Origin of the sequence: Streptomyces sp. ISL-36 (genome assembly GCF_018614205.1) — a bacterium.
GTDB lineage: Bacteria > Actinomycetota > Actinomycetes > Streptomycetales > Streptomycetaceae > Streptomyces.
Genome location: NZ_JAGGOS010000047.1, coordinates 57,672 through 100,675, shown reverse-complemented (window position 1 = coordinate 100,675; position 43,004 = coordinate 57,672). Strand labels below are relative to the sequence as shown.

Below are 43,004 nucleotides of genomic sequence, written 5' to 3'. Positions count from 1 at the left end.
CCGCCCGGGGGGCGTCGCAGCCGGGAGGTTTCTGGCCGTGCGGCTGTTGGACACCCGCCCGGGGGGCGTCGCAGCCGGGAGGTTTCTGGCCGTGCGGCTGTTGGACACCCGCCCGGCCCGGACATCCGCCCCCGCTCGGCGGGTGGGCGTCCGCCCGCTCGGCGCCTGCCCGCTCGGCGGGTGGGCGCCCACCCGCGTGGCGGTCGGTGATCGTCCACCCCGCGGCAAGGCCCTCCGCCCATCCAGCGGTTGGTGACCCGGCGGCCCGACAGTCCACGGGCGGCGGGCGCTTCGTCCGGCCCGCCCGGACATCCACCCCGCCCGGCAGGCGCTCGTCCGGCCCGCCCGGACATCCACCCCGCCCGGCGAGTGGGCGGCCGCCCGCGTGGTGGTCGGTCATCCGCCCGGGGGGCGGGGGCGTCTGGCGCTCGGCGATGCGCCCGCGTGGGTCTTCGGTCGGCGGCTCAGGGGTGGGGTGGGGTGTCGGCCGTCAGGGCGTTCGCGAGGTCGTCCAGGGCGGTCAGGAGGAGGGACGCGCCCTTGCGCAGGAGGGGGTCCGAGGGCGGCTGCCAGGTGGCGATCGTCGTGCGGACGTCGTCCCAGTCCGGCACCTTCCGCTCCCGTACGGCCTTGGCACCCCGTTCCGTCGCCCGGCGCAGCGCCTCCGCGAGCGTCGCGGCGGCGGCGACGGGCGGGGCGCCGCGCTCCGGGAGGTGCGCCTCCATCAGCATCGCGACCCTGCCGAACTGGGCGAGCGCGTGCCCGGTGTCGTCCGCCGCCGCGCGCGAGAGACCGCGGTGGCGCACCGGCTCGTGGGTGGCCCGCGCCACCGCCTCCTGCCAGGCGATCCGGGCCTCCCGGGTGTCCAGGAGCGCCTGGCGGACGTCCGGGCAGGCCGAGCCGGCCGGGTCCGCGTAGTGGGCGACGACGGAGGCGGCGTAACGGCCGTCGGCGACCAGCCAGTCGGCGAGACGGCTGCGCAGCCGGGGCGTCTCCCAGGCCGGGTAGACGGCGTACGCGAGCATCGCGAGGACCCCGCCCATGAGGGTCAGGATCACCCGCTCGGGGACGGTCTGCGTCCACTCCGAGCCGCCCATGCCCAGCAGGAACACGACGTACGCGGCGACACAGACCTGGCTGACGGCGTACCCCGTCCGCATCAGCAGGTACATCCCGAAGGCGCACAGCACGGAGAGCCCGGCGGAGAAGTACATGTCGGGATGCGTGCTCTGGACGATGCCGGTGGCCAGGGCGACGCCGACGAGCGTGCCGCCGAAGCGCGCGACGGAACGGGCGTACGTCTGCGAGAAGTCCGGGCGCATGACCATCACGGAGGCCATCGGCGCCCAGTAGCCGTGGCCCAGGGGGAGGGCGGATCCCAGGACGTAGCCGACGGCGGTGACCGTGGAGACGCGGACGGCGTGGCGCAGGATCGGGGAGTCGTGGCGGAGTTCGGCGCGCATCCGGGCCACGGCGACGGGGACCAGGCGCAGGAGGGTGGGGCGCGAGCGGGCCTCCGCGGTGGTCTCCGTACGGGGTTCGGCGGTCTCCACGACGTCGTCGAGCAGTGCGGCGAGGCGGGCGGCGGCGCGGTGCGGCGGGCCGGAGAGGATCGCACCGGTGTCGGGGGTACGGAGGGCGGCGAGCGCGCCGGGCGGGATGTCGACCGGTTCGCCGTGGCGGATCGCGTGCGCTGCGGCGTCCAGGACGGAGCCGGCGGCGGCGAGCAGTTCGCGGACCCGGTCGCGTTCGGGGCCCTCGGGTGAGGCGCCGACGGCCGGGTCGGCGAGGGAGGCGAGCACGGGGCGGATCCGCTCGGCGAGGCCCCGGGCGCCGTGCAGTTCGGCGGGGCGGCGGCGGGCCTGCCGGGGCGTGACGGCGGCGGCGTTGCGGGCCGTCATGAGCGGTACGGGGTCGAAGGACGCGGTGGGGTCCTCGCGCAGACGCCGTGCGTAGTCCGCCTCGGCGGCGAGGGCGTCGGCGAGGGCGTCGCGCTGGGCTCCCCAGCGGCGGACGGGCAGGAGGACGACGAGCGCCGCCTGGACGAGGCCGCCGACGGCGATCATGGCGGCGTGACCGGCGGCCCCGGCGACCGAGGTGGGGAGGGTGACGGTGACCAGCATGATCGCGACGTTGGAGGAGGCGATGATGCCGACGGTGGGTCCGGCGGCCCAGGCGAGCCCGGCGAGGAAGGTCCACAGGACGAGCAGGGCGAGGAAGAGCGCGGGGTGGGCGCCGGCGCCCGTGACGTAACCGAGGAACGTGGAGACGGCGAGGCTGGCGCCGGAGGCCAGGGCGAGGGTGGGGCGGGGGCGCCAGGACCGCTGGAAGGTCGCGATGGCCGCCTGGAACGCCCCGAACGCGGAGGACGCGGCGACGCCGGGCCCGAAGAGGGCGAGGGCCGCGCCGACGACGAGCGCGAGGCCGAGGGCGCCGCGGGCGGCGACGAGGGGTTCGAGCCGCCTCCGCTCGACGGCGAGGCCGGCCTGGGCGGTCACCTTCAACGCCCGGAGCCAGCTCATGCGCCCGAGCGTACCGACGAAACACCGCGAACCGCTCATTTCCCCCGCCCGGCCCGTCGGCTGCCGCCCCGGACGGACCCCGCACGGCCGCCCCCCTTACGGCCGCCCCTCTCACGGCCGCCCTCCCCCGCCGTCAGGCCGAGGCGGTGGGTCGTCGCCGAGGCGGTGTCTCGTCGGTCAGGGCGCGAGCCCGCTGCGGTCGGCGCGACACCGCCTTCCGGAGACGGCCTAATGCCCGGGCGGGACCTGGGGCCGGTGGCGGCCCAGGCCCGCCCGGTCCGCCGCCGTCGTACCGTCCGTCCAGCCCGCCTCGTCCCACATCGCGCGGACGCGGGTCGTGCGGGTCTGCGGGAACATCGCGTCCGCGTGGGAGGTCACCGCGACCTCTCGGGACGCGAGGGCGGGCAGGAGCGTCGGGGTCTCCGAGGCCACCCGGCGGGACGTCGTCGCGAGGCGGGCGCCCAGGCGGTTCGCGTAGGCGAGGAGGAAGGACTGCCGGAAGGACTTCGTGCGCTTGCGGCCCCCCGCCCGCTGCTCCGCCTCCGCCCGCGTCATCGCCGCCGTGCCCTGGACCAGGAGCGAGGTGTGGAGCAGCTCCACCGCTTCCAGGTCCGCCTCGAAGCCGACGACCGTCGAGAAGCCGTACGTCTCGTTCCACACCGCCCGGCAGTGGTTCGCCGTCGCCACGGCGTCCAGCAGAATCGCCTTGGCCTGCTCGTACGGGGCGTCCACGCCGATCCGTACCGCCCCGGGGGTGTCCCCCGTCGCCGCCCCGGACGCGAGCGCGGCCTCGTCCAGGCTGTGGCGGGCCATCAGCTCCTGGGCCTTGGCGGTCAACGCCTCCGCCTCCTCCGGGTAGCCCGTCGCCTCCGCCTTCGCGAGCAGGGCGCGGATGCGGGTCAGCATCCGGGGCTCGCCCACCGCCGGAGGGGGGATCGACGAGTCGCCCGGCACCGGGCCCACCGGTTCCAGGGACGGCAGCCGGACCAGCAGGCGGTACAGCTCCAGGACCGCCGTCGCGTACGAGAAGCGGTCCGCCCGCCACGCGCGCGTGTCCAGATCCGCGACCTGGGCCGCCCATCGCGCCGGCAGCCGCTCGTAGCGCGCCGTCTCCGAGGCGATCAGCGCGCCGAGGAGCCGGACGTGCTCCTCGGCGAGGTCGCGGCGGGCCAGCCGTACGACGTCCGCCGGCTGCCAGCCCCGCTCCCACGCCCGCCGGACGAACTCCTCGCCTCGGCGGGCCAGTTCCGCGTCCGCCGCCGGGTCGGCGGCGAGCAGCGACGCCGCCGTGTCCAGGGCCGTGTCGTCGTCCGTGTACAGAGCGTCGAAGGCCTTCTCGACCGTCGTCCTGGGCGTGCTCACGTCTGCTTCGCGTCCCATTCCTCGCGCGCCCGACCGATCACCGCACGGTGGTCGAGCGACCAGTCGATCAACTGCTTGATCAGGTGGGTCATGCTGTGGCCCGTCCTCGTCAGCTCGTACTCCACCTGCGGCGGTGTCGTCGGATACACCGTCCGCGTCACCAGGCCGTCCCGCTCCAGGCGGCGCAGGGTGAGCGTGAGCATCCGCTGCGAGATGCCGGTGACCAGCCGCTGCAGTTCCCTGAACCGCCGTGGTCCGGCGGCCAGTTCGACCACCACGTGGACGGTCCACTTGTCCCCGAGCCGGTCCTGCACGTCTCGTACGCCGCACTCCTCCGCGCAGCTCACCACCGGGTCGTCGGCGGCCTCGGTGGTTACCTCCGTGTGCCCCACTGACATGAATGTGCCTCCTTACGCGATCACGCCCGCCCCACCAGAATGATCCTCACCGAACATCAAGACGAACACGAACGCGAAATCAGGCACGGAATCAGGGGGAATCATGCTGCTCGTCACCGGTGTCTCCGGGGGTCTGGGCCGGATCGTCGCGGACCGCCTCTCCGGGCGCGAGGACATCGGCCCCGTCGTCCTCGGCACCCGCGCCGGACTGCCCGGCACCCGCCTCGTCGACTTCGACGAGCCCGGCACCCTGCCGGAGGCCTTCGCCGGGGTGGACACCCTGCTGCTGATATCGGCCGGGTACGGCGAGGACGACACCGTGATCGCCCGCCACGAGGCCGCCATCTCCGCCGCCGAGGCGGCCGGGGTCGGTCACATCGTCTACACCAGCCTCTCCGGCGACGGGGACCACCTCACGTACGCCCTCGCCCACCGCTGGACCGAGCGCCGCCTCCAGCGCTCGACCGCGAACTGGACGGTGCTGCGCAACGGCCTGTACGCCGAGCTCCTCACCTGGATCGCCACCCCGGACGCCGATAACCGGATCACCGGCCCCCTCGGCGAGGGACGTCTCGCCGCCGTCGCCCGCGAGGACCTCGCCGACGTCGCGGTCACCGTCGCCACCGACCCCTCGGCCCATGTGAACCGCACCTACGAGCTGGTGGGCGAACGCCCCCTCGGCGGCGCCGACCTGGCCAAGGCGCTGGGCGCCGAGTACGCCCCCGGCACGCTGGCCGAGGCGCGGGCCGCGATCGCCGCCTCCGGCGCCCAGCCCTTCCAGGTTCCGATGCTGACGGGGACGTACTCGGCGATAGCGCACGGCTTCATGGACGGTACGGGCGTCACCAGCGATCTGCGGGAACTGCTCGGCCGGGAGCCCCTGGACGCCCTGGAGGTGTTCGTGGCGGCCGTACGCGAGGGGTAGGGCCGGCCCCACCCCCAGGACGCCCTCCAGCGGTCGTGATCGGCGGGGCGGCGGGCGGTTGGCTTGAGTCATGACAACGACGACGGCAACGGCGGTCTCCGAGACCGCCGTTCGGCTCACCGCCCTCCACCGCCACCACCGCGACGTCCGCGCCCTCGACGGCGTCGACCTGGACTTCCGTACCGGGACTTTCACCGCCGTGATGGGGCCCTCGGGCTCCGGCAAGTCCACGCTCCTGCAGTGCGCCGCGGGCCTCGACCGGCCCACGAGCGGGACGGTGGAGGTGGGCGGCGTCGCCCTGGAGGGGCTGAGCGAGCGGCGGCTCACGCTGCTGCGGCGGGACCGGATCGGCTTCGTCTTCCAGTCGTTCAATCTGCTGCCCTCGCTCACGGCCGCCCAGAACGTGGCGCTGCCGCTGCGGCTCGCCGGGCGCCGTCCGTCCCGCGCGGAGGTGCGGAAGGCGCTGGACCGGGTCGGTCTGGCCGGGCGGGAGAGGCACCGGCCCGGCGAGCTGTCCGGCGGACAGCAGCAACGGGTGGCGATCGCACGGGCGTTGATCACCCGGCCCGCCGTGCTCTTCGGGGACGAGCCGACCGGGGCCCTGGACTCCACCACCGGCCGTGAGGTGCTCACGATGCTGCGGGAGCTGGTGGACCGGGACGGCCAGACCGTCGTCATGGTCACCCACGACCCGGTGGCCGCGTCCCGTGCGGACCGGGTGGTGTTCTTGGTCGACGGGCAGGTGAGCGGGGAGCTCCTCGCGCCGACGGTCGAGCAGGTGGCGGCCCGGATGACGGGCCTGGAGAGGGTCGCGGGCGGCGCAGTCACCGGCGCTGCGGGCGATGGCGCTGCGGGCGATGGCGCTCCGGGCGATGGCGCTGCGGGCGCCGGCCTCGCGCAGACCGTGGAAGGGAGCCCTCGGGGCACCGTGGGCGGGCGCCCGGCCGACGGTGAGCATCAGGCCGTGGGCGGGCGCCCGGCCGAGGGTGGGCATCAGGCCGTGGGCGGGCATCGGGCCGTGGGCGGGCGTCGGGCCGGGGCGGAGGGGGCCGCGTGCTGACCGTCGTCCTCTCCGGGCTGCGTGCCCGCTGGGCCGCCTTCCTCGGCAGTTTCGTCGCCCTCGGCCTCGGCGTCGGGCTCCTCACCACCATGGGCCTCGGCCTCTCCGCCACCTTCGACGCCCCCGAGCGGACCCCGCAGCGCTTCGCCTCCGCGCCCGTGGTCGTGAAGGGGCGGGACGCGGTCACCGTCGACGTACGGCGGGGCCCGGCGACGGCCACCGTCTCGAAGAAGCTCGATCGTCCACAGCCTGTGGATACCGAACTGCTGCGCGAGCTGAAGACCCGCTGGACCGTCACCACCGCCGGCGGCCCCGACGCCGTCGGGGTCCACGGCCCCGCCGACGAGGTCCGTACCCTCGTCGGCGACCGGGCCCAGGTGCTCACCGGCGACGAGCGGCGGCTCGCCGACCCCGAGCCGGAGCGGGACGCCGAAGCGCTCGTCGCCCTGAACGCCCTCCTCGGCACCGCCGGAGGCGTCACCACCTTCGTCTCCGTCTTCGTCGTCGCCTCCACCTTCGCCTTCGCGGTCGCCCTGCGGCGTCGCGAGTTCGGTCTGCTGCGCACCGCCGGGGCCACCCCCGGCCAGCTGCGGCGGATGCTGCTCGCCGAGGCCGCGGGCGTCGGCGTCCTCGCCTCGGCCGCCGGATGCGCGCTGGGCGAGTGGGGCGCGCCGTGGCTGGCTCGGATCCTCGTGGACGGGGAGCTGGCGCCCGAGTGGTTCGGGATCGGTGACGCCACGTGGCCGTTCCACGCCGCCTTCTGGACGGGTGTGGCCGTCGCCCTCACCGGGGCGGTCGCCGCGTCCCACCGGGCCGGGAAGGTCGGTCCGACGGCCGCGCTGCGCGCGGCGGACGTGGACACCGACGTGCTGCCGCTCGGCCGGGCGCTGCTGGGCGCAGGGCTGCTGCTTGCGGGGTGCGGGCTGCTCGTGTGGACCTGCGCCACCGAGCCGTCGGAGCTGCTCAAGCGCAAGACGTACACGACCCTTCCGATGCTCCTGATCAGCGGAGTCGCGCTGCTCGCCCCGGTCCTCGTCCGTCCGGTGACACGGGCCCTGCGGCTGCCGGGGGCGACGGGGATGCTCGTAAGGGAGAACAGCGCCGCCGCCGTACGCCGTACCGCGGCCGTCGCCGCGCCCGTCCTGGTCACGGTCGCGCTCGCGGGCTCGCTGCTCGGTTCCGCGACGACGGTGACGAGCACGAAGGCGGCGGAGGCACGCGAGCAGACGCGTGCCGCGTACGTGGTGAGCGGCGAGGACCTGCGGCCGGTGCCCGGCGCCTCGGCGACGGCGGCCACCTCCGTGTTCGTACGGGACGGGGACGAGGCGCTGGTGAAGTACGGGGCGCGGGCGGTCTGGGACCCGGCCGCCTTCGCGGACCTGGCGCGGCTGCCGGTGGTGGCCGGGGACGTACGGGATCTCGACGACCGGTCGATCGTCGTCAACGCGGAGTGGGAGCGGGGCCGCGTCGGCGAGCAGGTCGAGGTCTGGCTCGCGGACGGGAGCGGCCCGGTGACATTGCGGGTCGTGGCGGTCCTGGCACTCGGAACGGGCGACAACGGGCCGTACGTGACCCGGGCGAACGCACCGGGCGCGACGGTGGACCGGATCGAGGCGGCCGGGACGCGGGGCCCTTCGGCGACCGGGGCGGTGGGCCCTTCGGTGGCCGGGACGCGGGGCGCTTCGGCGGGTGGGTCGCAGGGCCCTTCGGTGGCCGGAGGCGAGGGGCTTGCGGGGGCCGGCGGAACCGTCCGTACGACGGAGGAGTGGGCCGCTGCCACGCACCCCGCCACCAGCCCGCAGACCAGGCTCGGGCTGCTCCTGGTCCTGGGCATCGCGATCGTCTACACCCTGATCGCACTCGCCAACACGCTGCTGATGGCGACGTCGGTACGCGGCGGGGAGCTGGCCTCGCTGCGGCTGGCCGGTGCGACCCGGACGCAGATCCTGCGGGTCGTGACCGGTGAGGCGGCCCTGGCCGTGACGGTCGGCACGGTACTCGGGCTGGGGGTGACGGCGGTGAACCTGGCGGCCCTGGGCACGGGGCTCGCCGCCCTGTCGGCGCCGGTCGCCCTGTCCGTCCCCTGGGGCACGGTGGGCGCGGCGGCGGGGCTGTGCGCGGTGGTGGCGGTGGGCGCCGCGGCTCTCCCCGCGTGGCGCCTGACGCGCTGAGCGGGGATGGTGGGTTGGCGGGGCGGTGGCCGGGGTCGGAGCCGGGTCACCGCCCCGTCCCGCCGGTCACTCGACGGCGTACGGGACGAAGGCGGCCAGGTCGCGCGGCTCTCGCGTGGGGTGCCGGGGGCTCGCCGGGGTGGGGTCGAGGCGGGGCGCGCTCAACGGGGGCGATGGCGCCTGTTCGCCGAGCCCGTCCCGCACGGGACGGCCGGGGCGGAGACGGGGCTGAGGTCCGCGCGGCGGAATGACTGCGTCAGCGCAACCGCACCGGGCAGACTTCTTGAGGGTCCGTCAGAGCGCGTCCGCCGCACCACCTCACCCCTTGGAGCAGCCGGTGCCGTCGCAGGAAGCCTCCATCACGCTCACCCCGCAACAGGCCGCACTCGGTGTGACCCTCACCGTTCAGCTGCCGACCGGCACCACCCAGCTCCGTATCCCACCCTGCCGGGACGGTGACCTCGTCCGGGCGCGGGTCGGTGCCGGCGAAGTACTGCTGCGCGTGCGGGTGTCGGCAGCGGCCGGCGCGCCGCAGCCGGCGCCGAAGTCGGGCGCGCTCGGGTGCCTGGTCTTCCTCGCCGTCGTCGTCGCGGTGATCGTCGGCTTCAGTGTCCTGAGCGACGGGGACGACAGTGACGGCAAGTCCTCCGCCTCCCCTTCGACCAGCGCGTGGACCACCGCCCCTGACGACATGGCGACGGACCCGACGACCGATCCGACATCCGACCCGACGACCGATCCCACCACTTCCTCGCCCAGCCCCGAACCCACCCCCTTCGAGCAGGGGACGTGTCTCAACGGGACGCTGCCGGACTCGACGACGCCGCAGAGTGTCAGCGGGGTCGAGGAGGTGTCCTGCTCGGCGTCGGACGCGCACTACCGGGTGATCGAGAGCATCCCCTTCACCTCGGACATGAACCGCTGCAACGGCAACCCCAAGACGCAGTACGCCTTCTCCTACCGCTACACGCTCAACGGCGCGGTCCTCAACGAGTACGTGTACTGCCTGGTCGGCCTCGGTTCGTACGCCCGCTGAGCGCACCGCGTCGCGACGGACCGCGATGCGGTGCCCCACGACGGAAAAGCTTTAAAAGAACCGGGGGAAGTACCCTTCCCAACCCCTCCAACCTCCCCGTCGCCCGCCTGTCACTCACATGGGTGATCTGTGCCAACTGGGCTGGATTTGAGGGTGGTTGCCTGGCATATGCTCGCGGCGACCAACGGAAAACAGTTCGGCCCCCGGCCGGGAGTAGCGATCCCGATCGAGGGCCTGACCAACGAGGAAGCAACACCTTCCCGATGGATACCCAGCACCTTAGCGCGCGCTCGCGCACCTCCGGGCTCGTTCACGTCAACGTCACCCACACGACCCGCTACACGGTCGTCGGCAACCACCTCGCCCAGCACCGCGAGCTGTCGCTCCTCGCGATCGGGCTCGCCGTCCACATCCAGTCGCTTCCCTCCGGGGCCTCCGTCGGCATCAAGGCCGTGGCCGGGCGCTTTCCCGAGAGCGAGATGCGCATCGCGGGCGCGATGCGGGAGCTGGAGGCCCATGGGTATCTGAAGCGCTTCACGGAACGGATGCCCAACGGCCGGCTCGCCCCGCGCACGATCTCGTACAACCGCCCGGGGGCTGAAGCGGCGCCCCCGCCGGCGACGCCCCCGCCTCCGCCGCCCCCGCCTCCCCCGCCTCCGGCTCCCGCCCCGCCCACGAGGCAGGCTCCCCCGCCGCCGCCCCCGACTCCGGCGCCCGCGCCCCGCCCCGTAAGCCCGCCACCGCCACCGGCACCAGCACCGCCGTCGGCACCAGCACCCCTACCGGCACCGGCACCGCCGTCGGCACCAGCACCCCTACCGGCACCAGCACCGCCGTCGGCACCAGCACCCCTACCGGCACCAGCACCGCCGTCGGCACCAGCACCCCTACCGGCGCCGGCACCACTCACCCAGCAGCAGCACCGCCCCGCCGCCGCGCTGCTCGCCGGGCTCCACCTCCTCGAACCCCGGCTCCTCCTCGCCGAACGGGACGTCCAGCGCCTCGCCCCCGGCGTCACCGCCTGGCTGGAGCGCGGCGCCCACCCCGACGCCGTACGCCGCACCCTCGCCGCGAGAGTTCCCGACGACCTCAGATACCCCGCCGGGCTGCTCGCCCACCGCCTCGCCGCCCTGATCCCGCCCCCGCTGCCCGCAAGGCCGCCCGCCCCCGATCCCCTCCAGACCTGCGACTCCTGTGAACGCGCCTTCCGCTCACCGGACCCCGGTCACTGCCGCGACTGCCGCCCCGAAAAGAGAGAGGCCGCCTAGCATGAAGCTGATGACTCGGGCCCCAGGGCACGGACGAGGAGCCAGCGCCATGACGACCGTCTCCCCCCTCTACCGGACCATGCGCGACGCGCTGGAGAGCCTGGGCGACTCCGTCCCCGGCAAGCTCGAGATCACCAAAGAAGGAATCGTCCACGACATGACGGTGCCGCGCCGCCCCCATGAATTCACCGCTGCCCAGGTCAGCCGACGCCTCGAACGGGTGATGCCGGACGACCTCCTCGCGCATACCGGCGAACCCGATGTGGAGGACGCGCCGGGTGGCGTGATGCGCCGCCCCGACGTCATGGTGATTCCCTGGGCGGACATGGAAGGGGACGGCTCCTTCGATCCCCGCACCCTCATCGCCGCCGTCGAGATCGCCTCCCGCTCCAACCCCGACAACGACTGGGTCGGCAAACTGCGGGACTACGCCGTGATCGGCATTCCGGTGTACGCGATCTTCGATCCCCGTACCGGCACCGGCGCCGTGTTCTCCGACATCCACGCCACCCCCGACGGTCCGCGCTACGCCACCCGCAAGGACTTCGTCTACGGCGAGGAGGTCACCATCGCCGACTGGACGATCTCGACCGAGGGCCTGCCCCTGTATCCCTAGACGGTTCCTCGGACGTCCCCGTAGGAATCCCCTACGGCAGCAGGATCACCTTGCCCCGCACGTGGCCCGTCTCGCTCAGCTCCTGGGCCTTCGCCGCCTCCTTCAGGGGGAGCGTCTGCGCCAGGCGGACGGACAGGCGTCCCTCCGCCGCCAGGCGGGCGTGGGCCGTCAGCCAGGTACGCACCTCGGCCGGTGACGCGGTCACGCCCGAGAACACGATCCCGTGCTGCTCCGCGTCCGGCGCCGCGATCGTGACGATCCGCTCCTTCGCTCCGCCCATCAGCTCGATCGAGAGCGGCAGGTTGTCGTGCCCCGCCGCGTCGAAGACCGCGTCGACGCCGTCCGGGGCCGCCGACCTGATCCGGTCCGCCAGGCCCTCCCCGTACGCCACCGGAATCGCGCCCAGGTCCCGCAGATAGGCGTGGTTGGCCTCCGACGCGGTACCGATGACCGTCGCACCCGCCGCGACCGCGAGCTGTACGGCGACCGAGCCGACGACACCCGCCGCACCGTGCAGGAGCAGGGTCTCGCCCTCCTTCAGACCGAGCAGCTCCAGTACGCGCGCCGCCGTCTCGCCGGCCACCGGCAGGCTCGCGGCCTGCTCCCAGGTCAGCCCGGCCGGCTTGGGCAGGAAGAGCTCGGCCAAGGCGTACTGGGCGTAGGCGCCGGTCGTCGTCCAGCCGAACACCTCGTCACCGACGGCGACCCCCGTCACGCCCTCCCCCAGCGCGTCCACCGTCCCGGCGAACTCCAGACCGGGAACGGCCGGGAACGTCGTCGGGTAGAACGCCTCGACCCATCCGTAACGACGCTTGTAGTCCACCGGGTTGACGCCGACCGCCGCCACCTTCACCCGTACCGCACCGGCGCCCGGCTCGGGCACGGCCACCCCGCTCTCGTGGCGCAGGACCTCGGGGCCGCCGAACTCCTCGTACGTGATCGCTTCCATCTCGCCCTCCGTGGGACCTCGTTGTGTCGATGGACCAAGCGTGCGATCGACAGCCCCTCCACCCCGCCCGTCCAACGGCCAGTCCCACCTGTCCGAAAGGCGGGCCGCCCACCGCCCCACCCTCACTACGCTGGACCCCATGGACGCGACCACGCTGAACACCGCGTACGAGATCATCCAGCAGCCCCTCGGCGAGATCCTGCCCCGGCTCTCGGCCGTCCTGGCGCCCCTGATCCCGCACCGCGGTGCCGCCGAACTCTCCACGCACTGCGCCCACTCCCCCTTCAAGGCGTTCGGCGAGACGGACCTGCTCACCGCAGCCGAACTCACTCCGCTGCTCATGTCCGGTACGGCCGGGTCCCCTTGGCAGGGCAGGGCCACGGCCGGTGGCATCGCCCGCGAGGTCGTCGCCGTGACGAGCGACGCGACCGCGCGCCGGTCGGTCCTCGTGCTCCTGCGGGACGAGGGCGCCGAGCCCGTCGCCGAGGCCGAGCTGGCCGTGGCGCAGGCCCTGTGGGACCTGGTGACCAGCCACTTCGACCGGTTCGCCGTGGAGGCGCTGCCGGGGGCGCTGGCCCGTTCGCGGGCGGCGGCCGACACTCGGGCGCGCGTGATCGCCGAGCTGACGACGGCGCACGCGGCGGCGCTCTCGGGGGTCCTCGGGGTGCTCCGCAGTCGGGCCCTGGACGACAGTTCGGCCCGGGTGACCGCGACCGACCTCGCCGTCAACGCGCTGATCGAGATGCGGGCGGAGGCGAAGCGGGACCGTTCGGTCGCCGAGGAACCGGCCCGGGAGGCCTTCGACCGGCTCGCCGACGGGCTGCGGACGATGCTGCGGCACAGCCCCGTACGTCTGGAGCTCGGCCCGCCGGACAGCTCGCGCTCCCTCGCGGCGGACGTGGCGCACGGAGCGCGGGCGATCGTCCGGGCGCTGCTGCTGGTGGTCCTGGAGCAGGACACGGTGAGCCGTGTCCACGTCGGCTGGCAGGTGACGGAGCACGAGCTGCGGGCCACGGTGCGCGACGACGGCGCGGGCGGCCTGGACGCCTGCCCGCTGGGGGCCGGCAGCATCACGGACCGGCTGGAGGTGCTCGGCGGCCGTCTGGAGATGGACGCGGTCCCGGGCTGGGGCACGACGCTGACGGCGTCCCTCCCGCTGGCCACACCGGACGCGCCGGTCACGGCGGCGGACCCGCTCAACGGGCTCGGCGACCGGGAGCTGGAGGTCCTGACCCATCTGGCGCTCGGCCACCGGAACCGGCAGATCGCCCAGGAGCTCCACATCAGCGAGTCCACGGTGAAGTTCCACGTCGCGAACATCCTGACGAAGCTGGGAGTGGGCTCGCGCGGCGAGGCGGCGGCCCTCTTCCACAAGGCCGCGTGACCGGGCGCGGGCGGGGGGCGTGACCCGACAGGCACAGGGGGCGTGACCCGGCAGACGCATCAGGGCGTGACCCGACGGGCACGACGGGCCGTGACCCGGCAGACGTGGCGACGGGCCGCTGTCAGTGGGGGGTGCCAGACTCGCACCTGTGAGCGAGAGGTGGGCGCTGGCCGGTGAGGCGGAGGGGGACGGAGCGCTGCTCGTCCCGCTCGGCCCCGACGGGCTGCCCGCCGGGCCCGTCCTGCGCGAGCCCGATCTCGTGGAGGCCGTACGCTCCCGCCCCGGCGTCGCCCGCTGGGTGTGGCGCTCGACCGCCGAGGTCTATCCGCGCCTTCTCGCCGCGGGGGTACGCGTCGAGCGGTGCTACGACATCGAGGACGCCGAGCAGCTCCTCCTCGGGCACGAGGGGCGGCTCGGCGAGCCCCGGTCCGCGGCGGCCGCCCTCGCGCGGCTGCGGAACGCCCCCGTACCGCCCGACCCCCCGCAGAGGGCCGCCGAGCCCGGCTCCCAGGACTCGCTCTTCGAGCCGGCCCCCGTCGCCGGCCTCCCCTTCGAGGGGCTTCTGGAGGTGTACGCCGAGCAGCAGCGGCGTCACGACCGGGCGGAGCACCCGGGGCGCATGCGGCTGCTCACCGCGGCCGAGTCCGCGGGCATGCTCGTCGCCGCCGAGATGCACCGGGCCGGGCTGCCGTGGCGGGCCGACGTACACCGGGCTCTCCTGCACGAACTGCTCGGCGAGCGGTACGCGGGCGGTGGCGAGCCCCGCCGCCTCGCCGAACTCGCCGACCAGGTCTCCGACGCCTTCGGCCGGCGCGTCCGCCCGGACCTGCCGGCCGATGTCGTCAAGGCCTTCGCCCAGGCCGGGATCCGGGTGAAGTCCACCCGCCGCTGGGAGTTGGCGGAGCTCGACCACCCCGCGGTGGAGCCGCTGATCGCCTACAAGAAGCTGTACCGGATCTGGACCGCCCACGGCTGGTCCTGGCTCCAGGACTGGGTGCGGGACGGCCGGTTCCGCCCCGAGTACCTGCCCGGGGGCACGGTCAGCGGCCGCTGGACGACCAACGGCGGCGGCGCGCTGCAGATCCCCAAGATCATCCGGCAGGCGGTCGTCGCCGACGAGGGCTGGCGGCTCGTCGTCGCCGACGCCGACCAGATGGAGCCCCGGGTCCTGGCCGCGATCTCCCGCGACCCGGGCCTGATGGAGGTCGCCGGGCACCCCGACGACCTCTACACCCGGCTGTCGGACCGCGCGTTCTCCGGCGACCGCGACCACGCCAAAATCGCCCTGCTCGGGGCGATCTACGGTCAGACCAGCGGCGACGGTCTGAAGAACCTGGCCGCGCTGCGCCGCCGTTTCCCCCTCGCCGTCGCCTACGTCGACGACGCGGCGAAGGCCGGCGAGGAGGGCCGGCTCGTACGGACCTGGCTCGGGCGCACCAGCCCGCGGGCGGTCGGTGCGGGCGACGACGACGAGGCCGGTCTCCCTCAGGAGACCGCGGACGGCCCTGTCCGGGAAGCGGAGTTCACCCCGGGATACGCCTCCGGCAACGCCCGTGCGCGGGGGCGGTTCACCCGTAACTTCGTCGTCCAGGGCAGCGCCGCCGACTGGGCGCTGCTGATGCTCGCCGCGCTGCGGCGTGCCACCGCCGGGATGCGGGCCGAGCTGGTCTTCTTCCAGCACGACGAGGTGATCGTGCACTGCCCGGCCGAGGAGGCGGAAGCGGTGACGGAGGCGATCCGCGCGGCCGGGGACGAGGCGGGGCGGATCGCTTTCGGGCAGACACCGGTGCGTTTCCCGTTCACGACGGCGACGGTGGAGCGGTACTCGGACGCGAAGTGACGGGCAGGAGACCGGTCCCCCACCGGGCCCGGCCTCCTGCCGCCACTACGTCACTGCGTCACTGCGTCACTGCGTCACTGCGTCACTGCGTCACTGCCCCAATGCGTGACAGCCTCGCCGCGTCACCGCGTCACCGCGTCACCGCGTCACCGCGTCACCGCGTGGCGAACTTCGTCCACTTGGGGCTGAGGGCGATCGCCTTCAGCTGCTCCGTCGTCAGCGCCGGCTCGGCGCGGGTCGCGTCGGCGTGCTGCGCGCCCGTGTTGAACGCGGAGACCACGACCCGGAAACCGTCCTTGGTGAGGGTGTCGGCCGTCCACCAGACCACGCCCGCGCCGCCCTTCTCGCCAGGCCGCTGGGTCACCTTCACGAGCCGCCCGTCGGGCAGCGTGGTGGCCCCGCTGCCAAACAGCTCCCCGGCCACATCGCCCATGCCGTTCTGCACGTTGATCTCGACGAGGCTCTTGCCCTTGCCGTCGTTCACGACCACGTAGGCGAACGCGCTGTCGCCGCCCTTGGAGACGACCGTCAGGCCCTTGGGAAGCAGCGAGCGCAGGGTCGCCTGCACGGCCGCGCCGTCCGCCTCCGGGGGCGCGGTGTCCGCGCCCGGCCCACCCTGCTCGATCTTGTTCACCGGCAGCTGCTCAAGCAGGGGGCGCCAGCCCGCCGCCGTGACCAGCGACTTCAGCTGGGAGGGGGTGAAGGGCGGGTCGGTGCGGCTGACCGGGGAGCCCTTCTCGGCGGCCGCGTTGTACTCGCTCGCGTCGATCAGGAACCCGTCCTTGGTGAGCAGGACCGCCCGCCAGTTCTTGGTGTCCACGCGCCTGTCCGGGTACTCGTACCCCTGGAAAACCATCAGCCGGTCGCCGCCGGGCAGCTTCTCGCTGGTGCAGGAGTCGTGCGGGACGTAGGTCTCGTCCGGGCAGGTGACCTGGCCCTCGCCGGCCTCGCCGCCCTCCCCCGCCCGGTAGAGGCCGACGGACACGGCCGCCGGTCCCTTGCCGTCGTCGTAGACGGCCGCGACGTGCTGTCCCCTGCCGTTCTCGTCGGTGACGGTCCAGTCGCCGGCCGGGGTGTTCGCCTTGAGGACGGCCGCCATCTCCGCGACTGGGATCTGCGCCTCCATCCCCCCCTTGTCGGCCGGTACGGGCTTGTCGCCGGCGGACTCGCCGGGGCCCTTGGTCGGGGCGGGGCCCGCCACCGAGGCGCCCTGGGCCGCTCCGCCCGAGCCGAGCAGGTCGCCGCCGTAGACCCCGCCCACGCCGATCACCGCGAAGGCCAGCACACTGCCGGTCACGGCGGTCGCCCGGCGGCGCAGCAGACGGCGCCGGCCCCGGTTCAGCCCGCCGGTCACCAGCTCGCTCCGGTTGTCCGCGGCGAAGCCGTCGCCGGTGCGGCGCAGGGCCTCACCGAGCTCCTCCTCGAATCCTTCGTGTCCCTCGTTCAGAGGCATGCCGAATCACCGTCTCCGGTCCATGGGTGAAAGTAAGAGTTTCGAAAAACGCCGACGCCAGGGTCAGCGCGGGGCGAACTCGACGATGCTGCCGCCGAGCCTTTCCCTGAGCTTGGCCAGGGCGCGCGTGCAGCGGGTGCGTACCGCCGCCGAGCTCACATGCAGGACATCGGCGGTCTCCTCGACGCTGCGGTCCTCCCAGTACCGCAGCACCACGACCGCCCGGTCCTTCGGCGCCAGCGCAGCCAGCGCGTCGAGCAGCGCGATCCGCAGCACCGGGTCGTCCCACCTGTCGGGGGCCCGCTCGGGCACCTCCCCGAGCGGGCGCTCGGTCGCGGAGCGGCGCCGCTGGTGGCTGAGGAACGTGCGGACCAGCACGGTCTGCGCGTAGCCGGCCGGGTTGTCGATCCGCGCCATCCGCCCCCACAGGGCGTACATCCGGCCCAGCGTCTCCTGCGTCAGGTCCTCGGCAAGGTGTGTGTCGCCGCTGGTCAGCAGGCAGGCCGACCGGAACAGGTGCCCCGTTCGTGCGGAGGCGAACTCCAGGAACTCGTCCGCGCGGGACTTTCTCATGCCCCTCCCTCCGTCGCGGTCACGTGGTGTCACGTGGTGTGGTCGTCGCTGTACACCTCAATGACGCGACGGGCGCCCGGAAATGTTTCACACGAGGTTTGCCACGAGTTCGGCCCTCCAGAAATGCCTCTCTGCCGCGAGACGGGGTATTGCTGAGATATGAACGCATTTGTCATGAGTTCTGAAGAGGTCGTCCTGGCGGCCAAGGTCTGGCAGTCCGGGCTGGCCCAGGTCCTCGGCGGCCTGGTCGTCGTCGCCGTCCTGATCGGCGCGTTCGTGCTCGGCATGAGGATCCGGGACAGGGAGAGCCCGACGCCCAAGCCGGAGGAGCAGCCGCACCGGCCGGAGACGGACCGCCTACCCGGTGAGATGTCCGAGTACCGCAGGCCTGCCGAGATGCCTCAGACCGACGGCGAGCACCGACTCATGCCGTACCAGCTCAAGGACTCCGGAACCTCCGGGACCGAGACCTCACCCGAACCGCCCAGCGAGGAGAAGCGCAAGTGGGGTGGCATCTCCAGCGGCGGCTTCGGCAGCGGCGGACCGGGGCACGGCGACTGACCAGGCAGCCCGCCTCGGACCGGCCCTCCACCGGGGGGCCGGCCCTCGGCGTGCCTGGTGATCCCGGGGCTCCCGGTTCTCCCAATGCTGCCGGTGCTGCCAGTGCGCCCGGCGCGCCCGGGGCTGACGGGCCCCGGGACGACTCACTCCTCGCCGATCGCTTCGAGGCCCACCGGCCGCGGTTGCGAGCCGTCGCGTACCGGATGCTCGGCTCCTTCGGCGAGGCGGAGGACGCCGTCCAGGACGCCTGGCTGCGGCTGAGCCGCTCCGGCACCCGGAGCCCCGAGGCCAGTGGCGTCGAGGATCTGAGCGGTCGGCTGACGGTGATCGTCGCGCGGGATTGCCTGGACAGGCTGCGCTCGCGCGTGGCCCGCCGCGAGGAGCCGTGGGATCCGTGGGCCGCCGGCGAGCCCGGTGAGCCGCACCGGCCCGAACAGGCCACCGACCCCGAGCAGCAGGCGCTGCTCGCCGACCCGCTCGGCGCGGCGCTGCTCGCCGTCCAGGACACTCTCACGCCGGCCGAGCGGCTGGCGTTCGTGCTCCATGACATGTTCGCGGTTCCCTTCGAGGAGATCGCCCCCCTTCTGGACCGCACCCCGGCCGCCACCCGGCAGCTCGCGAGCCGGGCCAGGCTGCGGGTGCAGGGGACGGAGGAGATGCCGGAACCGGACCTGCCCCGGCAGCGGGAGGTCGTCGCAGCCTTTCTCGCCGCCTCGCGGGACGGCGACGCCGACGCGCTGCTCGCGCTCCTCGACCCTGATGTGACGCTGCGGGCGGACGCCGAGGCGCTACAGGCCGGGGTGACGGCCGCGCAGGGGGCGCGGGCGGTGGCCGAGTGCCTCGCCGGCCGGGCACGGGCGGCGAGGCTCGCGCTGGTGGACGGGGCGGCCGGCCTGGCGTGGGTGCCGGACGGGGAGCCGCCGGTGGCTGAGGAACGTGCGGGCCCAGGGCTCCCAGGCCCAGACTTCGCCGGACCAGGCCTCCCGTGGCCAGGCACTACGAGGCCAGGCCTCCCGGCGCCAGGCACTACGAGCCCAGGCCTTACGAGCCCAGGCCGCACGGAACCCGGCCGCACGGAACCCGGCCGCGCAGCGCCCGGCTTCACTGGGCCCGCCCTCGCGGTGCCCGACCTCACGGTGCTCGAGTTCACGGTGCTCGACGGGCGGATCACCGCGATCGATGTCCTGGCCGACGCCGGTCACGTCGGCCGCCTCGATGTGGAGATCCTGGACGACTGAGCCGCCCCTGTGACGCTCACCCCTCCCGTACGGGGGCGGTCGGCGCGCGAGGCGTGAGCCCCGCGGCCGCCCCTTCGCCCTGTACCGCGTCCGTCGGCAGTTCGCGGCGAGTCCGGACCGGGGAGAGGAACACCGGCAGGAAGGCGGTGGCGAGAAGGGCCCCGCCCACCCACAGCGTGGGGTGCACCCCGACGATCTCACCGAGAACGCCCGAGACCGCGGCACCGATCGCGAGGGCCCCGGTGAGAAGGAACCGGAAGGTGGCGTTCATGCGGCCGAGCATGGCGTCCGGCGTCATGCGCTGGCGCAGGCTCACACCGAGGACGTTGTCCATCCCGGTCTTGAACATGGCGAGCAGCCAGCCCACGCCCGCGACCCACAGCCAGGGGCCGCGCCCGACGAGCGGGACGAGGAGACCGGCGGGCGCGAGCAGGAGGCCGGCGAGACCAAGGGTGCGGCCGAACCCGACGCGGGCGGCGACCGCGCGGGCGCAGCGGGATCCGAGCAGCAGGCCGACGCCGCCGGCCGCCCAGTAGATCCCCAGGACGCCCGCCGAGAGCCCGAGCTCGCGGACGAAGAGCACCGGCATCATGGTGTTGAGGATCTGCGAACCGAGGTTGGTGAGCGCCGCGGAGAGGGCGAGCGCCCGCAGCTCCCTGTTCCCGAGCACGTGCCGTACGCCCGCGGCGATCTGGGCGCGCAACGGCTCCCGCCGACGCGGGTGTGCGGCCGGCGCGGCGGCCCGCTCCTTCAGCCACAGGAGCCGTACGGCGGAGGCGAGATGGCTCACCGCGGTACCCGCCACCGCGAGCGGGGCGGTGAGCAGCTGGACCAGGCCGCCTCCCGCGCCCCGCCCCGCGACGTTGGTGACGGCCATCAGGCTGACCATGGCCGCGTTGGCCTGGACGAGCCCGCCCCGTGGGACCAGTTGGGGCAGGACGCTCTGCCCCGTGACGTCGAAGAAGACCATGGCGCAGCCGCTGAGGAGCACGACCGCGTAGAGCTGACCGAGGGTCAGGGTGTCGCACCACCAGGCGACGGGGACGGAGGCGAAGAGCAGTCCGCGCGCCGCCTCGGCGGCAATGAGGACCCGTCGCCCGCGCATCCGGTCGACCCATGCTCCGGCCGGAAGGCCGATGAGCAGGAAGGCGAGGGTGGAGAAGGTGGCGAGGGCGCCGACCTCGCCGGGGCCGGCGTGCAGCTCCTCGACGGCGACCAGCGGGACGGCGACGAGTCCGACGTTGGTGCCGAGGTGACTGAGGACGGCCGCGGAGAAGAGCGTACGGAAGTCGGGCACGCGCCAGGGTGAGTCGGATCGCATACCGGCGAACCTGCCCCACCCCGACGCGTCAGCACAAGCGCGTAGTTCTACAAGGACTGTTCAGCGTTGCTACACCCGAGATGCCGTCATGCTCGCGCTGTCCTCGCTGCCGCCGCCTCCGCGTCGGCCACCGTCAGCGCCTCGTCCAGGGCGGCCAGCCCCTCCTTCGCCTCCGCGTCCGTCAGATTGCAGGGCGGGGCGACGTGGATCCGGTTCATGTGCGTGAAGGGCCACACTCCCGCGGCCTTGCAGGCCGCGGCGACGCGGGCCATCGGGGCGGCCGCCTCGCCGGTGGCCGCGTAGGGGACGAGGGGCTCGCGGGTGGTCCGGTCGGTGACCAACTCCAGTGCCCAGAAGGCGCCGAGGCCACGGACCTCGCCGACGCTCGGGTGGCGGGCGGCGAGTTCACGCAGCCCCGGGCCGAGCACGCGCTCGCCGAGGTCGGCGGCGTGCTCCACGACGCGCTCGGCGCGCATCGTCTCGATGGTGGCCACCGCCGCCGCGCAGGCCAACGGATGACCGGAGTAGGTGAGCCCGCCCGGGTAGGGCCGGTCGGCGAAGGTGGCGGCGATCCTCTCGCCGATCGCGACACCGCCCAGCGGTACGTACCCGGAGTTGACCCCCTTGGCGAAGGTGAGCAGATCGGGGACCACACCCCAGTGGTCGGCCGCGAACCAGCGTCCCGTCCGGCCGAACCCCGCCATCACCTCGTCGAGGACGAACACGATGCCGTGGCGGTCGCACAGTGCGCGCACCCCGGCGAGATAGCCGTCCGGGGGCACCAGCACACCCGCCGTGCCGACCACCGTTTCGAGCAGGACGGCCGCGATCGTGCCCGGCCCCTCGCCGACGATCGTCTCCTCCAGGTGTCGCAGGGCCCGCTCGCACTCCTGCTGCTCGTCCGTCGCGTGGAAGGACGACCGGTAGGCGTAGGGCCCCCAGAAGTGGACCACTCCGGCCGTGCCGGTGTCCGAGGGCCAGCGGCGCGGGTCGCCCGTCAGATGGATCGCCCCCGAGGTGGCGCCGTGGTACGAGCGGTACGCGGAGAGCACCTTGGGCCGGCCGGTGTGCAGCCGGGCCATCCGTACCGCGTGCTCGACCGCCTCCGCGCCGCCCGTGGTGAAGAAGATCCGGTCCAGGTCTCCGGGCGTGTGCTCGGCGATCAGCCGGGCCACCTCGGAGCGGACGTCGACGGCGAAACTCGGGGCGGCGGTGCACAGCTGTCCCGCCTGCTCCTGGATCGCGGCGACGACCCGCGGGTGCTGGTGGCCGATGTTGGTGTAGACGAGCTGGGAGGAGAAGTCGAGGTAGCGGTTGCCCTCGTGGTCCCAGAAGTACGCACCGGAGGCGCCGGCCACCGGCAACGGCTCGGTCTGCGCCTGCGCGGACCAGGAGTGGAAGACATGGGCGCGGTCGGCGGCCCGGGCCTCGCTGTTGGTACGTGGCGTCATGGCCCCTCCTGCGCTCCGAGGACCCGCCCGGCGCGGTCCTTCACATGGGCCGGCGGCTCGATGCCCGGCGGCAGCACCGGATCGGCGAGCGGCGCCCCGAACGTGGTGACCACCGGCAGCACACCGGCCCACAGGCCCAGTTCGGCGTCCGGGCTGTCACCGTCGTCCGGCGGTCCACTGGCGATCTTCACCGAGGCCTCGGTGAGGTCGAGCGCGATCAGGGCGGTCGCGGCGAGCTCCTTGCGGCTGGGCTGCCGGGCGTACTCCCACTGGCCCGGCGCGCACTGCTCGGTGAGCGCCCGCAGACCGCGCAGCTTCTCCTCCGGGTCGGTGACCAGCCGCGGTACGCCGTAGATCATCGCGCACCGGTAGTTGACGCCGTGCTCGAAGACGGAGCGGGCGAGCACCAGTCCGTCGACGTGCGTCACCGTGACGCAGACGGTGGTGTCGGGGGCCTGGACCAGGCTCCGGCTGGCCACCGAGCCGTGCAGATAGAGCCGGCCCGCGTCGGTGCCGTACGCGGTGGGCACCACCATCGTCGTGCCGTCGACGGTGACGCCGAGATGGCAGAGGAACCCTGCGGCCAGCACGGCGTCGAGATCGGCGCGGCGGTGGCTGCCCTTGTGACGCATCCGGCGCAGCCGGGTCCGCTCGGTCGTCGCCAGCTCGTCCGGGGCGGGGGCCTGCCGCGCTCCGTCCGGTGCGGATGCGTCCGATGCGGATGCGTTCGGCACGGATGCGTCCGGTGCGGATGCGTCCGGTGCGGATGCGTCCGGCACGGGGGCCTGCTCGGCGGTGGTGCTCATGGTTACCTCTTCGTACGGGTGCGGTGTCGTCCGGCGGTCGTGTTCTACGGGGTTCAGCCGCGCGCCGCCACCGGCGCTCGCCTGTCGGAACGGCGGCGGGCGGCCAGCGAGTCGCAGATCTCCCCTGCCCGGACCGCGGCCATCGACAGCAGGTTGGCCGTGATGCCGTGGCTGTGCTCGGTGCCGCCCATCAGGTAGACGGCTGCCTCGACCTCCGGCCCGGTGTGCACCCGGTAGTCGCGGTGCACCCGCAGCCGGCCGTCCTCGTCGCGCTCGCAGGCCGCGTTCAGCTCGCCGAGCAGACGGGCCGGGTCGGGCTCGGTGTAGCCGGTGGCGTAGACGACCGCGTCGGCGGTGAGCGCCTCGGTCTCGCCGGTCGCGAGATTGCGCACCTGCACCCGCACCTCGTCGGTGCCTTCCTCGACCGAGGTGAGCTGCGAGGCGCCCATGATGCGCAGCCGCTGCTCGCCGCGGACCTTCTCCTGGTACGAGCGGCGGTAGAGCTCTTCGATCAGGTCCATGTCCACCACGCCGTAGTTGGTGTTGCGGTGGTAGTCCATCAGCTTGCGGCGCACCTCGCGGTCGGCACCGTGGTAGAGGTCGACGGCCTCCGGGTCGAAGATGCGGTTCGCGTACGGGCTGTCGTCGGCCGGGCTGTAGCCGTACCGCGTGTGGACGGCGACGACCTCGGCGCTCTCGTACGTACGGTGCAGGTGGTCGGCGATCTCCGCGGCGCTCTGTCCGGCACCCGCGACGACGAAGCGGCGCGGGCTCGACGTGCGCAGACCGGCGAGGCGGTGCAGAAACTCGCTGCTGTGCCAGAGGCGTTCGGAGGACTCGATCCCCTCGGGGAGCCGCGGCACGAGTCCGGTGCCGAGGACCAGGTTGCGCGCCCGGTAGGTCACGGCCTCGGACTCGACGCCGTCGCCGCCGAGCGCCGCCACGTCCACCTCGACCACGGGGCCGGCCTGCCCGGCGGGCCGGATCGCGGTGACCTCCAGGCCGTAACGGACCAGGTGGTCCACGCCGTTGGCGGCCCACTGGAGGTAGTCGTGGAACTCCTCACGGGAGGGGAACAGCACCTTGTGGTTGATGAAGTCCACCAGCCGGCCGCGGTCGTGGAGGTACGGAACGAAGCCGAAGCGGCTGGCGGGGTTGCGCATCGTGGCCAGGTCCTTGAGGAACGAGACCTGCATGGTGGCGTCCGGGATCAGCATCCCCCGGTGCCAGCCGAAGGACGGCTGCTTCTCCAGGAAGACGGCGGTCAGCTCCTCGCCCGGGGCGGCCGACTCGTTGTACTCCTCGATGGCGATGGCCAGGGCGAGGTTGGCGGGGCCGAAGCCGACGCCGACGACGTCGTAGACGGGGGTCAGATCGCGGGTCATGGTCGGTGTGCCTTTCGTCGGACGTACGTGGAATGCGCGGGTGTTCGCGGAGGTTGCCGGAGGTTCGTGTGTGCAGGGTCAGGTGGTCGGGCGGCGGAAGGTGAGGGCCACACAGCCGGCGGCGAGCAGGAGCGCGAGCAGCAGCCCCGTACCGGCGAAGGACAGGAAGACGGCGGCGATCAGCAGCGTCACGACGGCGCTGACACGGAGCGCGCGGCCGGTGTCGCGGGCCCTGAGCGCCGCGGTCGCCGCGACGGTGTACAGCAGCAGGAACGCGCTGCTGGTGACGATGAGGACCAGCTCCTCACCGGTGCCGGTGAGCATCAGGGCGCCCAGGACGGCGCCGTAGGCCAGCGCCAGGGCGACGGTGGCCGGCACCGGCCGGTCGGCAAGGGCGCGCGGCAGGATGCGGTCGCGGGCGGCGGCCCGTACGACACGGGTGGCGCCCAGCACCCAGGCGTTGGTGGCGACGATCGCGAGTCCGAGGGCGAGGAGATCGCCGACGATGGCTCCGGCATCGCCCAGGGAGGCGCCCAACAGGGCGGTGATGACGACGGGCTGGTCGCCGGGCACGGCGAGGTAGGCGGCGGTGACGGCCACGTACAGCAGCCCCACGATCGGTACGGCCCAGCGGATCGCCCGGCGGTAGCTGCGCGCGGGGTCCTCCACCTGCTCGGCGAGGGTGGAGACGTTCTCCCAGCCGAGGAAGGAGAAGAAGGCGGTGACCACCGCGATGCCGACACCGCCCCAGCCGTGGGTCAGGAACGGCGTGTACGCGCCGGCGTCGAACCGCGGCACGGCCAGCGCCACGGCGCCGCCCAGGCCGATGAGCAGCACGAGCAGCGAGGCCGCCTGGACCCGGGCGCCTGCGGTGAGGCCGAGGAGCGTGAACGCGGCGGAGAGCGCCATGAAGCCGATGGCGACCGGGTACACCGGCCCGTCCGGGTGGCCGAGCAGGCCGAGCAGACAGCGGGCCGAGACGATGCCCATGACGGGGTTGCCGATCACGTAGGTCGCGACGAGCAGCAGGGCGGCCGCCCGCCCCGGCCGCCTGCCGAACCCGGCCGCGACCATGGCGGCGAGTCCGGAGGCGTCGGGACGCCAGGCCGACATCTCCGCGAAGAAGCGGGCGAACGGGTACGAGCTGAGGGCCAGGGCGATCCAGGCCAGCAGGGCGGCCGGTCCGGCCTGCCGCTCGGTGAGCCCGGGCACCAGCAGGATCCCGGTGCCGACGAGGCTGCTCACGTAGAAGACCACCAGGGCCCGGACACCGAGACGGGTGCCCGTGCCGGTGCCGGCCGAGGCGTTGTCGGTGGTCGTGTCGCTGGCCGCGGCGGTGTCGGTGGCCGTGGCCGTGTCGGTGGCGGTGTCGGTGGCCACGGCGGACGTGGGGGCCGCCATCGGGTTCTCGTCCTTCGCCGTGGCAGGGTTCTTCGGCGTGGCCGGTCGGGGCAAGAGGTCCGTCATGGGTGTCACCTCCAGGGAAGGGTCGTTCGGTGGGCGGGGGTTCAGGAGCCCGCGAGGACGTCCAGGGCTTCGGCGGCGGCGAGTTCGGCGGCGGCAGGGGCCGTCTTGAAACCGGCACCCGACCAGCCGGTCGCGAGGACGATCCGGCTGCCGGCCCGTTCACGGCCGAGGTGGGGCCGGGAGTGCGGGGTGTAGAGATCGACACCGCGCCGCCCGCCGAGGAAGCGGGTGGCCGGATCAGCGAGCCAGGGCCAGCGCACGGCCGCCCCTTCGCGGATGTACGCCACGTGCTCGTCGGTCAGCGAGTCCTCGCCGCCCGGGGGGACGTCCCACTCGTCGACGGGCCGCCCGGCCATGTAGCCGCCGGCCGCCTCCCCGGAGAGCTGGGGGCGGCCCCAGACCCCGGTGACCATGTCGACGACGGTCGGCAGGCCGGCGGTGTCGGGGTGGTGGAAGAAGCCGTACCGGATGCTCTTGGTGCGCCCGGCGTCGGAGCCGCTCAGCCGGTGTCCGGCGATCTCCCCGGTGCCGCTGCCGGCCGCCAGGACCACGGCGTGGGCCTCGACGGGCCCGCCCGGCTCCAGGAGGACCCGGACCCGGTCGGCCCCGGGCGGGGCGACCAGTTCCCGTACCCGCGCCGGCAGCAGCCGGGCCCCGTTGGCGAGGGCGCGGTCGCGGTAGACACGGGCGGTGCGGGGCGGGTCGGCGTAGCCGGCCTCGGGCTCCCAGACGGCGGCGGTGACTCCGGCGACGGAGAGGCCGGGGAAACGGTCGCTGAGGGCGTCCGGTTCCAGCAGCTCGGCCGGGACGCCTGCGCCGTTGAGCTCGGCGACACCCTTCTCGGCTTGCTCCAGGTCCGCGTCGCCGCAGAGCACGAGCGACCCGGTGGCCACGAATCCGTACGGTCCGGGGATCAGCGCGGCCGGCCCCCAGGCCAGGCGGTGACTGCGCAGGGCGAGCCCGCGCAGGTACGGGTCGGCCTCGAAGGACCGGACGAGCCCGCCGGACCAGGCGGTGGCGTGGTCGGTGCCTCCGTCCATGGGGGCCACGAGCGCGACCCGGGCACCGCGCCGGGCGAGCACGGAGGCGGTGGCGGCGCCGACGACCCCGGCTCCGACGACGATCACGTCGTAGGCCCGGCCGTGCGAGGTGCCGTGCGAGGTGCCGTGCGGCTCGTGGGCACGGGACGAGGACGCCGGAGCGGAAGCGGGAGCGGGAGCGGGCGGTACGGGGACCAGGTCCCATCCGACGCTCCCGGGGACGGGCTCGCCGAGGGCCGTGAAACCCCGATCGGCATGCGCGCGCACGGCGGCGAGAAGACTCCGCCCCCTCCTGTTCGGATCCTCGGCGAGCGCGGCGGTCGCGGCCTCGAAGGCCGCGGTGACCTGCGCCTCGGGGCCGCCCCGCATACGGGCGACATGGGCGCCACCCGCGGCCCCCGTGGATGCCGCGGGTGCCGCGGGCTCCGCGAGCAGGGCGGCGAACTCGTCCACCGCACAGTCGTCGGTGAAGTAGAACGCCCCGCTGAAACCAGCCGCCCGCCACTCCCGCCCGACCCGCGCGGCCCCGACGTGCGTGCCGCACACGACGACGGCGGTGAACTCGCCGGCCGCCCCGGCGCCGGGCCGGTCGACCGGCTCGGGGCCGGGACCGTCGAGGAGCTGGGGACGGGCCCGGTCGACGAGCTCGCGGGAGCCGCCGTCGACCGTGCCGGCGCCGACGGCCTCGTGCCCCGGCGCCGACGCCGACACCGCTGCCGGCGCGGCCGGCACCGACTCTCGTACCGGCTCCGAGGCCCGTACCGGCACCGACGCCGACGCCGATGCCGATCGCGAGCCCGGTACCGGTGCCAGCGCCGCCGGTACCGGGACCGCGCCCGTTGCCGGGGTGCTGCCGTCCGAGACCACCGGGCCCGACGGCAGGACGGGGGACCGTTCCTCGCGCGGGTGCCGGGCGGCCCGTACGAGGTGGGCCAGGTGTTTTCCGTACGCGCTGCCGTCGTGCGTGACGGCGACCCGCGTGTGGCCCGCGGCCCGGACGGCTGCCAGCAGGTCCACCGCCTGTGCGCGGTCGTCCGGGCACCAGCGCAGGATCGTGCCCGCGCTGTCGTCGAGCAGACCGGGCGTCGTGGCGAGCGGCAGCAGGACGGGCAGCCCCGCCGCCCGGTACACGGGCAGCGCGGCCCGCGCCCCAGCGCTGTTGAAGTGGCCGATCACCAGCGCGTGCCGGCCCTCGGCGACCACGGCCTCGGCGATCTGCCGGGCCGTGGTCGCCTCTCCCCGGTCGTCGTACAGCTCCCAGCTCACGGCCCCGTACAGCTCCGCGGCCCGCTCCAGGTGCTCGCCCCACGCGGCCCGGGGCCCCGAGAAGGGCCCCACGACCGCGCCGCGCGGCAGCGTGGACTCAGCCACTGAAGACCGCCCCCGGCCAGGCCGCCACCGGCGCGCCCGGGGCCATCGGCGTCAGGGCGGACGCGTCCACCCGTCGTACCGCCGGGAGTCCGAGAAGTTCCGCGAGCCGGGCGGAACCGAACGGCAGGGCGGGCGCGGCCCAGGCCGACAGGGCCGCGGCGACGGCGAGCTGGGCGGCGAGGGCCGCACGGTACGCGGCGGCACCGGCCGGGCGCTCGTTCTCGAAGCCGTTCACGTACCCGAAGTCCTCGGCCGACGCGACTACTTCGTCGAGCAGCGCGATCGCGCGCCGGGCGTCGTAGCCGCCGATCCCGTACGCCTCGCGGAGCTGGCCGACGGTCTCGGTGAGCCGGGCGCGCAGCCGCTCCCACGCGGGGCCCTGCGGGGCCTCGGCGGGGACGGTGCCGCCGGTGTCCTCGGCGACGGCGGTGAGGAGCCGGCCGAGCCAGCCGTCCCAGCGATCGGCGAGCCGGGCCCTGCTGATCTCCAGCGCGGCCGAACTGAAGCTGGTCTGCCGCCCGTTGGGGCGGTCGGAGAGCACGTGGTAGCGCAGGACGTCGGCGCCGGTGCGGGCGAGCTCCTCGTGCGCCCAGATCGCGTGGCGCCGGCTGGTCGAGAACTTCAGTCCCTCGAGGCGGTAGAACTCGTTGACGACGAAGGCCTCGGGCAGCGCGATCGAGGGGTCGTACGCGCGGAACGCGGCCGGGAAGAGGACGGCGTGGAAGTAGCCGTTGTCGAAGCCGAAGAACTGCACCGGCGCGGGTGCCGGGCCGGTCTCGCCGCAGCCCCGCCACTCCAGCAGATAGCCGGGGGCCATCTCGAACCAGACGTAGATCCGCTGCTCGGTGAAGCCCGCGACGGGCACCGGCACGCCCCACTCGGAGGGGTGGCTGACCGCGATCTCGGGCAGCCCTTCGGCCCTCATCCGCTCGCACAGCGCCCGCAGGTGGGGCGGCATGTCGACGTCCTGCCAGAAGGCGTCGAGCTGCTCCTCCCACGGCGCGAGGGGGAAGTAGAGGCGCTCGCAGTCGCGCAGTTCGGCGGCGGCGCCGCATGCCGTGCAGACCGGGTCGACGAGGTCGGCGCAGTCGTTGGGGCGGCCGCAGGGCTCGCAGGCGTTGCCGTTGGAGCCGGAGCCGCAGTGCGGGCAGTCGCCCTTGAGGTACGCCTCGTACAGCCAGCGCTCGCAGCCGGCGCAGTACGGCAGCGGCTTGGTACGGGCGACGATGTGGCCGGTGTCGAAGAGGCGCTGGAAGAACTCCTGGACGGCCGACTGGTAGCCGACGTCCCTGCGAGGGCGGACGATCGCGTCGAAGTCGGCGCCGGACCGGTGCCAGACGGACTCGATGGAGGCGCCGTAGCCGTCGGCGACCTCCTCGCCCTTGCGGCCGCCGTCGTTGAGCCCGCGCACGGGCACATAGCTCTGGTGGTCGTCGAGGCCGGTGGTGTAGCGGACGGTGCCGGTCCCTTCGGCGGCGAGGTAGCGGCGGAGGACGTCACCGGCGAGGTACGGCCCGGCGAGGTGACCGATGTGCAGGTCGCCGTTGGGCGTGGGCGGGGTGGCGGTGATCCAGTACGCGGTCTCGGTGGGCGCGCTCATGCCGCGATCTCCTCGTTCTGCTCGTGGTGGTTGTGCCGGTCGCTCTGCTGGTGCGTCTCGGTGCCGGTGCCAGCGCCGGTGCCGGCTTCGATGTCGGCGTCGGTGTCGGTACGGGTGTCGGTGTCGGTACGGGTGTCGGTGTCGGTACGGGTGGCGGGCTCGCGCAGCGGCCAGTACAGGGAGACCCAACTGAGTTCGGCGTCACCGGTGTTGTGCACGACGTGCTCCTGGTTACGCGGCAGTACGACGATGTCGCCCGCGCCGAACGGCGGCTCGAGGCGGCCGTCCAGGGTGACGCTGCCCGTGCCGACCAGGACGATCATGACTTCGTCCTGGTCGTGGCAGTCCGGGTCGGAGTCGCCACCGGGACGCAGGAAGCAGGCCATGGCGCCCACGGGCGGCTCCTCGGCCGCCCCGGCCCAGGGGATCAGCCGCTGGCAGGCAAGACCGAACTCCTCCTCTGCGGAACTCCGGTCGATACGGAAGCGGTTGGCCATGGCGACTCCTGTGACTCCGGTGCGGTGGGCCCGCCGGGCGGGCGGGGTGGTGGGGGTGGCGGCGCCGTACGGGGTGACGGCGGCGGCCGGCTCCCCCGGGGGCAGGATGGGTGCGGTGAAGGGCATACGGGTCTCCTGAAGAGGGCGAGACGGGTGTGCTGGCCGATGGCGCGGAGCCGGGCAGCGGCCGCGGTTCAGTGCGTGTCGAGTCCCCGCACCGACGCCACCGGGATCCGGGCGAGGCCGGCCATGACCTGGCGCGGCCCGGCCTCCCAGCCGTACCGCCGCTTCAGTGGGGCGAAGTGCGTGGCGATGAGTTCGAGGAGCGGGTTCAGGTCGTCGGGCGTGGCGCCGAGCAGGGCGAGGAGTTGCTCGGTGCGGGTCACGCCCGCGCCCGGGCCGATCCCGTGCACGGCGGCGTCCTGCCAGGTGGCGCCGGCGCTCCGGGCCACCATCGTGTTGTGGAGGGCGAAGCCCTGGTTGTCGTGGGCGTGGATGCCCACGGGGGCGGGCACCGCGGCGCGGGTGGACTGGACGAGTTCGATCACCCGCTCGGGGCGGAGCGAGCCGAGCGAGTCGACGAGGAAGACGGCGTCGAGCGGGCCGAGGGACGCCGTGTCGGCGAGACAGCGGTCGAGTTCGGGATAGGAGGCGAGGTCGATCTCGGCGAGGCAGAGGCAGACGCCGAAACCGGCCTCGCGCAGCCGGTCCAGCGGGGCGGCGGCGCGCGCCACCTGGTCGTAGCGGACGGAGACGCGCACCAGACCGACGGGCAGGGGGGTGCCGGCGAGCAGGTGGGTGATGCGGTCGGTGGCCGCGGCGGCGCCGGCGGTGCTCGTGGGCAGCTCGGCGGCATCGAGCATGACCGCGAAGCGCGGTCCGTACCGGTCGGCGGGGGCGGTCGGGAAGATGCCGGGCAGCGGGGCTCCGGGCCGGTCGGCCGGATCGTGGACGCGTCCCAGCTCGATCACGTCGATGCCGAGCCGTGCGCAGACCGCGAGGTAGTCGGTGACCAGCTGCGGGGACGGCGCGCCGCCGGTGAGCTGCCCGCTGGTGCGCAGGGTGCAGTCGAGCAGCGTCATGCGGTCATCCCCAGCCGGTGTCGTTCGTGCCCGGTCCGGGGACCGGAGTGCCCCAGCCGGTGTCGTCGGTGCCCGCGGCCGTGCCGGTGTCCGTAGCGGTCTCGGTGCCGGCGACCGTCGTGTCGAGGACGGCCGCTCCCCACCCGGTGTCGTCGGTGCCGGCGCCGCTGCCGGCGGCCTGGGCCGCGGTGGCGGTGGTGAGGCCCGCGAGGGCGGTGATCAGGGTGGCGAGCACGGTGTTGCGGATCCGCCGCTTCATGTCGTCTGCTCTCTTTCCGCGTGTGCGTGAGTTCGGGTCGGTGCGAGGAGGTTCAACGCGTTTCAGATGCTGTGCGAGCTTCGCGTGCTTCACGAGCTCTGTGAGCTTTGACCTTGTGGGCGGTGAGATGAACGTATCCGCGTTCGCATGCCTATGGGGCGGGGCGTATGGATCATTAGGCTGCATGGCAGCAAGAGGACGGCGTCATAAACAGGGGGATTCATGGACACAACTGACATAGCGCAGGGGGTGGACGGGCTTACGCCAGAGGACCCACTGGCCCGCGTCTACATCTGCGCCCTGGCCCGCGACCCGGCGCACCCGGCGCACCCGGCGGAGCTCGCCGAGGAACTCGGGCTGCCACCCGCCCGCGTGGAGTCCGCCGTCTCGTCCCTCCTCGACATGGGCCTGCTGCGGCGAACGCCCGAACGAGCGCTGCTGCCGGTCCCGCCGGACGAGGCGGTGCAGCGCACCCTCGGACCGCTGGAGCGGGAGATGCGGGCCAGGCGGCTGCACATGGAGCGCACCCGGGGACAACTGATGGCGTTCATGCCGCTGTTCGAGTCCCACCTGGCCCAACTGACCCATCTCCGTCAGGCGGAGTACATCGAGGTCCTCACCGACCTGCGGGCCGTCCGCGAGGCCATCACCGAACTGGGCCGGACCTGCGAACGCGAGGTGATGACCGCCCAACCGGGCGGCGGCCGACGGGCCGAGGTCCTCGAGGAGGCGGTCGCACGCGACGAGGAGCTCCTGCGCCGCGGCGTACGGATGCGCGTCCTCTACCAGCACACCGCGCGCTTCTCCTCGGGCACGTGCGCGTATGTGGAGCGGGTGGGCCGGCTGGGGGCGCAGGTCCGCACGCTGGACGACGAGTTCATGCGGATGCTGATCTTCGACCGCAGCACCGCCGTCATCCCGGTCCCGGACGACCCGCACGCGGCGGTGCTCGTCCGCGAGCCGAACCTGGTGTCGTTCATGACGGGGGCCTATGAACGGCTCTGGCTGGAGGCGCTGCCGTTCGAGACCGAGTGGGACCGGCAGACGATCATGGACATCTCCGACGAGCTGAAGCAGACCATCGTCCGCCTCCTCACCGAGGGGTTGACCGACGCGGCCATCGCCCGCCGCCTGGGCCTCTCCGTCCGCAGCTGCCGCCGCCACGTCGCGGACGTGATGGCGGCCCTGGGCGCCGAGAGCCGCTTCCAGGCCGGCTACCTCCTGGCCCAACAGGACCGCGACCAGCCGACCGGCTGACCAGGAACCCCGGCTCGGCCGATGCCCGAGCCGGGGTCCACCGAGCCGCCTTCGGGATTCGAACCCGAGACCTACGCACCACGAGGGCCACACGCTCATCCCGGGTGGTGCTGGGCGGTGAACCATGCCATCTGAACTCTCGCCAGCCCTGACGAACAAGGCCACGCTCCGAGCGGCCCTGAACGACGCGATCGGGCAGCAGATCATCACCTTCAACCCAGCGGCTACGTCGGAATCGACCCGGTGCGCAAGCCCAAGGCTCTGGTGTGGGCGGACGAGCGGGTCGCCAAGTGGGAGCAGACTGGGGAGAAGCCCTCTCCGGTGATGGTCTGGACGCCCGAACAGACTGGCGCCTTGCTCGACTTCGTCGCCGAGCACCGGCTGTACGCGATGTGGCACCTGATCGCGTTCCGCGGCCTGTGGCGAGGTGAGGCGTGCGGGCAGCCGTGGTCGGAGACCAACCTCGACCGGCACTCCCTCACCGTGACCGGGCAGCTCGTGCAGGACGGCTGGGAGGTCGAGGCGTCCGAGCCGAAGACGGACAGCGGCTTCCTGGTGGTCGCCCTCGATGACGACACCGTGGGCGTCCTGGAGCGGCACCGCAAGCAGCAGAACGCCGACCGCGCGGAGTGGGGGTCGGCCTGGGTGAACACCGGCCTCGTCTTCACTCAGGAGGACGGCTCCTGGCTGCACCCCGGCAAGACCGATTCTCTTCGAGCGGCTGGTCGCAGCCTCTGGGCTGCCGCCGATCCGGCTGCACGACCTCCGGCACGGCGCGGCCACGCTCATGCTCGCTGCCGACATCGACATCGACATCGACATCAAGATCGTGTCGGACACCCTCGGGCACCGCGACACCCGGATCACGCGCGACATCTACCAGAGCGTCCTCCCCCACGTCGGTAAGAACGCCGCCGAAGCCACCGCCAAACTGGTCCCCCTCCAGCGCAAGGCCGAGGCGGAGAAGGACCGCAAGACCGCGAAGGACGCCAAGAGGACGAAGCGGATGGAGAAGGCCCAGGCCGACAGTAAGAAGGAGGCCAAGCGGAAGAACCCGAAGAGCTGAATTCTGGCTGCGGTTGAGGATATGGGGGCCATCGCGGTGTCGCGCGTTAACCCGCCTACCAGGAGCTTCGCCTTACCGTCGCAGCCGCTCCTCCCGGCAATCCCAGTACCGCAGTCATGTTGGGAATGACGCAGTGAAGTACGTTGTCGAACAGGTTGCAGTGACGCTTGGTCGAGGTTTACGAGTCGATCTTCTTGCGCGTTCCTCCAAGCGCCCACCCAGGAGTGACACATTCCACACGGGCAACGTCGGCCAGATTCGTGGAAATTCGCCAACCTGATGTGAATTCCTCCCGCCAGATGGCCTGCTGGGGCAGAGTCGTACGCTGCGTCCAGCACGACCAGGCGGACGCCTCCGAACAAGAGACGGGGAATTCTCCATGCTCACGTTCAAGAAGACAGCAGCCGTGCTCCTGGCGACGGGAGCCCTCGTCGCGCTGGGGGCAGCGCCGAGCAACGCGGCTCCTGCGCCTCACCCCATCACCTGTGGGTGGGACCAGGGCCAGGGGACTCCGTGGTCGGCGAGCGGCACGACAGTGACGGGGTTCGTGCGGGTGAAGTGCTCGGACTCGCTCGATGACGCGAATACTCGGGCCCAGTTGCAGATATTCCGCGACGGGGACTGGTACGCCCACGGAGCGGGGGTCACCAGCTACAGCACAGCAACGGTCATCCAGGTCAACGATTCGGCGACCAAGCGAACGAGTACGTGGTACTACCGGACCGTGGGAACGCACTTCGGGCAGCACGGCAATGTCTGGACGCTCCCGACGTACTACAGCCCGTCTAGGGCATTGACGGGGGTGAGCTAGTGCGGCGCTTCACCGCCGACTCGCGCGAGATTCTGACTATCGCGACAGAGATCGCTCGCAGCCGCAATGCGGCGGCATGTTCGTCGAGGGATGTGGCCATCGCGGTGGTAGTCCATCGCAGGCTGCTGGCTGCCCGCGAGTTCGACACGGTGCAGCAGCCGAGCCTCTCCCCCGAGATGCTCGGGTTCGACGTTTCGGTTGAACGGCTGATGCTGGGCGAAGGGGAGCTCGAGGTGGCAGAGCTGGTGGCTCTGGCGGCATCGGAGAATCCGGATCTCGCGGAATACCTCGGGTGAGGAGAATGCGGGGGCCGGGTGCGCTACTTCTCCTTGCGGGCCTTGTGGCCTGCGGCGGAGACGGACGCCCTTCGGTTGCGCGAGAGCAGCTGGAAGATGCCGGATGGGTGGTGGAACCGGTTCTCGAGGGAGTGGAGTCGGAGACCTCCGATGTGTCGCCGGCATCCTGTGAGCCACTGTTCGGCGTGTTGGGCCGGGACAACAAGGAGGACAGGGTCGCCGGCTTCCGCAACGAACAGCGCGGCTCCTACCTCCTGGCCCGGACCTGGCCCTCCACCCAGGAGAGCTTTCCGCGCTCCGTTCTGGAGGCGGCCGGGCGATGCCCTCGCATGGAGATGGGCTACGACTCGACCAAGCTCACCTACACGGTCAAGGTCGTCCTCCGGGAGGAGAAGGAAACCCGGTTGCTGCTGACGGCCCGCGAAGGCGATGTGCTGGTCACCGAGATGCTCGTCTCCGCCGCTACCGGCAGCGCCGAGGACCGGCTGGTGCGCGTGATGAACCCGAGGGGGATCGCGAAGCCGGAGCACGATGCGGCGGACGTGGCTTCGAACCACTGAGTCCTACGCCGAAGCCCCGAGTGTGGCGAGCGTCTTGCGTGGACGCCCGTCCAGCCCCTCCGCTCAAGCATCGCTCACGCAAGCAAACCCGCGGCACTCCGACCGCGTGCTTGCCACGCCCCGGTAACAGAAAAGGCCAGGTCAGACAGTGTCTGACCTGGCCTTTCTCTGAGCCGCCTTCGGGATTCGAACCCGAGACCTACGCATTACGAGAGCTTGCGAGATCGTGACGGTAGATGCCAAGCCGTGGCACTGGGTCCTGTTTTTGCTGGTCAGCGGCGTGCGACCGAGAGGCACGTGCTCGTCCGGTCCGGCCCGTGCCAACCTGTCCGCTCACGCACGGCTCACGCACGCTGGACGTTTCACCGCTTCGCCGCAGAAGATCTGGAGCATCTGGGCTCTCGTCGTTCTGTAGCGTTCCCGCTCGGAGAACTGGGATGATGGCACCCCACAGCACGCGACCAGGATGGGAGGCAGCGGATGGCGTACTCGACCCGCATGGCTGCCGCCCTCTCGGGAGCGACGGTCGGACAACTGCGCACGTGGAGGCAGGACCGTGGCAACGGGCCGATCCTTCAGCCCGAGCTGGCAGCCAGGCCGGCCCTGTACTCCTTCCGCGACGTACTCGCGCTGCGCGCGTTCGCCCACCTTCGCCAGGACGTGTCACTCCAGAAGATCCGCGTAGCCCTGGCCACCCTGAAAAAAATCGGGGAGGTCGAGCACCTGTCCAGTTACTCCCTGGTGGCCGAGGGCGACTCGATCGTCCTCGCAGGCCACGATGACCACGGCACCGATCTGGTCAAACGCCCTGGCCAACGGGTGATCGCCACCATGGCCGACATCCTCCAGGAGTTCGCTCCCAGAGCCGGCGTCGTCGTCCCCCACCTGCTCCAGCCGAAGCAGCACGTCACTGTCGACCCCGAGACCCAGGGCGGACAGCCCGTGATCACGGGCACGAGGATCCCCTTCGACACCGTCGCGGAGCTGATCGAGGACGGCATCCCGCCGGAGGGGATCGCCGACTACTACCCCGGCGTCACCGCTGACGCAGCACGTGACGCTGCTTCCTTCGCGCTCTACGTGGACAGCTACAGCACGGGAGCGCGCGCTGCCTGATGCGGATCCTCATCGACGAGAACGTCCCCGTCCAGGTGCTGGAGATGCTCAGACGGATCCTGCCCGGTCATGAGGTCAAGCACGTCAGCGAGATCAAGTGGGCGGGCAAGAAGGATCTCACGCTTCTCCCCGATGCTGCGAGAAAAGGTTTCGACATATTCCTGACCAGGGACGCCCGACAGCTGGAGGATCCGTCGGAGACAGAGGCCATCAAGAAGTCGGGCATGCACCACATCCGCTTCAGCCAGGCGCACAAGGGCATGGCCGGTCTGGGCCTGGCTATGGGCGCGGTGGTAGCAGCCATGCCCCTGATCGTCGGCGAGCTCAACGAAGCAGACACACAGCAGCTGATTCACATCAAGGGCTTGAACCCGGTGAGCAAGCACCGCTTCGAGCGTGTGGACCCGTCCGTCTCACCGCCAGCCTACTGGCCACGCTAGACGAGTGACGTCTCCCGCCACATGCCCGACGCGGCGGGAAGCCATGCCGACCACCCGGCTCAGGGCCGGACGGGTGATCCTTCTGGTGCAGAGCCGGCAGGAGGGTGCGTTAGTCGTCCGGCATACCAGGATGGTCGGCGCTCACTCAGTCTTCTTCTCGCCTTGCTCGTCGTTCCCGCGCAGACGACGCGCTCGCTCGGCGATACCGCTGGAGAGCTTGTTCTTCACCGAGTTGGCCCGGTCGAGGGTCTCGTTGCCCAGGCTTCGGGCAGCACCAACACCATTTACTCCTTTTTCCAACGCTCTGTCCCTCACCTCCAGGGCAGCTTCCGTCCATCGCCTCGCCTCAGATGAGTCGCCACCGGACTCGATTCCGAGCCGCACGTGAAAGTCATGGACGCCGGTCGCGACCTGGTTGCTCGACTGGACTACAGCCGGGGATGTGGTCGGGTGCAGCAACACCTTCGCGTTGGCCACGCCAGCAGCGGCGTTCATCCTGGCCAGCAGAGTTTCGGTGCTCCGCGAGATGTGCTCCAGCCGGCCCTGCCGGGCGGCCTTCAGGCCGAGGCGATGCCCGTTGAGCTCATCGGGGGACGCGTCCAGCACCCTGTCGAGTTCGAGTACGGCGATCGCGTCCTGCAACTGGAAACAGCGAGCCAGAACGGCGAGCCATTCTCGAATGATGCCCTCAGCCTCCTTGACCATCGTGGCGAGATCGCCGATCTTGGTCTGACGCTCCATGTTCTCCGCGAGCGCGTCGAGTTGACGCAGCGCGTACGCCTGCGTCTCCGCGATCGTCGCCGGCGCGGCGTGCACCTTCGACCAGGTGACCTCGTCGACCCTGCCCCGCTTCTCTCGGATGGTCATGGCCTCCTCGATCACGAAGCCCACTCCGATCATGCGGGCCAACACAGCGTCCTTCTGGGCACGCAGTACGTCGTCGACCTTCTTGTCGATCGCGGCGAGATAGTCAGTGATCTCGTCCATGGTCTGTTGCATCGCAACCTGCGCCATGAACTTCCCGGCGTTGGCAAGAGTCGCCGGGTTGGACAGGAGCGATCGGGGCGCGTGCGCGAACTCGAGGAATCCCTTGATCTGACCCTTCTGCCCCTTCAGCGCACCCGTGCTGAGCCCCGTCTTCGCGCTCTCCCTCAGGCCATACTTCTTGAGAAGCAGCGCCGATTTCGGGGTCAGCTTCACCCAGTGAGCGGAGTTGGCGGCGATCTCCGATCCTGCCTCGGCGACTGCAGCACCCGTGGCGAAGACGCACTTGTACCATCGCGGTCCGAGGCTCTTGGACGGCAGTCCCTCCGAAGCGAGGAAGTTTTCGACATCCTTCGCGCTCCCCATGACTGTCAGCCCATCCCCGTCGCTGATCAGCTGAATCTCGTTGTCCATGGTCCGCTCCTGAAGTGGCTTCTCGCCGTCGAAGGTGGTCGGAGTTCGCAGAGTGATCGCCGGGCCGCGGTCGAGGTCTTCCAAAGGCGGGAGACCTCGGCCCCGACCCGGTCGGGATGTGGGTGCACTGCTCTTGCACCAACGCGGCCGCGCGGCTCAGCTGTCCGGCATACCGGTGGTGGCCCACTCGTCGGCGAAGTGCTCCATCTGCTTCAGGACCAGGTTCACCGCCTCCGCACGACGGTCCGGCGGGTAGCCGTGGCGAGCCAGCAGGCGCTTGATGGCGCTACGGAGACCAGCGCGGACCGGCTCGCGGGCGATCCAGTCGGGCTTGAGTTTCTTCTGGACCTCCGCGACGAGGTCGCGGGCTATGCTCGCCAGGATCTCATCGCCCATGAGTTCCTGCGCCGAGTCGTGCTCGGCCACTGCGTCGTAGAAGGCGAGCTCGCGCCAGTTCAGCGGCGGATCGAACTTCTCGCCGCGCCGAGCGTCTTCGACCACCTCCTTGGCCATCTCGACCAGCTTGGCGATGAGTTCGGCACTCGTGTACTGCTGCCGCGTGTACCGGATCATCAGGTCCTGCAGACGGTCGGAGAAGGCCGTGCGGCGGACGATGTTGTGACGCGTGACCTCGCGCATCTTCTGCTCGATGAGCCGCCGCAGTGCCTCCGCCGCGAGGTGAGGGGTGTCGCTGCCCTGGAGCTTGGCGACGAGTGCGTCGTTGAGGTGTGTCAGGTCGGCCATCTCCAGGCCGGCCTCGGCGAACAGGTCGGATATCCCGCCGGTCTCGACCACGGACGAGGTCAGCTGGTCGAGGTACAGCTCGACATCGCGAGCTACGGGTAGGCCGCGGGCCTCGCGGTCCGCCGCGTCGAGTTTGGCCATGTAGGCGCGGACCTCGACGAAGAACTGGATGTCCCGGCGCCATGTCGGGTGGTCCGGGAATCGCTCGCCGATGTTCGTGGCGCTGGCGGACAGCGCGTAGAAGCGCTCCAGGCGGTGGGAGTGATCGCGGAAGCGCCGGCCGACGGTCTGGCGGGGGTCGTCGAGTTTCTCCGGGTCGTTGCCGGGGGTACGCGGGTTTCGGAGGTACTCGGCGGCCCCGCCTGCGGCGTTGACGAACGCCTTCGCGGTCGGCTGTTCAAGACGCGCACGCCAGTTGAAGCCGCGCAGGATGTCGCTGAGGATGTCGTACTCGTTGCGCAGCTCGTCCAGTGCGCGGTCGAGGTCCTGGCCGAGGGTGCGGTCCTCCTGGTCGGCGTCCGTGTACTCGGCGATCGCTTTCTGCAGGTTCTCCGTCAGCGGCGCGTAGCCGACGAGCAGACCGTCCTCCTTGCCGCGGAAGCGGCGGTTGACCCGGGCGAGGGCCTGCATCAGGTTGGCGCCCTTGAGTGGACGGTCCAGGTACATGGTGTGGACCGGCGGGGCGTCGAAGCCGGTCAGTAGCATGTTGTTGACGATGAGCAGCTCCAGCTCGTCGTCGGGGTCCTTGGCCCGGTTGATGACCGCCTTGCGCTGGCCGTCGGGCAGCGCGTGGTCGAGCAGGTGGTCCTCGTCCTTGCGGGAGTTCGAGGAGAAGACGATCTTCATCGCGCCCTTGGACGGCTCGTCGCTGTGCCACTCCGGCCGCAGCTCGCGCAGGGCGTCGTAGACCCGGACACAGATCTCGCGGGTCGCGCAGACGACCATCGCCTTGCCGGCCGCCCCGCCCTTCTCGGAGACGCCGACGAACGGTCGCATCCGCTCGCGCCGCTCCTCCCAGTGCGCCACTAGGTCCTCGGCGAGATCCTTGACACGGGCCGGCAAGCCGTACATGGCATTCATCGTGGCGACGGCCGTCTCGACCCGGCGGCGTTCGGTGTCGTCGAGGCCGTCGGTGATGCGGTCGGCCTCCTCGTCGATCTTCGTCGGGTCGACATCTTTGCCAAGGACGAGCTTGATGACCCGGCCCTCGTGGAAGACCTTGACCGTCGCGCCGTCGTCTGCGGCCCTCTTGAGGTCGTAGATGTCGATGTAGCCACCGAAGACCTGGCGGGTGTTGCGGTCGGCCTCGGAGATCGGCGTTCCGGTGAAGGCGAGGAGCGTGGCGTGCGGGAGGGCGTCGCGGAGGTGACGGGCGTAGCCGTCGAGGTTGTCGTAGTGGCTGCGGTGGGCCTCGTCGACGACGACCACGATGTTGCGCCGGTCGGAGAGCAGCGGGTGGTCGGACCCTGCCTCCTTCTCCTCCTTGGTCTTGCCGAACTTCTGCAGGGTGGTGAAGAGGATGCCGCCGGTCCGCTTGGCCGCGAGCTCCTCCCGCAGCTTGGCCCGGGTCGCGACCTGAAGGGGCGTACCCGGGAGGATCTCGCTCTCCAGGAAGGTGGAGTACAGCTGGTCGTCGAGGTCGTTGCGGTCGGTGATGACGACGATGGTTGGGTTCAGCAGGGCCGGGTCGCTCATTACCATCGCCGTGGTGAGCACCATCTCCTCGGACTTGCCCGAGCCCTGCGTGTGCCAGACGACACCGGCTTTCCCGTCACCGGCTGCCGCCTCCCGCACCTTCTCCGCGGCCCGGGTCACCGCGAAGTACTGGTGCGGCTTCGCGATGCGCTTCATCTGCTTGGACGGGACGAAGTTGATGAAGGACCGGCACAGGGAGAGGAACCGGGGCTGGGTGAACAGCCCGTGCAGCGCCAGGTTCTGGCCCGAGTCGGCCACCCCATTGCCGTCCGCGGTGAACGGGTCGACACGGGCTCCGGTCTCGTCCGTGTTCCACGGCGCGAAGTGCTCGTACGGGGTGAAGGGCGTGCCGTACTTCGCCGTGATGCCGTCGGAGAGCAGCACCACCGCGTTGTAGCGGAAGGCGGTCGGGAACTCCTTTACGTACCGGGAGACCTGGGAGTGCGCGTCCTGGAGCGTGGCGTTCTCGTCGCCGGCGCGCTTCAACTCCAGTACGGCGAGCGGGAGTCCGTTGACGTACAGGACGATGTCGAACCGGCGCCGCTTCTCGCCGTCGACGACGGTGACCTGGTTCAGCGCGCGGTACGTGTTCCCGTCTGGGTCCACCAGGTCGACGAGGCGGATGGTCGGGTTGTGCTCGGCACCAAAGGCGTCGGTGTAGACGACGGAGCGGATGCCGGTTGTCAGGTAACCGTGGGCGGTGCGGTTCTCCTCGTACGTGTCCTGCGACTCCGGGGTCGCCGCGGCGGCGATGGCGTCGCGTACGGCGTCCGGGGGCAGCTCGGGGTTGAGCCGCTCGATCGCCTCGCGGAGGTCGGGGTAGAGGATCAGGTCGTCCCAAGACTTGCGGTGCCCGGAGCCGGGGGCGAACTCGTTCCCGGAGGCGGGCAGCCAGGCCAGCTCGGCGAGCTCATCGAGGGCGAGCAACTCCCAGTCGGCTTCCAGGGGGCGGTGGTTCTGGCTTCTGTCGCTTCCGTCGTGGTGCGTCATGCGTGGTCCTCGACAATCTTCTCGGCGTCCTTGACGCGCAGCCGGCCGGACATGAGCTGGGGGAGGAGAGTGTCGCGGAGGACGGCAAGGGTGCGGGACTCCTGAACCGAAGCCTGAACCCGAGCGGCCATCGAGCGGACCACTTGATCGAGCCGAGCTGCCTCTGCATTTCCAGGCCAGGGGACAACAAAAGACTCAAGATCCTTCCACTTGGCGCGGGGCATCCGAGTCCCATCGCCAACTGCTGAGGCATGCGCTACGACTTCATCGCTTGAGAGTGCAAGCAGCAGCCAGCCGAGGCGGTCCGATTCCGTAGGGCGGACCACGAGAATGTCTGTGGAACAGATCCCAGACGTTAGCGCCAGGCCCACCTTGTGAAAATATGGACGCAGCTTGCCGAAGAGTACGTCATTCGAACGGAATGCGAACTTTCCGCTTGCCAGCTCAGCATTTTCCTCCCATCCGGAAAGCCACACGTTCCGTCGCGGCATGTGCTCTAGGCCGATGTAGTGCTCGCCACCATTTAGGGAAGAGGCGGATACCCCATCACGGATAAGCCTGCCAAGTTCACCAATGGTGATTGATTCGGCAGAATTCCCATCTGCTTCTCGATAGATCGCCCGCATGAGTTCGTCAGCGGTGGTCGCGATGCGCTCATTAACCGCGATCTTGTCATCCAACGCCCCGAGTAGCGACGCTACGGCCTTCTGAACAGCAAGCAAAGGGAAGGGGACCTCAAGCTGCCGAAGCTGTGTGAGGTTGAATCCCGGTACCGAACTGCCAATCGACATCCCCTGCACCTGCTCCATCATATGAGGGGAGGACAAGGCGTAGTACAAAAAAAGCGAATCAACTCGACCCGAATCAGGCGTCAGCTTCATCTGCTTGTTGGAAACAATGTAGCGGTCGAATCGCGAATTTTCATCGATTAGCCCGACCTGCCCAATCGTTCCCCAGCATGTGAATACGAGGTCACCCCTCTGCGCTACGCTGCGA

General features: G+C 72.0%; 34 protein-coding genes and 2 pseudogenes (1 of these 36 only partly in view). 17 read left to right on the top strand and 19 right to left on the bottom strand.

Annotation, left to right across the window (positions count from 1 at the left end; genetic code table 11):
• Positions 1-464 precede the first annotated feature (464 nt).
• The 3 genes from J7E93_RS13200 to J7E93_RS13190 all read right to left on the bottom strand — a co-directional run bounded on the left by J7E93_RS13200 (position 465) and on the right by J7E93_RS13190 (position 4,282).
• Positions 465-2,522, bottom strand: a complete 2,058-nt coding sequence (locus tag J7E93_RS13200; RefSeq protein WP_215068767.1) for an FUSC family protein — start codon at positions 2,520-2,522, stop codon at positions 465-467.
• Between the two features lie 228 nt (positions 2,523-2,750).
• Positions 2,751-3,902: a DUF2786 domain-containing protein gene (locus tag J7E93_RS13195; RefSeq protein ID WP_215068765.1), complete on the bottom strand. Its 1,152-nt coding sequence runs from the start codon at positions 3,900-3,902 to the stop codon at positions 2,751-2,753.
• Positions 3,881-4,282 carry a helix-turn-helix domain-containing protein gene (locus J7E93_RS13190; protein ID WP_215068764.1) on the bottom strand — a complete coding sequence of 134 codons (402 nt, stop codon included), beginning with the start codon at positions 4,280-4,282 and terminating at the stop codon, positions 3,881-3,883. Before J7E93_RS13190 ends, J7E93_RS13195 begins: the two co-directional genes overlap by 22 nt.
• 103 nt (positions 4,283-4,385) lie before the next feature.
• On the opposite strand from J7E93_RS13190, the gene J7E93_RS13185 reads away from it, so the two are divergent.
• From J7E93_RS13185 to J7E93_RS13160, 6 genes and pseudogenes are all read left to right on the top strand, one after another.
• Positions 4,386-5,207 carry an NAD(P)H-binding protein gene (locus J7E93_RS13185; RefSeq protein WP_215068762.1) on the top strand — a complete coding sequence of 274 codons (822 nt, stop codon included), beginning with the start codon at positions 4,386-4,388 and terminating at the stop codon, positions 5,205-5,207.
• 70 nt (positions 5,208-5,277) lie between these two features.
• Positions 5,278-6,054 (top strand): annotated as a pseudogene (locus J7E93_RS13180) (ABC transporter ATP-binding protein); the annotation flags it as partial.
• 206 nt (positions 6,055-6,260) lie between these two features.
• Positions 6,261-8,438: an ABC transporter permease gene (locus tag J7E93_RS13175; RefSeq protein ID WP_215068760.1), complete on the top strand. Its 2,178-nt coding sequence runs from the start codon at positions 6,261-6,263 to the stop codon at positions 8,436-8,438.
• 337 nt (positions 8,439-8,775) lie between these two features.
• Positions 8,776-9,474, top strand: a complete 699-nt coding sequence (locus tag J7E93_RS13170) for a hypothetical protein (protein ID WP_215068758.1) — start codon at positions 8,776-8,778, stop codon at positions 9,472-9,474.
• A gap of 263 nt (positions 9,475-9,737) precedes the next feature.
• A complete protein-coding gene (locus J7E93_RS13165) occupies positions 9,738-10,742 on the top strand; it encodes a helix-turn-helix domain-containing protein (protein WP_215068756.1) in 1,005 nt (334 codons plus the stop codon).
• Positions 10,743-10,752: 10 nt separating this feature from the next.
• The gene (locus J7E93_RS13160; RefSeq protein ID WP_215068755.1) at positions 10,753-11,358 is read left to right on the top strand and encodes a Uma2 family endonuclease; all 606 of its coding nucleotides are present in this window, start codon (positions 10,753-10,755) and stop codon (positions 11,356-11,358) included.
• A gap of 31 nt (positions 11,359-11,389) precedes the next feature.
• Here J7E93_RS13160 and J7E93_RS13155 read toward each other — a convergent pair whose 3' ends face one another.
• Positions 11,390-12,307: an NADP-dependent oxidoreductase gene (locus J7E93_RS13155; protein ID WP_215068753.1), complete on the bottom strand. Its 918-nt coding sequence runs from the start codon at positions 12,305-12,307 to the stop codon at positions 11,390-11,392.
• A 139-nt stretch (positions 12,308-12,446) separates the two neighbouring features.
• Between J7E93_RS13155 and J7E93_RS37800 the strand changes: the two genes are divergently transcribed.
• Positions 12,447-13,691: a response regulator transcription factor family protein gene (locus J7E93_RS37800; RefSeq protein WP_215068751.1), complete on the top strand. Its 1,245-nt coding sequence runs from the start codon at positions 12,447-12,449 to the stop codon at positions 13,689-13,691.
• Between the two features lie 148 nt (positions 13,692-13,839).
• Entirely contained in the window at positions 13,840-15,531 is a 1,692-nt protein-coding gene (locus tag J7E93_RS13145) for a bifunctional 3'-5' exonuclease/DNA polymerase (RefSeq protein WP_215068744.1), read from the top strand.
• Positions 15,532-15,685: 154 nt separating this feature from the next.
• Here J7E93_RS13145 and J7E93_RS13140 read toward each other — a convergent pair whose 3' ends face one another.
• Both J7E93_RS13140 and J7E93_RS13135 read right to left on the bottom strand, forming a co-directional pair.
• Positions 15,686-16,984: a hypothetical protein gene (locus tag J7E93_RS13140; protein ID WP_215068742.1), complete on the bottom strand. Its 1,299-nt coding sequence runs from the start codon at positions 16,982-16,984 to the stop codon at positions 15,686-15,688.
• Positions 16,985-17,047: 63 nt separating this feature from the next.
• Positions 17,048-17,557, bottom strand: coding sequence for a SigE family RNA polymerase sigma factor (locus J7E93_RS13135; protein ID WP_215068740.1), 510 nt, complete (start codon positions 17,555-17,557; stop codon positions 17,048-17,050).
• A gap of 159 nt (positions 17,558-17,716) precedes the next feature.
• Here J7E93_RS13135 and J7E93_RS13130 point away from each other — a divergent pair, with 159 nt between their 5' ends.
• Both J7E93_RS13130 and J7E93_RS38040 read left to right on the top strand, forming a co-directional pair.
• On the top strand, positions 17,717-18,118 hold the full coding sequence (locus J7E93_RS13130) for a DUF6479 family protein (RefSeq protein ID WP_215068738.1): 402 nt from the start codon (positions 17,717-17,719) through the stop codon (positions 18,116-18,118).
• Entirely contained in the window at positions 18,061-19,356 is a 1,296-nt protein-coding gene (locus J7E93_RS38040) for a sigma-70 family RNA polymerase sigma factor (RefSeq protein WP_308368477.1), read from the top strand. The genes J7E93_RS13130 and J7E93_RS38040 overlap by 58 nt, the downstream gene beginning before the upstream one ends.
• 16 nt (positions 19,357-19,372) lie before the next feature.
• On the opposite strand, the gene J7E93_RS13120 is transcribed toward J7E93_RS38040, so the two are convergent.
• The 10 genes from J7E93_RS13120 to J7E93_RS13070 form a co-directional block, all read right to left on the bottom strand.
• Positions 19,373-20,677, bottom strand: coding sequence for an MFS transporter (locus tag J7E93_RS13120; RefSeq protein ID WP_215068735.1), 1,305 nt, complete (start codon positions 20,675-20,677; stop codon positions 19,373-19,375).
• An 86-nt stretch (positions 20,678-20,763) separates the two neighbouring features.
• Positions 20,764-22,128, bottom strand: coding sequence for an aspartate aminotransferase family protein (locus J7E93_RS13115; protein WP_215068733.1), 1,365 nt, complete (start codon positions 22,126-22,128; stop codon positions 20,764-20,766).
• Complete coding sequence (locus J7E93_RS13110; RefSeq protein WP_215068781.1) at positions 22,125-22,760, bottom strand: pyridoxamine 5'-phosphate oxidase family protein; 636 nt, start codon at positions 22,758-22,760, stop codon at positions 22,125-22,127. Before J7E93_RS13110 ends, J7E93_RS13115 begins: the two co-directional genes overlap by 4 nt.
• A gap of 227 nt (positions 22,761-22,987) precedes the next feature.
• Positions 22,988-24,319, bottom strand: a complete 1,332-nt coding sequence (locus tag J7E93_RS13100) for a lysine N(6)-hydroxylase/L-ornithine N(5)-oxygenase family protein (RefSeq protein WP_215068731.1) — start codon at positions 24,317-24,319, stop codon at positions 22,988-22,990.
• 78 nt (positions 24,320-24,397) lie between these two features.
• The gene (locus J7E93_RS13095) at positions 24,398-25,786 is read right to left on the bottom strand and encodes an APC family permease (protein ID WP_215068729.1); all 1,389 of its coding nucleotides are present in this window, start codon (positions 25,784-25,786) and stop codon (positions 24,398-24,400) included.
• Between the two features lie 41 nt (positions 25,787-25,827).
• Positions 25,828-28,197, bottom strand: coding sequence for an FAD-dependent oxidoreductase (locus J7E93_RS37795; protein WP_215068727.1), 2,370 nt, complete (start codon positions 28,195-28,197; stop codon positions 25,828-25,830).
• Complete coding sequence (locus tag J7E93_RS13085) at positions 28,190-29,797, bottom strand: class I tRNA ligase family protein (protein ID WP_215068725.1); 1,608 nt, start codon at positions 29,795-29,797, stop codon at positions 28,190-28,192. The genes J7E93_RS37795 and J7E93_RS13085 overlap by 8 nt, the downstream gene beginning before the upstream one ends.
• The gene (locus J7E93_RS13080; protein WP_215068723.1) at positions 29,794-30,420 is read right to left on the bottom strand and encodes a cupin domain-containing protein; all 627 of its coding nucleotides are present in this window, start codon (positions 30,418-30,420) and stop codon (positions 29,794-29,796) included. The genes J7E93_RS13085 and J7E93_RS13080 overlap by 4 nt, the downstream gene beginning before the upstream one ends.
• 68 nt (positions 30,421-30,488) lie before the next feature.
• Positions 30,489-31,376, bottom strand: a complete 888-nt coding sequence (locus tag J7E93_RS13075; protein ID WP_215068721.1) for a hypothetical protein — start codon at positions 31,374-31,376, stop codon at positions 30,489-30,491.
• Positions 31,377-31,380: 4 nt separating this feature from the next.
• Positions 31,381-31,635: a hypothetical protein gene (locus J7E93_RS13070; RefSeq protein WP_215068719.1), complete on the bottom strand. Its 255-nt coding sequence runs from the start codon at positions 31,633-31,635 to the stop codon at positions 31,381-31,383.
• Positions 31,636-31,857: 222 nt separating this feature from the next.
• Here J7E93_RS13070 and J7E93_RS13065 point away from each other — a divergent pair, with 222 nt between their 5' ends.
• From J7E93_RS13065 to J7E93_RS13035, 7 genes and pseudogenes are all read left to right on the top strand, one after another.
• Positions 31,858-32,892, top strand: coding sequence for a LuxR family transcriptional regulator (locus J7E93_RS13065; protein ID WP_215068716.1), 1,035 nt, complete (start codon positions 31,858-31,860; stop codon positions 32,890-32,892).
• Positions 32,893-33,049: 157 nt separating this feature from the next.
• Positions 33,050-33,958, top strand: a pseudogene (locus J7E93_RS37020) (site-specific integrase); the annotation flags it as partial.
• A 379-nt stretch (positions 33,959-34,337) separates the two neighbouring features.
• A complete protein-coding gene (locus tag J7E93_RS13055; protein ID WP_215068714.1) occupies positions 34,338-34,769 on the top strand; it encodes a hypothetical protein in 432 nt (143 codons plus the stop codon).
• Positions 34,769-35,065, top strand: a complete 297-nt coding sequence (locus tag J7E93_RS13050; RefSeq protein WP_215068712.1) for a hypothetical protein — start codon at positions 34,769-34,771, stop codon at positions 35,063-35,065. Before J7E93_RS13055 ends, J7E93_RS13050 begins: the two co-directional genes overlap by 1 nt.
• 185 nt (positions 35,066-35,250) lie before the next feature.
• Entirely contained in the window at positions 35,251-35,625 is a 375-nt protein-coding gene (locus J7E93_RS13045; RefSeq protein ID WP_215068711.1) for a hypothetical protein, read from the top strand.
• Positions 35,626-36,105: 480 nt separating this feature from the next.
• Positions 36,106-36,741, top strand: a complete 636-nt coding sequence (locus tag J7E93_RS13040) for a DUF433 domain-containing protein (protein WP_251066468.1) — start codon at positions 36,106-36,108, stop codon at positions 36,739-36,741.
• The gene (locus tag J7E93_RS13035; protein ID WP_215068709.1) at positions 36,741-37,181 is read left to right on the top strand and encodes a DUF5615 family PIN-like protein; all 441 of its coding nucleotides are present in this window, start codon (positions 36,741-36,743) and stop codon (positions 37,179-37,181) included. Before J7E93_RS13040 ends, J7E93_RS13035 begins: the two co-directional genes overlap by 1 nt.
• A 141-nt stretch (positions 37,182-37,322) precedes the next feature.
• Here J7E93_RS13035 and J7E93_RS13030 read toward each other — a convergent pair whose 3' ends face one another.
• From J7E93_RS13030 to J7E93_RS13020, 3 genes are all read right to left on the bottom strand, one after another.
• A complete protein-coding gene (locus J7E93_RS13030) occupies positions 37,323-38,579 on the bottom strand; it encodes a hypothetical protein (RefSeq protein WP_215068707.1) in 1,257 nt (418 codons plus the stop codon).
• Between the two features lie 156 nt (positions 38,580-38,735).
• Complete coding sequence (locus tag J7E93_RS13025) at positions 38,736-42,008, bottom strand: type I restriction endonuclease subunit R (RefSeq protein ID WP_215068705.1); 3,273 nt, start codon at positions 42,006-42,008, stop codon at positions 38,736-38,738.
• A protein-coding gene (locus tag J7E93_RS13020; RefSeq protein WP_215068703.1) for a restriction endonuclease subunit S crosses the window boundary here: on the bottom strand, positions 42,005-43,004 show its 3' portion. It continues 215 nt past the right edge of the window; only the last 1,000 of its 1,215 coding nucleotides appear in the window; its start codon lies off the right edge, out of view; its stop codon occupies positions 42,005-42,007. Before J7E93_RS13020 ends, J7E93_RS13025 begins: the two co-directional genes overlap by 4 nt.

Bases quoted from the DNA above. Each gene is read 5' to 3' on its own strand.
- J7E93_RS13200 (WP_215068767.1), bottom strand. From the start codon at position 2,522: ATGAGCTGGCTCCGGGCGTTGAAGGTGACCGCCCAGGCCGGCCTCGCC.
- J7E93_RS13195 (WP_215068765.1), bottom strand. From the start codon at position 3,902: ATGGGACGCGAAGCAGACGTGAGCACGCCCAGGACGACGGTCGAGAAG.
- J7E93_RS13190 (WP_215068764.1), bottom strand. From the start codon at position 4,282: ATGTCAGTGGGGCACACGGAGGTAACCACCGAGGCCGCCGACGACCCG.
- J7E93_RS13185 (WP_215068762.1), top strand. From the start codon at position 4,386: ATGCTGCTCGTCACCGGTGTCTCCGGGGGTCTGGGCCGGATCGTCGCG.
- J7E93_RS13165 (WP_215068756.1), top strand. From the start codon at position 9,738: ATGGATACCCAGCACCTTAGCGCGCGCTCGCGCACCTCCGGGCTCGTT.
- J7E93_RS13160 (WP_215068755.1), top strand. From the start codon at position 10,753: ATGACTCGGGCCCCAGGGCACGGACGAGGAGCCAGCGCCATGACGACC.
- J7E93_RS13155 (WP_215068753.1), bottom strand. From the start codon at position 12,307: ATGGAAGCGATCACGTACGAGGAGTTCGGCGGCCCCGAGGTCCTGCGC.
- J7E93_RS37800 (WP_215068751.1), top strand. From the start codon at position 12,447: ATGGACGCGACCACGCTGAACACCGCGTACGAGATCATCCAGCAGCCC.
- J7E93_RS13140 (WP_215068742.1), bottom strand. From the start codon at position 16,984: ATGCCTCTGAACGAGGGACACGAAGGATTCGAGGAGGAGCTCGGTGAG.
- J7E93_RS13135 (WP_215068740.1), bottom strand. From the start codon at position 17,557: ATGAGAAAGTCCCGCGCGGACGAGTTCCTGGAGTTCGCCTCCGCACGA.
- J7E93_RS13130 (WP_215068738.1), top strand. From the start codon at position 17,717: ATGAACGCATTTGTCATGAGTTCTGAAGAGGTCGTCCTGGCGGCCAAG.
- J7E93_RS13120 (WP_215068735.1), bottom strand. From the start codon at position 20,677: ATGCGATCCGACTCACCCTGGCGCGTGCCCGACTTCCGTACGCTCTTC.
- J7E93_RS13115 (WP_215068733.1), bottom strand. From the start codon at position 22,128: ATGACGCCACGTACCAACAGCGAGGCCCGGGCCGCCGACCGCGCCCAT.
- J7E93_RS13110 (WP_215068781.1), bottom strand. From the start codon at position 22,760: ATGCGTCACAAGGGCAGCCACCGCCGCGCCGATCTCGACGCCGTGCTG.
- J7E93_RS13100 (WP_215068731.1), bottom strand. From the start codon at position 24,319: ATGACCCGCGATCTGACCCCCGTCTACGACGTCGTCGGCGTCGGCTTC.
- J7E93_RS13095 (WP_215068729.1), bottom strand. From the start codon at position 25,786: ATGACGGACCTCTTGCCCCGACCGGCCACGCCGAAGAACCCTGCCACG.
- J7E93_RS13085 (WP_215068725.1), bottom strand. From the start codon at position 29,797: ATGAGCGCGCCCACCGAGACCGCGTACTGGATCACCGCCACCCCGCCC.
- J7E93_RS13080 (WP_215068723.1), bottom strand. From the start codon at position 30,420: ATGCCCTTCACCGCACCCATCCTGCCCCCGGGGGAGCCGGCCGCCGCC.
- J7E93_RS13075 (WP_215068721.1), bottom strand. From the start codon at position 31,376: ATGACGCTGCTCGACTGCACCCTGCGCACCAGCGGGCAGCTCACCGGC.
- J7E93_RS13070 (WP_215068719.1), bottom strand. From the start codon at position 31,635: ATGAAGCGGCGGATCCGCAACACCGTGCTCGCCACCCTGATCACCGCC.
- J7E93_RS13065 (WP_215068716.1), top strand. From the start codon at position 31,858: ATGGACACAACTGACATAGCGCAGGGGGTGGACGGGCTTACGCCAGAG.
- J7E93_RS13055 (WP_215068714.1), top strand. From the start codon at position 34,338: ATGCTCACGTTCAAGAAGACAGCAGCCGTGCTCCTGGCGACGGGAGCC.
- J7E93_RS13040 (WP_251066468.1), top strand. From the start codon at position 36,106: ATGGCGTACTCGACCCGCATGGCTGCCGCCCTCTCGGGAGCGACGGTC.
- J7E93_RS13035 (WP_215068709.1), top strand. From the start codon at position 36,741: ATGCGGATCCTCATCGACGAGAACGTCCCCGTCCAGGTGCTGGAGATG.
- J7E93_RS13030 (WP_215068707.1), bottom strand. From the start codon at position 38,579: ATGGACAACGAGATTCAGCTGATCAGCGACGGGGATGGGCTGACAGTC.
- J7E93_RS13025 (WP_215068705.1), bottom strand. From the start codon at position 42,008: ATGACGCACCACGACGGAAGCGACAGAAGCCAGAACCACCGCCCCCTG.